Origin of the sequence: Enterobacter cloacae complex sp. 2024EL-00227, from assembly GCF_043945315.1 — a bacterium.
In the GTDB taxonomy this organism is placed as follows: Bacteria; Pseudomonadota; Gammaproteobacteria; order Enterobacterales; family Enterobacteriaceae; genus Enterobacter; species Enterobacter roggenkampii.
The window spans coordinates 403,348-460,708 of sequence record NZ_JBIMQP010000001.1; the positions used below are offsets into that span (position 1 = coordinate 403,348).

The following is a 57,361-nucleotide window of genomic DNA, read 5'->3' on the forward strand; positions in this document are numbered from 1 at the left end:
AGCCAGATGAAACAGCACAACAACGCCGCGGGCGTGATGGGCCGCGTGAAAAAAGTGCTGCGTCGTCGCTACCAGCATCAGGTGCTGCTTTCCCGGGTGACCGATACCGGCAAGCTGCGCAACATCGCCATCGCGCAGGGCTTCACTGACTTTGTTCGTCTGCTGTCCGGCTATGACGCCATTATCCAGGTCGGCGGTTCATTCTTCGTCGATCTCTACGGCGTGCCGCAGTTTGAGCATGCGCTCTGCACGTTCATGGCGAAAAAGCCGCTATTTATGATTGGCCACAGCGTGGGGCCTTTCCAGGATCCGCAGTTTAACCAGCTCGCAAACTATGTCTTCGGCCACTGCGACGCGCTGATCCTGCGCGAGTCGGTCAGCCTTGAGATGATGAAGCGCAGCGAGATTGACACGTCAAAAGTTGAGCACGGCGTGGATACCGCCTGGCTGGTGGATCACCAGGACGACAGCTTCCAGCCGAGCTATGCGGTGCAGCACTGGCTCGACGTGGCGGCGAAACAGAAAACCGTCGCGATTACCCTGCGCGAGCTGGCGCCCTTCGATAAACGTTTAGGCACGACGCAGGCGGCGTATGAGCAAGCGTTCGCCGACGTGGTGAACCGCGTGCTGGACAGCGGGTACCAGGTGCTGGCGCTGTCCACCTGTACCGGTATCGACAGCTACAACAAAGATGACCGCATGGTGGCGCTGAACCTGCGCAACCTGGTCAATGACCCGTCACGTTATCACGTGGTGATGGATGAACTGAACGACCTGGAGATGGGCAAGCTGCTCTCCGCCTGCGACCTGACATTGGGCACCCGTCTGCACTCGGCCATTATCTCCATGAACTTTGGCACGCCGGCCATTGCCATTAACTATGAGCACAAGTCCGCCGGGATTATGCAGCAGCTCGGTATGCCGGAAATGGCGGTGGATATTCGTCACCTGCTGGACGGATCGCTCGGCGCCATGGTGGGGGACACGCTTGGCCAACTGCCTGCTATCAATGAACGTCTGGCGGTGGCGGTGAAAGCCGAGCGCGAGAAGGGCATTGGAATGGTGAAATCGGTACTCGATCGCGTACGGGAGGGGAAATGAAGGTTGGTTTCTTCTTACTGAAATTTCCACTGTCGTCCGAAACGTTTGTTCTGAACCAAATCACCGCGTTTATCGATATGGGATATGACGTGGAGATTATCGCCCTGCAAAAGGGCGATACCCAAAATACCCATGCGGCGTATACCCAGTATGGGCTGGAGGCAAAAACCCGCTGGCTGCAGGATGAGCCGTCCGGGAAGCTGAGTAAGTTGCGCCACCGCGCCAGCCAGACCTTACGTGGGATCCATCGCGCGTCGACGTGGCGGGCGCTGAATGTCTCCCGCTATGGATCAGAATCACGCAATCTGATCCTGTCGGCCATCTGCGGGCAAACGGCGCAGCCGTATCGTGCCGACGTGTTTATCGCCCACTTTGGCCCGGCAGGCGTCACCGCCGCGAAGCTGCGCGAACTGGGCGTAATTGACGGTAAAATTGCGACCATTTTCCACGGTATCGACATCTCCAGCCGCGAAGTGCTGAACCACTACACGCCGGAATACCAGCAGCTTTTCCGGCGTGGCGACATGATGCTGCCGATCAGCGAACTGTGGGCCGGACGCCTGAAAAACATGGGCTGCCCGGGAGAGAAAATTGCCGTTTCGCGCATGGGCGTGGATTTAACGCGCTTTACCCGCCGTCCGGTGAAAGTGCCGGGCAAGCCGCTGCAGATCATCTCCGTCGCGCGTCTGACCGAGAAGAAAGGGCTGCATGTGGCGATTGAAGCCTGCCGCCAGCTGAAAGCGCGTGGGGTGGATTTCCACTACCGCATTCTCGGGATTGGGCCGTGGGAGCGTCGTCTGCGCACGCTGATCGAACAGTATCAGCTGGAAGATGTCGTAGAGATGCCGGGCTTCAAGCCGAGCCACGAGGTCAAGGCCATGCTCGATGAGGCAGATGTATTTCTGCTGCCTTCCGTCACGGGGGCAGATGGCGATATGGAAGGCATTCCGGTGGCGCTGATGGAGGCAATGGCCGTCGGGATACCTGTGGTCTCGACCATTCACAGCGGGATCCCGGAGCTGATTAAGTCTGACCATTCCGGCTGGCTGGTGCCGGAGAATAACGCCATGGCGCTCGCCGATCGGTTAGCTGCCTTCAGCGATATCGACCAGCAGGCGCTGGAGCCCGTGCTCCATAATGCCCGACAAAAAGTTGAAGCCGATTTTAACCAGCAGGTGATTAACCGTCAGTTAGCCAGCCTGCTGCAAACGTTGTAACGCCGAGGATGTATGCTGAAAAAGATTACCCGACGCACCTTTGTCTCGTCTCTGTCCGTTCTGGCGGCTACGCCGCTGCTGTCGTCCCGCATTGCGCGGGCGGCGAGCGGAAGAACGGTCTCTGTTAATCAGTACAATAACAACGACTGGATCGCGGCCTTTAAGCAGGCGTTTAATGACGGGGACACGGTCGTTGTCCCTGCCGGGCTGACCTGTGAAAACATCAACACGGGTATTTTCATTCCCGACGGTAAAACGCTGCTGATCCGCGGGGCGTTAACCGGCAATGGCCGCGGCCGCTTTGTGCTGCAGGAGGGCAGCAGAGTGATAGGCGAAGGCGCTGGCCGCACGGAGAACATTACGCTCGACGTTCGCGGCTCTAACTGCGTCATCAAAGGGCTGGCCATGAGCGGTTTTGGCCCTGTGACGCAAATCTACATCGGCGGTAAGAAACCGAGCGTGATGCGCAATCTGGTGATTGATAACATCAGCGTGAGTCAGGCCAACTACGCCATCCTGCGCCAGGGGTTCCATAACCAGGTGGACGGCGCCCGCATCACCAACAGCAAATTTAGCCATCTGCAGGGCGATGCGATCGAATGGAACGTCGCCATCAACGATCGCAATATCCTGATCTCCGACCATGTCATCGACAACATCAACTGCACTAACGGCAAGATCAACTGGGGCATCGGCATTGGCCTTGCCGGGAGCACCTACGACAACGACTACCCGGAAAAGCAAACCGTTAAGAACTTCGTGGTGGCCAACATCACCGGCAGCAACTGTCGCCAGCTGGTGCACGTGGAAAACGGGAAACACTTTGTTATCCGCAATATTAAGGCCAAAAATATTACTCCCGACTTCAGTAAAAAGGCGGGAATAGACAACGCCACGGTGGCGATTTATGGCTGTGATAATTTCATTATTGATAATGTCGATATGGTCAACAGCGCGGGAATGTTAATCGGCTATGGGGTCATAAAAGGCGATTATTTGTCCATCCCGCAGAACTTCAAGCTCAATAATATTCATCTCGATAACCGCCAGCTCGCCTATAAATTGCGCGGAATACAGATTTCATCCGGTAATGCGACGTCGTTTGTGGCGATTACCAATGTGGAAATGCAGCGCGCAACGCTGGAACTGCACAACAAGCCGCAGCATCTTTTTTTACGTAATATCAATGTGATGCAGGAAGCCGTCGTGGGTCCTGCCCTGAAGATCAACTTCGATCTGCGCAAAGATGTACGAGGTAAATTTATGGCGAAAGACGAGACGCTGCTTTCGCTGGCGAACATCAAAGCTGTGAACGAGAAGGGGCAAAGCTCGGTGGATATTGACCGGGTCGACCAGCAGGTGGTGAATGTGGAAAGACTGAACTTTGCGCTGCCGCACAGATAATCGACAATAATCTGTTTTAAGACGATTCCTGGCATATAAGCGCGATCGAATCAGATTACAACTACAGAAATATGTGATGCTAAGGCGTAACATTGCTTCAGGATTACGGCAAATCATGCTGGCGAAAACAGGTTTAAGAGCTATAATTCGTCAACCATTTTAAGGTGGAAGAAATAATGATTAATTTGAAAGCAGTCATTCCGGTAGCAGGCCTGGGCATGCATATGCTGCCCGCCACAAAAGCCATTCCTAAAGAGATGCTGCCGATCGTCGACAAGCCAATGATTCAGTACATTGTCGACGAGATTGTTGCTGCAGGGATCAAAGAAATCGTCCTGGTTACGCACTCATCCAAGAATGCGGTAGAAAACCACTTCGACACCTCTTACGAACTCGAAGCGTTGCTTGAGCAGCGCGTTAAGCGTCAGCTGCTGGCGGAAGTGCAGTCTATTTGTCCGCCGGGCGTGACCATCATGAACGTGCGTCAGGCGCAGCCGCTGGGTCTGGGACACTCTATTCTTTGTGCCCGTCCGGTGGTGGGTGATAACCCGTTCATCGTTGTGCTGCCGGATATCATTATTGATAACGCGTCCGCCGATCCGCTGCGATACAACCTGGCGGCAATGGTGGCACGTTTCAACGAAACGGGCCGCAGCCAGGTGCTGGCGAAGCGCATGAAAGGCGACCTCTCCGAGTACTCCGTAATTCAGACGAAAGAAGCGCTGGAAACTGAAGGGCAGGTGAGCCGCATCGTTGAGTTCATCGAAAAACCGGATCAGCCGCAGACGCTGGATTCTGACCTGATGGCGGTGGGTCGCTATGTTCTGAATGCGGATATCTGGGCCGAGCTGGAAAAAACCGAGCCAGGCGCCTGGGATCGTATCCAGCTCACCGATGCGATTGCCGAGCTGGCGAAGAAGCAGTCTGTCGATGCGATGCTGATGACCGGTGAGAGCTATGACTGCGGTAAGAAAATGGGTTATATGCAGGCGTTCGTGAACTATGGACTGCGCAACCTGAAGGAAGGGGCGAAGTTCAGAAACAGGATTGAGAAATTGCTGGCTAACGACTGATATTTCAGTCTCGACCTGAACAAACGGCAGTCATTATTTTGGTGTGTTGATCTCTAACCAAAATGATGACTGCCGTTTTTTGTTATAAATTAAAGGATTACATAGAGTTATCTGATTTAAATCTGGACCGCTTTGTAGCGATTTGTGCTTGTTTCTGAGGTCGTTTAGGACGACAATTAACGCCAGTTTTTTGTCTGTATCCAGACAAGAAAAATCATTTAATCAAACATCGCTCAGTGCACTGGTAGCTGTTAAGCCAGGGGCGGTAGCGTGCTCATTTTCTGAAACTGGTTATAAATTCTCAGTTTTCAGAGCGCCAGTATCCAGACATATACACTAGACGGAACAGTTAACGTGAAAATTCTTGTGACGGGCGGGGCCGGCTTTATCGGCTCAGCGGTTGTACGACATATTATTAAAAATACCCAGGACGACGTCGTCAACGTGGACAAGCTGACCTATGCCGGCAACCTTGAGTCGCTTAGTGAAGTCAGCGATAGCGACCGCTATTTTTTTGAGCATGCGGATATTTGCGATAAAGACGCCATGGATCGCATGTTCGCAAAGCATAAGCCTGATGCGGTGATGCACCTGGCCGCTGAAAGTCACGTCGATCGTTCCATTACCGGACCGGCAGCGTTTATTGAAACCAATATCGTCGGCACTTATGTGCTGCTGGAAGCCGCTCGTGCGTACTGGTCAACGTTGGATGAGCAGGCGAAGAAAGCGTTTCGTTTCCATCACATCTCTACCGACGAAGTGTATGGTGATTTACCGCATCCGGATGAGCACCCTGCGTCAACTGAGCTGCCACTCTTTACTGAGACCACGGCTTATGCGCCCAGCAGTCCGTATTCAGCATCAAAAGCCTCCAGCGATCATCTGGTTCGTGCCTGGCTGCGTACCTACGGTTTCCCGACTATTGTCACTAACTGTTCTAATAACTACGGACCGTACCATTTCCCGGAAAAACTGATCCCGCTGGTTATCCTGAATGCACTGGACGGTAAAGCTCTGCCTATTTACGGCAAGGGTGACCAGATTCGTGACTGGCTTTATGTAGAAGATCATGCTCGCGCACTCTATACCGTTGTCACTCAGGGGGAACCGGGTGAAACGTACAATATAGGTGGCCATAACGAGAAGCAGAACCTGGATGTGGTCCATACGATTTGCGATCTGCTGGATGAGATTGTGCCAAAAGAGGGGTCTTATCGCGATCAGATTACGTATGTGGCTGACCGTCCAGGTCATGACCGTCGCTATGCGATTGATGCGCATAAAATTGGCGTTGAACTGGGCTGGAAGCCTGAAGAGACATTCGAAAGCGGCATTCGTAAAACGGTGGAATGGTATTTGAGCAATCAGAATTGGGTTAACAACGTGAAAAGTGGTGCTTATAAAAGTTGGATCGAGCAGAACTACGGGGAACGTTAATAATGAATATTCTTCTGTTCGGTAAAACAGGGCAGGTGGGGTGGGAACTCCAGCGTGCGCTTGCTCCACTGGGTAACTTGATAGCGGTCGATGTGCATTCTAAGGAGTATTGCGGAGACTTTAGCAACCCTGAAGGAATCGCGGAAACGGTTCGTACAATTAAACCTGACGTTATCGTTAATGCCGCAGCGCATACGGCCGTTGATAAGGCTGAGTCAGAGCCAGATTTTGCCAGACTGCTCAACGCAACTAGCGTTGAAGCAATAGCCAAAGAAGCCGCCAAAATAGACGCATGGGTTGTTCATTACTCAACTGACTATGTATTCCCCGGTGACGGTGAAAAGCCTTGGCATGAAACAGACTTGACTGCTCCGCTGAATGTGTACGGTGAGACAAAGCTTGAAGGTGAAAAGGCATTGCAGGCGCATTGTCCTAAGCATCTTATTTTCCGTACCAGTTGGGTATATGCTGGGAAGGGCAATAATTTTGCTAAAACGATGTTGAAGCTCGCAAAAGAGCGTCAGGAACTCTCCGTAATCAACGATCAAGTTGGTGCCCCAACCGGCGCTGAGTTGTTAGCAGACTGCACAGCGCATGCTATTCGTGTCGCAATGATAAAGCCTGAAGTTGCTGGCCTCTACCATCTGGTCGCGTCAAATACGACAACCTGGTATGATTATGCGGCACTGGTCTTTGATGAGGCCAGAAAAGCAGATATTGAGTTGGCTATTGAAAAGCTTAATGCTGTTCCAACGTCGGCTTATCCAACTCCTGCACGTCGACCGCATAATTCACGCTTGAACACAGAGAAGTTTCAGACGAATTTTGGTCTTGTACTTCCTTCCTGGGATATTGGCGTAAAACGGATGCTTACCGAGCTTTTTTCGGCACAATCAATTTAATGAGATAAATGCTCTTATATGGGCATTTGGTTTTTTATAGAGAAAAAATGATGGCTACGCGTAAAGGTATTATTCTTGCCGGTGGTTCTGGCACTCGTCTGTACCCTGTGACCATGGCGGTGAGTAAACAATTACTGCCTATTTATGACAAACCAATGATTTATTATCCACTCTCAACACTCATGCTGGCAGGGATAAAAGATATTCTTATTATCAGCACTCCACAAGATACACCACGTTTTGAACAATTGCTTGGGGATGGCAGCCAGTGGGGGCTGAATCTACAATATAAAGTACAGCCTAGTCCAGATGGCCTGGCGCAGGCGTTTATCATCGGTGAAGAGTTTATCGGCGAAGACAGTTGCGCTTTGGTATTGGGTGACAATATCTTCTACGGACATGACCTGCCGAAGCAACTTGAAGCCGCAGTAAATAAAGACGAAGGTGCTACAGTCTTTGCCTATCATGTTAACGATCCTGAGCGCTATGGCGTGGTGGAGTTTGATAAGAGCGGCACCGCAATTAGTCTGGAAGAAAAACCTTTAGAGCCTAAGAGTAACTATGCCGTTACCGGACTCTACTTCTATGATAATGATGTAGTAGAAATAGCGAAAAGCCTGAAGCCATCAGCACGTGGTGAGCTGGAAATTACCGATATTAATCGTATTTACCTGGAACAAGGGCGCCTGTCTGTTGCGATGATGGGGCGTGGGTATGCCTGGCTTGATACAGGAACTCATCAAAGTCTGATCGAAGCAAGTAACTTTATCTCGACAATAGAAGAACGTCAGGGACTCAAGGTATCCTGTCCGGAAGAGATCGCTTTCCGTAAAGGCTTTATTAATTCTGATCAGGTTAAAAAACTGGCGGCACCGCTCGCTAAAAATGCTTATGGTCAGTACCTGCTAAAAATGATTAAAGGTTACTAAGCAATGAACGTGATTAAAACCGCTATTCCTGACGTGCTGATTTTTGAACCGAAGGTATTTGGCGACGATCGTGGCTTCTTTTACGAAAGTTTTAACCATCGTGTTTTTGAAGAGACAGTAGGCCGCCAGGTAGAGTTTGTCCAGGATAATCATTCGAAATCCAGTAAAGGGGTTCTACGCGGACTGCACTATCAGTTGGCTCCGCACGCGCAGGGTAAGCTGGTTCGTTGTATTATAGGCGAAGTCTTTGATATTGCAGTAGATATCCGTAAATCGTCAACAACCTTCGGTCAGTGGATAGGAGTAAATCTCTCTGCTGAAAACAAACGCCAGCTCTGGATCCCAGAAGGTTTTGCACACGGTTTTCTGGTGCTGAGCGAGACGGCGGAGTTTGTCTACAAGACCACGGACTATTACCAGCCGCAGTTGGAGCGCGCCGTAAGCTACAACGATCCGCAACTCAACATTCAGTGGCCGTTTAATGTCAATCTCAAGCTCTCGCCCAAGGACGAAGCCGCTCCACAGCTGAATTCTATTCCGGTGAATGAGCTTTTTATATGAGCATAATTAAGAATAGCATCTGGAACTTGGTGGGATACGTAATCCCGTCGCTTGTCGCTATACCCGCTCTGGGCTATATGGCACACAAACTAGGGCCTGAACTTTTTGGTATCTACACCATCGCAATCGCGGTGGTAGGATATGCAGGCATTTTCGATATGGGATTGACTCGCGCAATTACCCGGGAAATTGCTATTTATCGAAATAACAGCACTGAACGGAAAAAAATCATTGCCAGCGCTACCGTATTCCTATTGGCGCTAAGTACGCTAGGAGGATGTCTGGTACTGATCTTCTCTGCTTCTATAGTGCATTTTCTCAACATAACAGCTGCTGATTTTGTCGATATCAACAACTCCTTTAAGTTACTGGCACTGACAATCCCGATATTTTTACTGAATCAGCTATGGATAGCCATTCTTGAGGGCGATGAAAAGTTTAAAGCAGTTAATATTCAAAAGTCATTTAGCAGCACATTCATTGCTGGAATGCCTGCGCTATTTGTCATCTTTGATGGAACGCTTCTCTCAGCGATAGCAGGGCTGCTTATTTCTCGCATCATTTCGTTGCTGATAGCCTTTCTGCTGGTACGTAACGAAATAGTTCAGTCAGGAATGCGCCTCGACCTCGTCACTTTTAAACGGCTAATTTTTTTTGGCGGCTGGATCACGGTCAGTAACATTATCAGTCCAGCGATGGTCTATTTTGATCGTTTTATCATTTCAAATATGTTGGGCGCCAGGCATGTTGCTTACTACTCTGGACCTTCGGAAGCCATTGCCCGTTTGGGGATCTTGCCTGCCGCAGTAGGCAGGGCAATCTTCCCAAAATTAAGCTGCGCGGGACATAAAGATGAATTAAAAAGGAATATGACAGTCTCCTGGCTACTGATGTTTGCCGTCTGCGCGCCGGTAGTGATTATCGGAATAGTATTTGCAGAAAACATTTTACATCTGTGGTTAGGCACAAGCTACGCGGCACATTCAAAGAATATTTTGATTATCTTACTGGTAGGTTTCTTGTTTAACGCGCTTGCTCAGGTTCCCTTTACGGCAATCCAGTCTGCAGGTAAAGCTAAAATTACTGCTTTGCTCCACTGTGTTGAGATTATACCCTACTTTGTAATGCTCTATTTTTTTGTACAGCATTATGGGCTGATTGGTGTTGCATTTGCCTGGAGTATTAGGGTCATCGTGGACTGGATAATTCTGACGATTATTAGCCAAAGCTTGCTGAAACGACAACTGTGCACAATTTAATTCTAAACGTAAAAACTGGCAATGCTGCCGCTGGATTTATTTACAGATAAAATATAACTATGAAAGTTAATATTATTGTTGCTCTTTATTACCCCCACTATTATGAAAAAGTGAGAAAAGAGATCTTCTCTATTTTTGCTAATGAGCATTTTCATATTTTATTTGTAGATAATAGTGGTAAGCTGATCCCTGAAAATGAGCCTGCAGCGAATGTACAGTGGCTCAAGGGCAGCAATGTAGCCGGAGAATTCTCTGCATGGGATGAAGGCTACACTCTTCTTACGGGTGATGGAACAATAGACAATGATGATATCATTTTGTTTATGAATGATACTTTCTGTCACCATCGCTTCTTTACCTTCTATGATAGAATGCTCTACCGCAAGGCGGTTGCACACTGTACCGTGAATGGTTTCTATGGCGAGTTAAACAGTACCAGAACAGCATTTACCATCAATCAGTTGCCGTTAACCGCATGGATCTCTTCCTACGTATTTCTGAGTCGAAGAGAAAATATCGATAAGCTTATGCCTTTAAATAATGTACAGACAATAGATGATCAAGAATTTGTACAGATCAACGACGGTCTTAAACAGCGTAGGGTCAATGTGTCTTTCTTCTCGGAAAATCTCAATCAGCATCTTAGCCATTGGCTTTTCCCTATAAACAGAAATGGTTGGTACAATGCGGGTAAAAGCTCTCCAGCAATTCTACTATTTAAGCTCAAAGCCATTATAAATGAAAAGCTGTTGAGCCATAAGGCACTGATAAATGGTCTCACTGTAAACGATATCTATCAGGGTAAACTAAACAGAATTTATAACTCGCTGCGCAACAGGCTCTACACTTTTTGCAAGCGCCATAAATTAGTATAAATGGCATTAATTCATGAATACCAATATGAATGGAATTGAAATAAGCGCTCCGGGTAGAGGAAAGTATGTATTTGCATCAATGTGCTTAATGATAATTCTCCTGTCGATGACCCTGAACGATTTACCGGTGCAGGCGTTTTTAGGCATGCTGGGTGCCAGTCCAATGTGGGCAGCGTCAGCGGTTATCTTTATACTATTTCTTATTCAAAATAAATTTCGTCTGTACTTAGATAAGTACAGCCGACTTTTTATGTTCTATTTTTTGCTGACGTTTTGCATCTCGCTTATCCAGTGTGTCTGGTACTATATCGTTGAAGGTACTATATTAAATTCTTACGGAGTGTCTGTACTCAGTAAGCATATCTTTGCCTCTTCTTATTATTTTTTCTATTTTTTGACTGTTTATTGTGCAGGCTATGTTCTACGCTCCGTAAGCGGAACGTTTTTGAGCAAAACGGTTATTTTAATCGCGTTTATTATGACATTGATTATTGTTATAGAATTCGTTGCGCCTGATGTACTTGCACCGTTCCACCTTAGCATGGAAGGCTATGGTGTGGGATCGCGACAGCGGTTGCTCTCGCCCGAACCGTCAATAGCCGCTTTTACGTTTAATATATTTTTACTGCTGGCGATTACCCTCAGCAAAGTTAACCTGGTCAGACTCATTCTTTGGGGGGCGCTGCTAGCGGGTAACATGTTGATTGGCTCAAAGTCCTCATTGGTGCTGATCATGTTTGGCGGACTGCTGGTATTCTATTTCAACATGACGTTAATTCAGAAATTAAAATCACTGTTTGCACTCATACCGATTGCAGGGATAGTCATTTATACTATTATTCATACAGTGCTTCCTGCGTTGATGGTTGATATTGAAAATTTCACCAGCGTTAGCACACGGCTGATCACCTCGCTATGGGCCGTCTGTAGTTTATTCTACTATCCCCTTGGTGAGGGGTATGGTACCTACACTGCATGGTTCGTGCACCCACTAGAGGCAGCGATCAGCATAGGCAAGAATCTGGCTCCGTTTTCGCTTAATCTGTCCGAAATTAATGATATGATCGATACAGGTAATTATCTTTCGGCAAAATCAGGTATTCTCTTTTCAGTTATTCATAGCGGCTTTATGGCTGTCATTTTCTACTTTATTGTTTTTAGAAATGCTTTTCTGGACGTTCAGGAGACTAATGCAGGTTACTACCAAAAAATATTGCTGCGGATAACGCTTTGGTACTCGCTGCTATCAATTTTGTTCGCTGTTAATATAGAGGTTTTATATGCGTTTCTATTGCCTTTTATTGTCGTAAATTATCTAAAAACAAATTCATAGACGGTAAATAATGATCAAAGAAAAATTACTGTATATCTCAATGTCTCTGGAAAAGTCTAATTATGGCGGAAGCATTGTATCTCGAGCAAATTTAAAAGCTCTGAAAACCAACGAACGTCTAGAGATTAAAGAGATCGCGATCGTCAGGAAAGAGGAGGGTGCTTACGAATGGGAAATGCTGGCGAAGAATTCAAAAATACAGACGGCTCTCAACAATTTACGCGGCTACGCTGGTAGGCTCAATGCTGAAATTTTCAGCAGAATTAAAGGAATTATTCATGAGTATCAGCCAACTACGTTATATCTTGATTCAAGCCTGCTGGGTAGCGTGGCCGAATGGTGTAAGAGCGCGTACCCAACTATCAAGATTTTAACCTTTTTCCACAATGCGGAAGTGGATTTCGAAAAAGATCGCCTTAAGAGCGGCAAAATTCAGTTTCTACCGTCGCTATTCTCAACCGTATCCGCTGAAAAAAAAGCAGTCAAATATAGTGATCTATTGATTACGCTGCATGAGGCGGACTCGGATCGTCTCTTTCGTCTTTACAAAAGAAAAGCAGACTTTTGCGTACCCGTCTGCATTGTAGATGAACAAATTGCCGATGCGGTGCTGTATGGTTCTGAAGCCACACAGTCGAGGGTGTTTACCGTTGGTTTTATCGGAACTGCGTTCTATGCTAATACCGAGGCCGCACAATATATCTCTCAGCATATCGCACCTGCATTTATTGACGATAGACAAATACAGTTTGTGATCGCTGGAAACGGATTTGAAGCGTATGCTACAAAGCTTGATAAGCCTAACCTTAAAACTTACGGTTACGTTGAGTCGTTAGCGGATTTTTATCAGAGTGTTGATGTGATTTTATCCCCGATCTCCATTGGGGGAGGTATGAAAGTAAAAGTTGCTGAGGCGCTTAAATATAATAAAAAGGTTATCGCATCATCTTTCACCTTGATTGGCTATGAACAGTCACTCGAGAGTCCGGATATCATCAGCTGTAACAGCTTGTCCGAATATAAGGTCGCAATTAAAAAATTAAGAAACATGCAAACTACAGCATCTACAACAAGGAAGCTTTTCCTTCAATATTACTCTGATAGTGCATGCGCAGAGTATTTTAAAAAGATATTTCAATAATAAATCCTTAATAAGAAAAAGGTTTTATTTTTTATAAAGAGGTTAAGGTGCGAATTCTCGAGGTAAGTAAGTTATATCCCCCCTTCTGGGGTGGGATTGAGACGGTTGTGTACGATATATCAACGGTATTAAAACAAGAAGGTTACGACGTTGATGTATTATGCGTTTCGGAAAAAAATCAGTCTTCTGAAGAAGTTATCGATAGCGTTAAGGTTTATCGCTGTGCCAGTATTGCCCATTTGGCAAGTACTTATTTATCCTTCGAATTTATTAAAGTCTGGAGGAAAATTAGAAATAACTATGATGTTATACATGTTCACTTACCGAATCCACTTGCTCTTCTCGCTTTTTTCTTATTTAAACCCCATAAAGAATGTAAAATTATCGTCCACTGGCACAGCGATATAGTAAAACAAAAATATTTGAAAATTCCTTTTATCCCTTTGCAAAACGATTTGCTTGCTCGCTGTAATAAAATCATCGCAACCAGCCAAGTTTATGCCGACGCTTCAGAAGATCTCACAAAATACCTTTATAAAGTTGAAGTTATTCCGATCGGTATTGACGAAGATAAAATGGTCGCTTCACCTGACGCTGTCGAACAGATTAAACAGCGCTATGCCGGCAAATTTGTGATCTTCTCTTTGGGTCGACACGTCTACTACAAAGGTTTTGAGTATCTTATTGAAGCGGCTAGACTAATGGACGAAAACTACATTATCTTGCTGGGTGGACAGGGCGAGTTAACCCCTGAATTGAAAGCGAGAATTAAAGAGCATAACCTTGAAGATGTCGTTAAGTTGCTGGGGCGGATCTCCGCTCATGAACTGCCAGCATACTTTAGCGCAGCTGATGTGTTCTGTCTGCCATCTGTTGAACGCTCCGAAGCTTACGGTGTCGTGCAACTTGAGGCGATGGCTTGTGGTACACCAGTAATCTCAACCGATATTAAAGGCTCTGGTGTCGCATGGGTCAATAAACATGGTCTGACTGGCCTGGTGGTCCCGGTGAAGAATGCACATGCGTTAGCTAGTAGTTTTAATTATTTGCGTGAGCATCCAATTAATAGAAACCAAGTTCATGAGTATTTTACACAGCATTATACTAGGTCAAAAATGGTTAATTATTTCATCAAGGTCGTAGAGGGAGCATAATATGAAAATATTGCCTGTTGTTATGGCTGGAGGTTCAGGAACACGTCTCTGGCCGCTTTCACGCTCCCTGTATCCAAAACAATTTTTGTCATTAGTTGATGATGCTTCATTGTTGCAGGGTACACTCTTGCGACTCGAAAACCTCGATTGCACCACGCCTCTTATTATCAGTAATAACGAGCACCGATTTATCGTCGCTGAACAATTGCGCCAGGCAGGAATTGTTGACTTTGATATTATTCTTGAACCCATGGGGCGCAACACTGCACCGGCTATTGCTCTGGCCGCACTCCATGCTTTAAGAGATGGCGATGATCCTATTATGCTGGTGCTTGCCGCCGATCATGTTATTCAAAACGTTGATGCGTTTTGCAGTAGTGTTACTTTGGCTCAGAGGCAAGCGGTGGATGGAAAAATGGTGACCTTTGGCATTGTTCCCACGCATGCTGAAACGGGCTATGGATACATTCGACAGGGTAAGGAAGTGCTCGAGTCGGTCTTTGAAGTCGATGCTTTTGTTGAGAAACCTGATCAGTCTACTGCTGAAGCTTATCTATGTGACGGCCACTATCTTTGGAACAGTGGAATGTTCATGTTCAAAGCAAGTGTCTATTTGTCAGAACTGGAAAAATTCCGTCCGGACATACTCAGTGTCTGTAAGAAGGCAATGTCAGGTGCCTCGTCTGATCTTGATTTTATCCGGCTTGAAGACTCGGTTTTTGCCGCCTGTCCGGATGAATCAATTGATTATGCTGTGATGGAAAAGACTAGCCATAGTGTTGTTGTGCCAATGGATGCTCAATGGTGCGATGTTGGTTCCTGGAGTTCGCTGTGGGATATTTCTACCAAAGATGACAATGGTAATGTGACCCATGGTGATGTGATCTATCACAATAGCAACAATAACTATGTCTATGCTGAAAATTCGCTGGTCGCCACAATTGGGACGGATGATCTTGTGATTGTTCAAACTAAAGACGCATTGCTGATTGCGAAGCAGGATCAAGTACAGAATATCAAAAAAGTCGTCGATGTCCTTAAACGTGAAAAACGTAGCGAGCATATTTCACACCGCGAAGAGTATCGTCCTTGGGGGCGTTACGATTCCGTTGATCAGGGGGGGCGCTATCAGGTTAAACGCATTACCGTTAAGCCGGGTGAGCGTCTCTCGACACAAATGCATTACCATCGCGCAGAGCATTGGGTGGTCGTTGCTGGTACAGCGAAGGTGACTCGGGGTGATGACGTTTTCCTGGTATCGGAAAATGAATCAACGTTTATTCCGGTTGGGGTCGTCCATACTCTGGAAAACCCTGGTAAGGTGCCGTTAGAAGTCATTGAAATCCAGTCCGGGACCTATCTTGGCAGTGATGATATCGTTCGATTCGATGATAAATATGGACGCATTAAGGATAATAAATAATGTTGAATTCCAAACTTGTGATTAAAAACAGTAATGTTGCGTTTGGAACAAGCGGAGCACGAGGTCTGGTTGTCGATTTCACACCTGAAGTCTGTGCTGCATTTGCACACGCATTTATTGATGTCATGGCGCGCGATTTTACCTTTGATACTGTTGCTTTAGCTATTGATAATCGCCCGAGCAGTTATGCTATGGCTAAGGCCTGCGCTCAGGCGATTATTGCTAAAGGGTTAAGAGCGGTTTATTACGGAGTGATCCCAACGCCCGCGTTGGCTAATCAATCACTCCAGGATAGGGTCCCAGCCATCATGGTTACCGGCAGCCATATCCCCTTCGATCGCAACGGGTTAAAATTTTACCGTCCAGATGGTGAAATCACCAAAGCCGATGAGCTCAGTATTCTGCAGTGCGAGTCCGCTTTTCGCCTCGAACTACCATTACTTGAATTGACAACGTCGTCGCTGGCCGCCGATAACTACATAGCGCGTTACACCTCCCTGTTTGCTGCTGATACGCTGGCAGGAAAGCGAGTAGGTATTTATGAGCACTCCAGCGCTGGTCGAGAGCTTTATGCCAAAATATTTACCCAGCTTGGGGCCGAAGTTATCAGCATTGGCCGCAGCGATGAATTTGTACCAATCGACACCGAAGCTGTTTCTGAGGAAGATAAAGAGAAAGCCCGTGAATGGGCGAGTGAGCTTAATCTCGACGCTATCTTTTCAACCGATGGCGATGGCGATCGCCCTCTTGTGGCTGATGAGCAGGGGGAATGGCTGCGCGGTGATATCCTGGGTCTGCTATGTGCTAAGGCGCTGGGTATTGACGCACTCGCTATCCCGGTTAGTTGTAATACGGCAATAGCTAAATCCGGCTTGTTTAAGCATATCGAGCTAACAAAGATTGGTTCACCTTATGTTATTGCCGCTTTTGCCGGGCTAAGCATAGACTATGATCGCATCGCTGGCTTTGAAGCTAATGGTGGTTTTTTATTGGGTAGCGACATCACATTTGGTGATACGACGATTTCCGCACTGCCGACACGTGATGCCGTTCTGCCTTTCCTGATGGTTTTTGCCAGCAGCGTTACCGCGAAAGTACTGATGTCGGATCTGTTACACAATCTCCCACAGCGTTTTACTCATTCAGACCGCATCCAGAACTTCGCTACGGCGCTGAGCAAAGAAATCATCGCTAAAGCCTTACATGACCCGCTCGACTTTGTACATTCTCTTGGTTTTAACCTCGGAATTAAAGTCGTCGATTCCACGGATGGTCTTCGACTCACTCTCAGTGATGATTCTGTAATACATTTGCGCCCATCGGGCAATGCACCTGAGCTACGCTGTTATGCTGAAAGTTGCAGTGTTTTTTCCGCTGTAGCATTGGTTGAAAATATACTTGATCAGCTAAAAAAACTATCTATCTAATATCTGTTAGATATTTTCTACTTTAGAAGTTGGGCAGCATTCTGTGCTGCCCAGTTAGTTATTAGCTTAGGAATATTAATCAATATGATCGCAAAAAGAATTCCGGGGGTTGAGGTATTAAGAGTCTTTGCTATATTTATGGTGGTTTTGATACATTCAACTCCGGAGTATACGAATGGTTCGGGAACGAACTTGGCTGCACTAATCCTACAGTCAGTATCACGTGCAGGATTTATCTCTTTTTTTCTAATTAGCGGTTATTTCGCCCTTAACGAAAAAATAGTTAGCTTGAAGAAGTATTATTACAACAGAGTTGTTACTATAGTTATCCCGTTTTTATTCTATGCTTATATTCATTACTTCATGGTGCATTATGACTTTGGCCGAGCCGCTAATGCTCTGTCAGGTTTCTTTTCAATAACCACTCTGGCGGATTTTCTACATGCGGTTATTATCGGGCCAGCTTTTAATGGTTCAATGTTTGTTTCGCTACACTTCTGGTTTATCTACTGGATAGTGGGTGCCTATGCCGTGGTTCCCTTTGTTGGTTATGTTATTCAGCGTATAGAGCCATCTTCAAGGCTCAAGTCTATCGCTTTTTTGCTTGGTGTTAGCTGGTTGCATCTCTATGTTAATCGCTATTTCCCAAATGCTAACATTATCTCTATTCCTTTTATTGCTGATGGTTGGTTCGTTTATTTTCTAATAGGTGGGCTTCTGTACGGTTTGGAACTCAATAAGTATAGAAAATATGCATGCGTGTGTTGCGCTATTGGTTATGTGTTGACTGTTTTCTTGACTTGGTTCAATTTTTCCATGTTGAGTATTTATCAAGCACCTTATGGTATTGACATTAACATGGTGCTTTGCGTATGCGGATTCTTTATAATTTTCCAAACGCTTCGCGAAAGTTTTTTAACGACGTGGGTTGCGAAAGCATCGAAATACACCTATGGGATTTATTTGACTCATGTATTTATGATGTATTTTGTAAGCGGCTATACGAAAACGGCTACGAGCAGTGTTATTGCAAATTCTGTGTTGACGGCTGTGGTTGCTTTTACACTGGCGTTAATTTTTTGCTTCATTTTCGATAACCTATTTATTTTTAAATTGATCAGAAAATTGAAGTTAAGTAATACTTATTAAATGAAATGAATATCCTCATGTTCAATGATGTCTATTATGAAATAAATCTTGGATGATGCTATTCAAAAGTATATAAAATAGGTTAACATCATAACAACATTTATCTGCGTTATGATTCGCAGTGACCACACCTGACAGGAGTATATAATGTCCAAACAACAGATCGGCGTTGTCGGTATGGCAGTGATGGGGCGCAACCTGGCGCTCAACATCGAAAGCCGTGGTTATACCGTCTCCGTTTTCAACCGCTCCCGTGATAAGACCGAAGAAGTGATTGCCGAGAACCCAGGCAAGAAACTGGTTCCTTTCTATACGGTTAAAGAGTTTGTTGAGTCTCTGGAAACGCCTCGTCGTATCCTGTTAATGGTGAAAGCAGGCGCAGGTACCGATGCAGCTATCGACTCCCTGAAGCCTTACCTCGAAAAAGGTGACATCATCATTGATGGCGGTAACACCTTCTTCCAGGACACCATTCGTCGTAACCGTGAACTGTCTGCTGAAGGTTTCAACTTCATCGGTACCGGTGTATCCGGTGGCGAAGAGGGCGCGCTGAAAGGCCCATCCATCATGCCTGGCGGCCAGAAAGAAGCATACGAACTGGTTGCGCCTATTCTGACTAAAATCGCCGCTGTTGCAGAAGATGGCGAGCCGTGTGTGACTTATATCGGTCCTGACGGTGCGGGTCACTATGTGAAAATGGTGCATAACGGCATCGAATACGGCGACATGCAGCTGATTGCTGAAGCTTATTCCCTGCTGAAAGGCGGTCTGAACCTTTCTAACGAAGAGCTCGCTGAAACCTTTACCGAGTGGAACAAAGGCGAACTGAATAGTTACCTGATCGACATCACCAAAGATATCTTCACGAAAAAAGATGAAGAGGGTAAATACCTGGTTGATGTGATTCTGGATGAAGCAGCGAACAAAGGCACCGGTAAATGGACCAGCCAGAGCTCTCTGGATCTGGGCGAACCGCTGTCACTGATCACCGAATCTGTCTTCGCGCGTTACATCTCTTCTCTGAAAGAGCAGCGCGTGGCGGCGTCTAAAGTGCTGTCTGGCCCTCAGGCTAAACCAGCGGGTGATAAAGCCGAATTCGTTGAAAAAGTGCGTCGTGCACTGTACCTGGGTAAAATCGTTTCTTACGCGCAGGGCTTCTCTCAGCTGCGTGCGGCATCAGACGAGAACAACTGGGATCTGAACTACGGTGAGATCGCGAAGATCTTCCGCGCGGGCTGTATCATTCGTGCGCAGTTCCTGCAGAAAATCACCGATGCCTATGCTGAAAACGCCGGTATCGCTAACCTGCTACTGGCACCGTACTTCAAGAAGATTGCGGACGAATATCAGCAGGCGCTGCGTGACGTGGTTGCCTACGCTGTCCAGAACGGCATCCCGGTTCCGACCTTCTCTGCGGCAGTAGCCTACTACGACAGTTACCGTGCGGCAGTTCTTCCTGCAAACCTGATTCAGGCACAGCGTGACTACTTCGGTGCGCATACCTACAAGCGTACCGATAAAGAAGGCGTATTCCATACCGAATGGATGGAATAAGTTAACTGACTTGCTGTCATCAAAACCCGGAGCCTGTCTCCGGGTTTTTTTTATGAAAAAACTGCCGCCTGTTACTCGAAGTAGTCTGAATCTCATCCTCCTCGCAGTGATTACTCCTGGTTTGCCTTGACAGCTCAGTTTGTCAGGAGGTACAAAGCCCAACAGTTATGTTTATCGCGATGGTCTGGCGACCATCAGTACAGTTAACTCACAGAAGTCATTAGCGAATGAAAATAACAATCTCCGGAACAGGGTATGTCGGTCTTTCTAACGGCATTTTGATTGCTCAGAATCATGAAGTGGTTGCGCTGGATATCGTGCAGGCCAAAGTGGATATGCTCAATCAGAAGAAATCGCCGATTGTCGATAAAGAAATCCAGGACTATCTCAGCAATAAACCGCTGAATTTCCGCGCCACGACAGATAAAGAAGATGCATACCGCGATGCGGATTACGTCATCATTGCGACGCCTACTGACTACGATCCTAAAACCAACTATTTCAACACCTCAACGGTAGAAGCGGTAATCAAAGACGTTATCGCGATCAACCCTGATGCGGTGATGGTGATTAAATCGACCATCCCTGTCGGTTTTACCAAATCCATTAAAGAAAAATTCGGTATTGATAATATCTTCTTCTCGCCGGAATTCCTGCGTGAGGGGAGAGCGCTTTACGATAACCTGCATCCTTCGCGTATCGTTATTGGCGAACGTTCTGAGCGCGCTGAACGTTTTGCTGCGTTGCTACAGGAGGGGGCGCTCAAGAAAGATATTCAGGTGCTATTTACCGATTCCACTGAAGCTGAGGCGATCAAGCTCTTCGCGAATACCTATCTGGCGATGCGAGTGGCTTATTTTAATGAGCTCGACAGCTACGCAGAAAGCCTTGGACTGAATACTCGCCAGATTATTGAAGGGGTGTGCCTCGACCCGCGCATTGGCAATCACTACAACAACCCGTCATTTGGCTACGGTGGCTATTGCCTGCCAAAAGATACGAAGCAACTACTGGCAAACTATCAGGCGGTGCCGAATAACCTCATCTCGGCGATTGTTGATGCCAACCGTACGCGTAAAGACTTCATCTCCGATTCTATCCTTGCACGTCAGCCGAAAGTGGTCGGTGTGTACCGTCTGATCATGAAGAGTGGTTCCGATAACTTCCGTGCCTCTTCCATTCAGGGGATCATGAAGCGTATCAAGGCGAAAGGCGTTGAGGTTATTATCTATGAACCTGCTATGTCGGACGATCAGTTCTTCAATTCACGGGTGATCCGCGATCTGGACGCCTTTAAGAAAGAAGCCGATGTCATCATTTCAAACCGCATGGCGGAAGAGCTGGCTGACGTGGCGGATAAGGTTTATACCCGCGATCTGTTTGGTAGTGACTGATTCTCTGCTCTATATTGTAAAAAACCCGGCTGAGTTGCCGGGTTTTTTATTTTTAGACTTTGTAGAAATCGCGGTACCAGTCAACGAAATTCTTCACCCCATCCTTAACCGAGGTTTGCGGTTTAAATCCGATCGCGTCATAAAGTGGCTGGGTATCGGCGCTGGTTTCCAGAACATCTCCTGGCTGAAGAGGCAGCATATTCTTCTCGGCTTTTTTACCCAGCGCGTCTTCCAGCGCAGTGATGTAATCCATCAGCTCGACTGGTGAACTGTTACCGATGTTATAAACCCGGTAAGGTGCTGAGCTGGTTGCCGGAGAGCCGGTCTCAACGGTCCAGTTTGGATCTGCCTGAGGAATAATATCCTGCAGACGAATAATGGCTTCAGCGATGTCATCAATATAAGTAAAGTCGCGCTTCATCTTACCGTAGTTATAGACATCAATGCTTTTTCCTTCAATCATCGCCTTGGTAAACTTAAACAGCGCCATGTCCGGGCGTCCCCACGGACCGTATACGGTAAAGAAGCGCAGCCCAGTTGTCGGCAGGTTGTAGAGATGCGAATAGGTGTGCGACATCAGCTCATTGGCTTTTTTGGTCGCGGCATAAAGCGAAACCGGGTGATCCACGGAATCGTCAGTTGAGAAGGGCATCTTGCGGTTGAGGCCATATACGGAGCTGGATGATGCATACAACAGATGCTGAACGTTGTTATGGCGGCAGCCTTCCAGCACGTTGAGGTGGCCGATAAGGTTGGCGTCCGCGTACGCATGGGGGTTTTCCAGGGAGTAACGAACACCCGCCTGCGCGGCCAGATGAATCACACGATCAAACTTCTCACCAGCGAAAAGCGCAGCCATGCCTTCACGGTCTGCTAACTCCAGCTTGTGAAAGGTGAAACGCTCTGATTTCAACAGTTCCAGGCGCGCCAGCTTCAGGCTTACATCGTAGTAGTCATTGAGGTTATCGATACCAACAATCTGATGTCCGGCCTCAAGGAGGCGTTTACTGACATTTGAACCGATAAAACCCGCTGCACCCGTTACCAAAAATTTCATAGCGTTCCTCATAAAGCTATATTCTTACCGATGCCATAACGCATCGCACTGCATCTATCATAGCGCGAAGGGGGTAAGTTACATAACCTATCTTTCCGATATTACTCATCGGATTCTTATAGAAAAATCGCCAGTAATCGATAAACTATGCAAACTTAATTATGTTCCGCCCTTTTTCATCTGTTAGGGATTGTATGACGCAAAACAACAATAGCCAGGTCAGTCAAAATCATGACCCTGAGCAAATTGATTTACTTGATTTAATGCTGCAACTTTGGCGTGGAAAGTGGATGATAGCAACCTTTGTTATTGTTTTTATTGCCCTTGCTGTCGGATATTTGTTTGTTGCTAAAGAAAAGTGGACCTCAAGTGCAATTATTGCGCAACCCGATGCGGCTCAGATAGCACCCTATTCAAATGCATTGAACATCCTTTATGGTACCGCAGCACCTTCAATGCTGGATACTCAAACGCGCGCTATTGAACGTTTTAATGCATCGCTTTCAGCGTTATCTCAGGCGCTGGACAATCAGTCAGAGCCTGAAAAACTTACTATCGAGCCTGCTGTTAAAGGGCAAGCGCTGCCATTAAGCGTCACCTATACCAGTACATCAGCAGAAGCGGCTCAAAAGCAGCTAGCGCAGTACATTCAGCAAGTCGATGAGCAGACCGCAAAAGAACTAGCCCTTGATCTTAAGGACAATATTAAGGAGCAGATCAAAACCCTGAATGATTCACTGCAAAACCAGGAGAAGGTCGCGCAGGAACAAAAAGATCTGCGTATCAAACAGATTGCTGAGGCACTGAAAAACGCTGAGGCAGCGAAAATTACTTCGCCACAGCTCCAGCAAACCCAGGATGTCACACAGGAAACATTATTCCTGCTTGGCAGCGAAGGGCTTAAATCGATGATTGACAACGAAGCATCGCGCCCACTGGTTTTCCCCACCGCCTATTATCAGACCAAGCGAAATCTGCTGGACATCCAGAATCTGAACGTAAACCCGGACACAATCCACGTCTATCGTTACGTTATGAAGCCGGATCTGCCTGTCCGCCGTGACAGCCCGAAAAAAGCTATGATTCTGGTTCTCGCCGTGCTACTTGGCGGAATGATTGGTTCAGGTGTGGTACTGGGGCGTAACGCCTTACGAAACTACAAACCAAAAGCCTGATTTGCAGTTAAAAAAACCGGGGATTATCCCCGGTTTTTTTATTTGTGACGTTTGCGAAGGTTTTCTATCACCGCCGTCAAATCCAGCGCCTGATCCTGCAGCAGCACCAGCAGGTGATACATCAAGTCAGACGCTTCGTTCGTCAGCTCCTCGCGGTCATGCACGGTCGCGGCCAGCGCCGTCTCAACGCCTTCTTCACCCACCTTCTGCGCAATACGCTTGGTTCCGCTGGCGTACAGCTTCGCGGTATAAGAACTCTCCGGATCTGCCGTTTTACGCTCTGCCAGCAGCTGCTCCAGTTGATACAGGAACAGCCACTGGTGACTCGCCTCGCCGAAGCAGCTGCTGGTGCCCTTATGGCAGGTCGGACCGATGGGGTTTGCCAGTACCAGCAGGGTGTCGTTATCGCAGTCCGGCGTAATGCTTACTACATTCAGGAAATGGCCCGAGGTTTCGCCTTTGGTCCACAGGCGCTCTTTCGTGCGGGAGTAAAACGTCACTTTGCCGCTGTCGATCGTTTTCGCCAGCGCGTCCTGGTTCATATAGCCCAGCATCAGCACTTCGCCTGAGACGGCATGCTGGACAACCACCGGCAGTAATCCGTCCGTTTTTTTCCAGTCCAGCTGCGCCTGTTGTTGCTCTGTTAACATACCCTTATCTCCACGCCCTGGTCGGCCAGGTACGTTTTTAACTCACCAATATTAATAATCTGTTTGTGGAACACGGAAGCGGCCAGCGCGCCGTCCACGTTCGCATCGCGGAAGGCTTCGAGGAAGTGTTCCATGGTGCCCGCGCCGCCGGAGGCAATCAGCGGAACGTGGCAGACCTCACGAACTTTTTTCAGCTGTTCGAGGTCATACCCGTTACGCACGCCGTCCTGGTTCATCATGTTGAGGACAATCTCGCCCGCGCCACGCTTCTGCACTTCCTGCACCCAGTCGAGCGTTTCCCACTGCGTCACGCGCGTGCGGCTTTCATCCCCCGTGTACTGGTTGACGTGATACTTGCCCGTTGCGGCGTCATACCAGGTGTCGATCCCAACCACAATACACTGCACGCCAAAACGATCGGCGAGGCGGGTAATGAGCTCCGGGTCGGCCAGGGCAGGAGAGTTGATGGAAATCTTGTCGGCACCAAACGAGAGAATTTTGGACGCATCGTCAGCGGATTTAATCCCACCCGCCACGCAGAACGGAATATCGATCACTTCCGCCACGCGAGCGACCCAGCTTTTGTCGACCACGCGTCCATCGCTGGACGCGGTAATATCGTAGAACACCAGCTCATCTGCGCCTTCATCGGCATAGCGTTTTGCCAGCGGAACGATGTCGCCAATGATCTCGTGGTTGCGGAACTGCACGCCTTTCACGACCTGGCCGTCACGCACGTCCAGGCAAGGGATTATCCGTTTTGCCAGCATTGAATCGCCTCCGTCACCGTAAATTTACCTTCCAGCAGGGCCCGGCCCACAATCACGCCCTTCACGCCGGTTCCGCGCAGCGCGGCAATATCGTTTAAATCACCAATTCCGCCCGAAGACTGGAACGCTACCTGCGGATAACGCGCGCAGATCTCTTCATACAGCGAGACGTTGGAGCCCGCCAGCGTGCCGTCACGGGAGATGTCCGTGCACAGCACGTGCTTAAGGCCAACGGGCAGATACATCTCGACCAGCGCCTCCAGCGTCACGCCGGAGTTTTCCTGCCAGCCGCTGACCGCCACCTGCTTATTACCCTGTTCGTCAATGCGCACGTCCAGCGCCAGCACCAGCGCGTCGGCGCCAAAGCGGCGGAACCAGCCCTTCACCGTCTCAGGATCTTTCACGGCGGTTGAACCGACCACCACGCGCGCCACGCCCGCATCCAGCAGCGCGGCAACGTCATCTTCCGTACGCACGCCGCCGCCGACCTGTACCGGCACATCAACACCGGCAACCAGATTTTTAAGCAGCGGGATCTGGCGCTTCGCCGGATCTTTCGCACCCGTTAAATCGACCAGATGCAGCACCTGAGCACCCTGGGCGGCATAATCCTGCAGACGCGGCAGCGGGTCGTTTCCGTAGTCTCGCTGCTGTCCGTAATCACCCTGATGCAGACGGACAACCGTGCCGTCAATTAAATCTAACGCGGGTATAATCATCACATCTCCAGGAAGTTTTTCAGCAACTTCGCGCCCGCGGCGCCCGAGCGCTCCGGGTGAAACTGTACGCCGAAGAAATTGTCTTTCTGTACGGCTGCGGTAAACGCCTCGCCGTAAGTGCACTGGGCGATGGTATTGACGTTCACCGGCATGGCGTAGCTGTGCACGAAGTAAAAATACGCGCCATCTTCAATGCCGCGAAAAAGCCTGTCGCCCGCTTTGGCGTACACGCGGTTCCAGCCCATATGCGGCAGAGGCAGACCGTGGTCGGTCATTTTCGGCACGTCTTCGTCGATAATGCCCAGCAGGTCAACGCCGTTGCTCTCTTCGCTGCGGCGGCCCAGGATCTGCATACCCAGGCAAATGCCCAGCACCGGTTGGGTACAGGCTTTTATCAGATCGACCAGCTCGCGCTCGCGAATCTGATCCATCGCCGCCTGCGCAGTGCCTACGCCCGGCAGAAATAACTTGTCGGCACGCAGCACCACGTCCGGGTCACGGCTAACCACCGGTTCGTAGCCGTGGCGGGTGATGGCCGACTTTACGGAGTTCAGGTTGGCGCATCCGGTATCCAGAATCACCACGTTCATTACAGCACTCCTTTTGATGAGGGCAGGGCGTCGCCTTCCACGCGAATTGCCTGGCGCAGCGTGCGGCCGAAGGCCTTGAAGAGACTCTCCACGCGGTGGTGGTCGTTCTTGCCTTTGGTCTTCAGGTGCAGCGTCAGGCCCATGGTGTAGGACAATGAACGGAAGAAGTGCTCCACCATTTCGGTGCTCAGATCGCCCACGCGCTGGTAATTGAAGTCTGCTTTATATTCCAGGTGCGGACGGCCGGAGATATCCATCGCACAGCGCGCCAGACACTCGTCCATCGGCAGGACAAAGCCAAAACGGTTGATACCGCGTTTATCACCGAGCGCCAGCTTAAGGGCTTCACCCAGCGCCAGGCCGGTATCTTCCACGGTGTGGTGATCGTCAATATAGAGGTCGCCTTTTACCGCGATCTCCATGCGGAAACCGCCGTGGGTGGCAATCTGGTCCAGCATGTGGTCGAAGAAACCCACGCCGGTGTGGATCTTGCTGCCGCCTTCGCGGTCCAGCCAGACCTTCACATCAATCTGTGTCTCTTTGGTGTTGCGTTCAACGTGCGAGTAGCGGTCACGTTTTGTCAGCTGTTCGCCAATCATCGCCCAGTTAAGGTTGTTGCGGTCATAGCGCAGCCCAGCGATGCCCATGTTCTCCGCCAGCGTAATATCGGTGATGCGATCGCCGATGACATAGCTGTTGGTCTTATCCAGCACATCCTCCGCCAGATAGCGCTCGACCAGCTTCACCTTTGGCTTACGGCAGTCGCACTCGTCGGCTGGCATGTGCGGGCAAATCAGCACTTCATCAAACACCACGCCCTGAGAAGTCAGCACCTGCATCATCAGATTATGCGGGCCGTCAAAGTCTGCCTGCGGGAAGCTGTCGGTACCCAGACCGTCCTGGTTGGTGATCATCACCAGCTTGTACCCGGCTTTTTGCAGCTTGAGCAGCACCGGGATCACGTCAGGTTCAAACGCCAGCTTGTCGAATCGGTCGACCTGAAAATCAGCTGGTGGCTCCGAAATAAGGGTGCCGTCACGATCGATGAAAAGGATCTTCTGGGTCATACTTTCTCCGCTTTCAGGGCGTCAATCACGCGCTGGCTCTCTGCACGGGTGCCGACGGTAATGCGCAGGCAGCCACTCAGAGAAGGTTGTTTATTCTGGTCTCGTAAGATAATGCCCTGATCCCATAAAGATTTAAATACGGCGCTGGAAGCGGTAAAGCGCACCAGGATGTAGTTGGTTTCCGAGTCGAACACCTGCTCCACGCACGGGATATCCTTCAGGGCGGTCACCAGGTACTGACGTTCCTCCAGGATTTGCGCCACGCGCTCGCGCATCGCGTTAATCCCCTGAGGCGTCAGCGCCTGTGCCGCAATATCGGCAACCGGCGTTGAGAGCGGGTACGGGGCGATCACCTTCAGCAGCAGGTCAATGACCTCTTTATTCGCCAGGGTGAATCCGCAGCGCAGACCCGCGAGGGCGAAAGCCTTCGATAGCGTACGCAGCACCACCAGGTGCGGATACTCCTCCAGCCAGCCAGCCAGCGTCGCCTGCGGGCAGAACTCGATGTAGGCTTCGTCCGCGACCACCAGGGCTTTACCGCGCGTCATCTCCAGCAGGGTACGGATATCCTGCGGGTTAATAATCTGCCCGGTCGGGTTGTTTGGGCTACAGACAAACACCACTTTTACGCCGTCAAGATTGTCGGCAATCCCCTGCAGATCCAGCTGCCAGTTCTCCAGTGAGAGCACGTTGCGGCACGCCACCCCGAAGGTTTCCGCGCTGACGCTGTACATACCGTAGGTCGGCTGGCAGTACATTACCGCGTCTTTGCCCGGCTCGCAGAAGGCACGGATCAGCAGTTCAATGCCCTCATCCGCACCGCGACTGATCAGCACCTGCTCTGGCTTCACGCCAGCGTACTGCGCGTAGTTTTCAATAACCGCCTTCGGCTGACACTCCGGATAGCGGTTCAGCGTTTGCTGCGACAGCTCAAACTGCACCGCCGTTGGATATTCGTTGGCGTTCAGCCAGACATCCCCTTTACCGCCCAGACGACGCGCAGACTGATAGGGCGTCAGGCGACGGACATTTTCACGGGCTAATTCTTCAATGTTCATGCTTGCTCCTTCAGGGCTGCAACGCGCAGCGTAACGGCGTTTTTGTGAGCGGTCAGGCGCTCGGCGGCGGCCAGGGTTTCAATGGTGGACGCCAGCGAGGCAAACCCGTCGCGGGAGAGCTCCTGCACGGTCATGCGTTTCTGGAAATCCGCCAGCCCCAGGCTGGAACAGGTTGAGGTATAGCCATACGTTGGCAGCACGTGGTTGGTGCCGGAGGCGTAATCGCCCGCGGATTCCGGTGACCAGTCGCCGAGGAACACCGAGCCCGCGCTGGTAATGCTGTCGACCAGATCGCGCGCATTTCGGGTCTGAATAATCAGGTGCTCCGGACCGTACTGGTTAGAAATGGCAATGCACTGCTCGAGATCGCGCGCCACAATCAGACGGCTGGCCGCTAACGCCTGGCGTGCCGTGTCGGCGCGGGGCAGGTCGGCAAGCTGACGCTCCACGGCTTCGCCCACGCGTTTCGCCATATCGGCATCCGGCGTCAGCAGGATAACCTGCGAGTCCGGGCCGTGTTCCGCCTGGGAAAGCAGGTCGGAGGCCACGAAGTCCGGCGTGGCGCCGCTGTCGGCAATCACCAGCACTTCAGACGGGCCGGCAGGCATATCGATGGCCGCGCCGTCCAGACGCTGGCTGACCTGACGCTTAGCCTCGGTCACATACGCATTGCCCGGGCCAAAGATTTTGTCGACCTTGGGAATGGATTCCGTGCCGAACGCCAGGGCCGAAATCGCCTGCGCGCCGCCCACTTTATACACCGCCTGCACGCCGCAGAGCTTCGCCGCGTAGAGGATCTCATCGGCGATCGGTGGCGGAGAGCACAGCACCACTTTCTGGCATCCGGCAATGCGTGCGGGAGTCGCCAGCATTAGCACGGTGGAGAAAAGCGGGGCAGAGCCGCCGGGAATATAGAGGCCGACGGACGCAACCGGGCGCGTCACCTGCTGGCAACGCACGCCGGGCAGGGTTTCGACATCCACGGTCTGCAGCTTTTGCGCGGTGTGGAAGGTATCAATGTTTTTCACCGCGACGGCCATCGCCTGCTTGATGTCATCCCCCAGGCGATTGCTGGCATCAATCATTTCCTGCTCGGTAACCTCTAATGCGCCGACGTCCGTCTTATCAAACTTCGCGCTGTATTCACGCAACGCGTCATCGCCGCGGGCTTTGACGTTATCCAGGATCTCCGCCACGGTGCGCGAGATGCTTTCAGAGGCGGAAATCGCCGGGCGCATCAGCAGCTCGCGCTGCTGTGCGTCGCTACAGGTATTCCAGTCGATGATTGTGTTAAAGCTCATGGCCATTACTCCATCATCTTCTCAATTGGCAGCACCAGGATGGAGCTTGCGCCCAGTGCCTTCAGTTTTTCCATGGTTTCCCAGAACAGGGTTTCGCTGCTCACCATGTGCATCGCCACGCGCTGCTGATCGCCTGCCAGCGGCAGGATGGTTGGGCGCTCGGCGCCCGGCAGCAGGGCAATCACTTCATCCAGACGCTCGGTTGGGGCGTGCATCATGATGTATTTGGATTCACGCGCCTGAATGACGCCCTGAATACGGGTCAGCAGTTTGTCGATCAGCTGCTGCTTAGCGTCGGCCATCTCTCCGTCACGCTGGATCAGGCACGCTTTGGAGCGGTAGATCACCTCCACTTCGCGCAGACCGTTCGCTTCCAGCGTCGCGCCGGTAGAGACCAGGTCACAGATGGCGTCCGCCAGACCCGCACGCGGCGCCACTTCAACAGAACCGTTCAGCAGACAGGATTTAAACTGCACGCCTTTCTGATCCAGATAGCGCTTTAACAGGTGAGGGTAGGAGGTGGCGATACGTTTGCCGTTCAGCGCGGCCGGGCCGTCCCACGCTTCATCAACCGGCGTTGCCAGCGACAGGCGGCAGCCGCCGAAGTCCAGACGACGCAGGGTGAAGTAACGCGGGTCTTCGCCCTGCGCGCGGCGGGTCAGCAGCTCTTCTTCCAGCACGTTTTCACCGATGATGCCGAGGTCAACGACGCCATCCATGACCAGGCCGGGAATATCGTCATCACGCACGCGCAGAATGTCGATGGGCATGTTTTCAGCCAGAGCAATCAGGCGCTGGGTGTGCAGGTTAATTTTAATCCCGCAGCGGGCCAGCAGTTCGCGTGAATCGTCACTTAAACGGCCTGATTTTTGAATAGCTATGCGTAAACGTGAGTTATCTAACATTCTTTATTCCTCGTTAACCTGTTTTAACCTGTCTGAATTCGGTCCAAAAAAAAGCCCCCGGAAGAAGATCTTCCGGGGGCTTTTTCATGCGTTCATGCACCACTGGAAGATCCAAACGTCTTCCAGCACACATCGCCTGAAAGACTAGTCAGGATGATGGTGATTATGGTGGTGTTTAAATTGAACGCGTGTCATATAAATTCTCGATGAATGCTTATTCATTTGATGTCTTTTAACCTAAACCAGTTGTGCGACATATTGCAAGGGCTTTTTTTGATCATTAATTCATTTCATATTGATGCTATGAATTGTGTGTTCTGCCGGGCTGGCGTAGCCTTATGAAAGACGAGTGAGAGTCAGGAGAATTCGCATGAAAAAGGTCGCGATTGTCGGTTTAGGATGGCTGGGAATGCCGCTGGCGATGTCATTAGCCGCGAAAGGCTGGCAGGTGACCGGGAGCAAGACCACCCGAGATGGGGTCGAAGCGGCGCGCATGTGCGGTATTGATGGCGTTGAACTGCGTCTGGAGCCGGAACTGGTGTGTGATGCGGACGATCTGGACACGCTGATGAACGTCGATGCGCTGGTGATTACGCTACCCGCGCGGCGCAGCGGCCCGGGTGAATCATTTTATCTGCAGGCGATGCAGGAGATAGTCGACAGCGCGCTGGCGCATCACGTACCGCGCATTGTTTTCACCAGCTCGACGTCGGTCTATGGTGAGGTTGAGGGCGTAGTAAAAGAGACTTCCGAGCGCCGTCCCGTTACCGCGAGCGGTCAGGTCCTGAAAGAGCTGGAAGACTGGCTGCACAATCTTCCCGGCACGCAGGTCGATATCGTTCGTCTGGCGGGGCTGGTGGGCCCTGGCCGCCATCCGGGACGCTTCTTTGCCGGAAAGACTGCGCCAGACGGCCAGCATGGCGTGAATCTTGTCCATCTTGAGGATGTTATTGGCGCAATTGAGCTACTCTTACAGGCTCCGAAAGGCGGACACATCTATAATATATGTGCACCGACTCATCCGGCGCGCAGCACCTTTTACCCGCTGATGGCACGTCAGCTGGGCCTGGCTCCGCCGGTCTTTGGTGAGGCAAAAGATGGCAGTAAAGGCAAAATTGTTGATGGCAATCGCATTTGTCATGAGCTTGGGTTTGAGTATCAGTATCCCGATCCGCTGGTGATGCCCATGGAATAAGTTCCGCAGCGGAGACGATCGCACGCCAGAAGGGGGCGAGCATGAAACCGCTGCTGGATGTTCTTATTATTCTGGATGCACTGGAAAAAGAGGGGAGCTTTGCGGCAGCCTCGGCGAAGCTCTACAAAACCCCATCTGCCTTGAGCTATACCGTTCAAAAACTGGAAAGCGATCTCAATATCCAGATCCTCGATCGCTCCGGGCATCGCGCACGCTTTACCCGCACCGGACAGATGCTGCTGGAAAAAGGCCGCGAAGTCCTCCATACCGTTCGTGAACTCGAAAAACAGGCCGTCAAACTGCATCAGGGATGGGAAAACGAGCTGGTGATTGGGGTGGATGACACCTTTCCGTTTTCTCTCCTGACGCCGCTGATTGAAATGTTTTACCAACATCACAGCGTCACCCGGCTTATTTTCATCAACGGCGTGCTGGGCGGTTCCTGGGATGCCTTAACCCAGGGCAGGGCGGACATTTTTGTCGGTGCATTGCATGAGCCTCCCCAACTCAGTGAATTTGGTTTTGCCCGCCTTGGCGTGCTGGAGCAGGTATTTGCCGTGGCGCCTCATCATCCGCTGGCTCAGGAGCCCGAGCCGCTTAACCGCCGCGTGATTAAAGGCTACCGCGCGATTGTAGTGGGTGACAGCTCTCGCCCGGAATGTGCGGTCTCCTCGCAACTGCTTGACGAGCAGGAAGCGATTACCGTTTTCGACTTTAAAACCAAGCTTGAGCTGCAAATTAGCGGTCTGGGCTGCGGCTATTTACCCCGCTATCTGGCGCAGCGCTTTATTGACAGCGGTGCGCTTGTTGAAAAACAGGTACTTGCTCAAAACAGCCATGAATCGGTCTGGGTAGGCTGGAATGAACAGACCGCCGGGCTGGCGAGTGCCTGGTGGCGGGACGAAATTTTAGCAAATAGTGCTATCGCTGCTGTATATGCTCAGGGCAGCGTCGAGAAATCAGCCAGTTAGCAAAAAGAAAATGACCCGGTGCGTTGCAAAGTATTGCCTTTTGTATCCGATGTGGGGCAAAATGCCGCCGCTGCAACCAAATGAATAATCGACGATATAAAAGGCGTCGGTTATTTTTTTTTGCATGTACGAAACGAAACTAAAAACCAAGAGGCCGGGCTTCGTACCGGATAGATATTTACTAAAATCCGACAGTTGTTGTCGCTGAGGAAGAAAGAAATGGGGCAATTTTTCGCTTACGTGGCGGTTATCACCGTAAAGGAGAATAACTATGTCGCATAACGCAACTCCAAACACCTCTCGCGTGGAATTACGTAAAACGCTTACGTTGATTCCGGTTGTTATGATGGGCCTGGCCTATATGCAACCGATGACGCTGTTTGATACATTCGGTATCGTATCAGGCCTCACAGACGGTCATGTGCCAACGGCATATGGCTTCGCGCTGATTGCGATCCTCTTTACCGCGCTGAGCTACGGTAAACTGGTGCGTCGCTATCCGTCTGCGGGTTCCGCTTACACCTATGCCCAGAAATCCATCAGCCCGACGGTTGGCTTTATGGTGGGCTGGTCTTCGCTGCTCGACTATCTGTTCGCGCCGATGATCAACATTCTGCTGGCAAAAATCTATTTTGAAGCGCTGGTGCCGTCGATTCCATCCTGGATGTTCGTTGTGGCGCTGGTGGCCTTTATGACGGCCTTTAACCTGCGCAGCATCAAGTCTGTCGCCAACTTTAACTCCGTTATCGTTGTGCTTCAGGTTGTCCTGATTGCGGTTATTCTTGGCATGGTGATTTACGGCGTATTCCACGGCGAAGGCGCGGGCACCTTGGCGAGCAGCAAGCCGTTCTGGTCTGGTGATGCGCATGTGATCCCGATGATTACCGGGGCAACCATTCTGTGCTTCTCCTTTACCGGTTTTGACGGGATCAGCAACCTCTCTGAAGAAACCAAAGATGCAGAGCGCGTAATTCCTCGTGCCATCTTCCTGACGGCGCTGATTGGCGGTCTGATCTTTATTTTCTCGACCTATTTCCTGCAGCTGTACTTCCCGGATATCTCTCGCTTCAAGGATCCGGATGCGTCTCAGCCGGAAATTATGCTGTACGTGGCGGGTAAAGCGTTCCAGGTCGGCGCGCTGATCTTCTCCACCATCACCGTACTGGCGTCCGGTATGGCCGCGCATGCAGGCGTTGCGCGTCTGATGTACGTAATGGGCCGCGATGGCGTATTCCCGAAAAGCTTCTTCGGCTACGTGCATCCAACCTGGCGTACCCCGGCGATGAACATTATCCTGGTCGGTGCGATCGCGCTTCTGGCGATTAACTTTGACCTGGTGATGGCAACGGCGCTGATTAACTTCGGTGCGCTGGTGGCGTTCACCTTTGTTAACCTGTCGGTTATCTCTCAGTTCTGGATCCGTGAAAAGCGTAACAAGACGCTGAAAGATCACTTCCAGTATCTGTTCCTGCCGATGTGCGGTGCCCTGACCGTGGGCGCGCTGTGGGTTAACCTGGAAGAGAGCTCGATGGTGCTTGGCCTGATTTGGGCGGGTATCGGTCTGGTTTACCTGGCCTGCGTCACGAAGAGCTTCCGTAACCCGGTTCCACAGTACGAAGACGTCGCGTAAGACTGTGTCGGGTGGCGGCTATGCCTTACCCGACCTACATACCCCGTAGGCCCGCGTAAGCGCCGCGCCACCGGGCAAAAAAAAAGCCGGAGACATCGCCTCCGGCTTTTTTATACCCATCGATCAAACTATCTCTTGTGCGTACTGGAACAGGGATTTCAGCAGCGCCTGTTTCTCAGCATTCCCTTCATACTGGCCGTAGAGCATCTCCAGCTCCTGTGCATAGCTGTGCAGGTACTCTGGCGTAAACACGTTGCGACGATGCTGCAGCCAGCGTTCCTGCTCGGCTTCATCCAGCGTGCCGGGGTAATTACGCGCGCGGTAATTAAACATCAGCTTTTCGATGCGCTTATCGGCGAAGGTGATATCCAGCGCCGGTAAGTTACGCGGCTCTGTTTGCAGAACGATATTCATGGCCGCGCGATCGGCATCGCTGAAGAAACCGTTATAGAGTTGGGCGTCCACGTTTTCAGACGGCACGAACGGCTCGGCTTCGGCAAAAATGGCCACGACTTTCTCGCGCACGTGCGGATTTTCACGCAGCACTTTGAGATTATCGAGGCAGTGCTGGCGGTTAATGCCCAGCCTGTCAGCATCTTCCGGGCGCAGCGTATTCGCCTGCGCCAGGACCGGACATTTATTGATATGCACCAGTTTGACCGGCACCGCCGGCAGATCGCCGAGCTCGTTTTTCGGGGTATAAAGCCGTTCGCGCAGGGTATCGCTGTCGAGTTCGAGCAGCGGTGAAATATCGCCCGCCAGGTCCACCATGATGACCGCATTACGGTTGTCCGGATGCCAGGCCAGCGGCGCAACCCAGCTGGTATTGCCGCGCCAGGCGCCAAACATGCCGGAAATATGCACCAGGGGTTTCATCTGCGGTACGTCGATAAGGGTCATAAGCTTCTGCTTGCTGCGATGGCTCAGCAGATACTCAAACAGCCGGGGCTGTGCGCTTTTCACCAGCTTTGCCATGGCAATGGTGGCATAGACGTCCGCCATCGCGTCGTGGGCATTGCTGTGCTCGATACCGTTGGCGCGCGTCAGGTGTTCCAGCCGGAAGCTTGTCAGACCTTCCTCATTTTCCGGCCAGTGAATGCCCTCAGGACGCAGGGCGTAGCAGGCGCGCATGATGTCGAGTAAATCCCAGCGTGAATTGCGGTTCTGCCAGCTCCAGGCGTAGGGATCGTAGAAGTTGCGATAGAAGATGTTGCGCGTCACTTCGTCATCGAAGCGGATGTTGTTGTAACCGACCACGCAGGTATTGGGAACGGTAAACAGGTCGTGGATGCGTCGGGCGAATTCTGCCTCGTTAACGCCTTTTTCCCGCGCTTCCTGCGGGGTGATCCCGGTGACCATCACCGCGCCGGGCTGCGGCAGGTAATCATCCGCCGGCTTGCAGTAAAAGACCTCTGGCTCGCCGATGATGTTGAATTCGTCGTCGGTACGGATGGCGGCAAACTGCGCCGGTCGGTCCAGCGCCGGATGCGTGCCAAAGGTTTCGTAGTCGTGGAACAAAAAAGTCGGGCGAGCGGCAGAGTCAGACACCAGTAATACCATCCTGTTAAAAAATGACGTCACTATGGTAAACGATCGTGCGGGTCAGACCGAATAAAAAGCACCGCCGCGTCGCAAATTTGCGCGCCAGCTTCAGAGAAAAATCTGCGTTCTGTCACATTTTTTTGCAATTAAGCCAGGTAACGACATCAGAACTCCCGTAAAAAGGTCATCGATTTTTAATGACCTGAGGATATACCGTTGAAACGCCGTCTGTTTATTGCTGTTTCTTTACTCGCTTCGAGTGTCTCATCTGCTTTTGCGGCCGAACCACTGGATTTTTCGCCGCAGCCTCCGGCCATTCAGGCTGGCTCCTGGGTGCTGATGGATTACACGACTGGTCAGATTTTAACGGCGGGCAACGAACATCAACAACGTAATCCGGCGAGCCTGACCAAGCTGATGACGGGTTATGTGGTGGATCGGGCCATTGATAGCCACCGCATTACCCCGGATGACATCGTCACCGTAGGGCGTGATGCCTGGGCAAAAGGGAACCCGGTGTTTGACGGTTCATCGCTGATGTTCCTGAAGGAGGGAGATCGCGTCACCGTGCGCGATCTGAGCCGCGGCCTGATTGTCGATTCCGGCAACGACGCCTGCGTGGCGCTGGCCGATCACGTGGCGGGCGGGCAGCCGCAGTTCGTGAAGATGATGAACGACTATGTGCAGAAGCTGAACCTGCGTGATACCCACTTCGAAACCGTCCACGGGCTGGACGCGCCGGGCCAGCATAGCTCGGCGTATGACCTGGCCGTTCTCTCCCGGGCCATTATCCACGGTGAGCCCGAGTTTTATCATATGTACAGCGAAAAGAGCCTGACCTGGAACGGGATCACCCAGCAGAACCGTAACGGCCTGCTGTGGGATAAGACCATGAACGTAGACGGGCTGAAAACGGGGCATACCTCGGGGGCCGGCTTTAACCTGATTGCGTCTGCTGTTGACGGTCAGCGTCGTTTGATAGCCGTTGTAATGGGAGCGGACAGCCCGAAAGGGCGTGAGGACCAGGCCCGAAAACTGCTGCACTGGGGGCAGCAGAATTTCGATACGGTGCAGATCCTGCATAACGGAAAAAAAGTGGGAACGGAGCGCATCTGGTACGGCGACAAGGAGCAGGTAAAACTGGGCACCGACCAGGACTTCTGGCTGGCCTTGCCGAAAGCGGAGGTGCCCAATATCAAAGCCAAATACGTGCTGGATAAAAAAGAGCTGGAAGCGCCGATTGCCGCGCATCAGCGTGTCGGGGAGATCCAGCTTTACGATCGCGACAAGGTGGTAGCCCACTGGCCGCTGGTCACGCTGGAAGCCGTTGATAAAGGCGGCCTGTTCTCTCGTCTGAGCGATTATCTGCATCACACGCTTTAACCGCCGATGAGCAGACTGGCAGGGTTGCGAGTCTGCTCACATAATAAACACTCCTCGTTTGCTGATAATGATAATCCAGTTTTATAGTGTATAAATATACAGTGATAAACGGAGGCAGCATGGACTACAGCATTACGCAGCAGCAGAAACGTAAGATTGCCGGTTTTCATTTGGTCGGTCCGTGGGAACACACGGTAAAACAGGGCTTTGAACAGCTGGTCATGTGGGTCGACGGGCGTCACATTGAGCCCCTGGAGTGGGTAGCGGTCTACTACGATAACCCCGATGAGGTCCCGGCCGAAAAACTGCGCTGCGATACGGCCGTTACCGTACCGGACGATTTTGTTATCCCGGAAAACAGCGAAGGCGTCATGATGACGGAAATCGCGGGAGGGGATTATGCCGTGGCGACGGCGCGTGTGGAAAACTACGACTTTGCCACGCCGTGGTATCAGTTCTTCAATTCCCTGCTGCAGGACAATACGTATCAGATGGCGCTCAAACCCTGCTTCGAGCGCTACCTGAATGACGGCAACGCGGATGGCTACTGGGATATTGAAATGTATATCGCGGTTGAGCACAAACCGGTTTAGGCCTGCTGAATAAAGGGTTTTTCAGCCGGGACCGTTCCGCCCGGCTGAAAACACAGTACAATTGTGATTTGCCGTGTAGCTGGAGAGCGGGTGTGCGTCCCGACAAATCATTAACCCCTTTTGAAATTCGGTTGTATAAACACTACCGTGTGGTGCACGGGTGTCGCATCGCGCTGGCGTTCGTGTTGACGTTTGTCCTGGTCCGCTTGCTGGATGTTCCGGAAGGGACGTGGCCGCTGATCACGCTGGTGGTGGTGATGGGGCCCATCTCGTTTTGGGGCAACGTTGTCCCGCGCGCCTTCGAGCGTATTGGCGGGACCGTTTTAGGTTCGGCCCTGGGGCTAATCGCCCTGAAGCTGGAGCTTATCTCGTTTCCGGTCATGCTGATATGGTGCGGTGCCGCCATGTTCCTGTGCGGCTGGCTGGCGTTGGGCAAGCGTCCTTATCAGGCGCTACTGATTGGTATCACTCTTGCGGTGGTGGTCGGCGCACCCGCCGGGGATATGACCACGGCGCTGTGGCGAAGCGGGGATGTCATTCTGGGTTCACTGCTCGCCATGCTGTTTACCGGCATCTGGCCGCAGCGGGCTTTTCTGCACTGGCGTATCCAGATGGCCAACTATGTCACCGCGTTTAACCGCGTCTATCAGGCCGGTTTTTCCCCTAATCTGGTTGAACGCCCCCGGCTGGAAAAGCATCTGCAAACCATCCTCAACGACGTGGTCAAAATGCGCGGCCTGATCACGCCCGCCAGCAAAGAGACCCATATTCAGAAAGCGATTTTCGAAGCCATCCAGACGGTAAGCCGCAACCTGGTCTGTATGCTTGAACTGCAAATCAACGCGCACTGGGCCTCTCGCCCGAGCCATCTGTTGATGCTTAACGCGCAGACCCTCAAAGAGACCCAGCAGATGACGCAGCAAACGCTGTTGACCATCGCTCATGCGCTCTACGAAGGTAACCCGCAGCCGATACTGGCAAACAGCGAGCGGCTGAATGAGATCGTTGCGGAGCTGAAGCAGTTAATCAATGAGCGGCAGGGCGATAACGTGGCGGAAACGCCCATTCATGGCTATGTCTGGCTGAGTATGGAACTGGCGCGACAGCTTGAGCTGCTATCGCATCTGATTTGTCGGGCGCTGCGCAAATAAAACGCGGATGTGACGCCTGCTGCTTCGATTCAGCAGCAATTGGGGTTATGATAGGTTTAAACGATATACTCATTGTCATTCGCAGCCGCTGTCAGTAAGGTTATTGTTACAACGGTTGCTTTAACGAATCCGAATCTCACATTATCAGGGGTGTAAAAATGGAAACTACCAAGCCTTCGTTCCAGGATGTTCTGGAATTCGTCCGCCTGTTCCGCCGCAAAAACAAGCTGCAGCGTGAAATCCAGGACGTTGAGAAGAAGATCCGTGACAACCAGAAACGTGTTCTGCTGCTCGACAACCTGAGCGACTACATCAAGCCAGGCATGAGCGTTGAAGCTATTCAGGGCATCATCGCCAGCATGAAGAGCGACTATGAAGACCGTGTTGATGATTACATCATCAAAAACGCTGAACTGTCCAAAGAGCGTCGCGACATCTCTAAGAAGCTGAAAGTGATGGGCGAAATCAAAAACGGCGAAGCAAAAAGCGAGTAATCGCAGCGAATCGTGAAAAAGGCTCTCTGGTGACAGAGAGCCTTTTTTTATGACTCAGAATGTGGCTGTAGCTGATAAATCCAGGCTTGAACCTGCTTGCCTTCAGTGGTGGTCACCGTGACCTCAACCCGGTCATAGCCGTCTTCAAACTCATCCAGCATTTGCCAGTGTGCGGAAAGGTTATCAGAGATAAACAGATAGCCTTCGACGCGCGGTCCATCGGAGTGGAGGACAATCCCGGGAAAGTCCGCCGCCGCACCCCAGCCGCGTTCGTAGAACGTACCGGAGACGAAACCGGCCAGCCATTCACCGCCGATGTTTTCAAGGATATGCGCATTAGAATGGCCCGGGCGCAGCGTGCCGTAGACAAACAGAGCGTTCATTTTCCCTCATCCGCAAAGCAAAAAGCCTGCTTTAAAAGCAGGCTTTTTAAATTTGGCTCCTCTGACTGGACTCGAACCAGTGACATACGGATTAACAGTCCGCCGTTCTACCGACTGAACTACAGAGGAATCGTTGTGGAGGCTTATCTTAGCGGCGAAAAAACTTTTGTCAAACCTGATCTTAGGGAAAATCGACTGATTGCTGATTCTGTCGTCAGTTTGTTGTAATTCCACACATCTTTTTTCAGGAAAATACTTTGCAGGATTAGCATTTCTCCCCCATCATTTGAAATGGAGTTTCAACTTTTCTCGCTAAGGTCCATTTTGAACGTCACTGCCTCCTTACGCCAGGCGATCGCGCGCACGCCATGGTATGCAAAACGTAAAAGCTATCGTGTCCTGTTCTGGCGTGAAATCACCCCTCTTGCTGTGCCTATCTTCCTGGAAAATACCTGCGTTCTGCTGATGGGGGTACTGAGCACCTTCCTGGTGAGCTGGCTGGGGAAAGAGGCGATGGCGGGGGTCGGGCTGGCGGACAGCTTTAACATGGTGGTGATGTCATTTTTTGCTGCCATCGATCTCGGGACGACGGTGGTGGTGGCTTTTAGCCTCGGCAAGCTCGATCCTAAACGTGCGCGCGAGGCAGCCCGCCAGTCGCTGATGATCATGACTGTCTTTTCGATTGTTCTGGCGGCGGTGATTCACTATTTCGGTAAAGAGATTATCGATTTTGTCGCCGGGGAAGCCACGAACGAGGTTAAAGACCTGGCGCTGACCTATCTGGAGATGACCGTCATCAGCTATCCGGCGGCGGCTATCGCCCTGATTGGCAGCGGCGCGCTGCGCGGGGCAGGTAACACCAAAATTCCGCTCCTGATCAACGGCGGAATGAATATCCTGAATATCATCATCAGCAGCGTGCTGATCTACGGCGTGTTCTCGTGGGACGGGCTGGGGTTCGTCGGCGCCGGACTGGGGCTAACCATTTCACGCTATATCGGTGCAGCAGCGATTATCGGCGTGCTGATGGCGGGGATCACCCCCTCGCTGCGCCTCACGCTGAAGAGCTATTTCCGCCCCTTTAACTTCGCCATTATCTGGGAAGTGATGGGGATCGGCATTCCCGCCAGTATTGAGTCGGTGCTGTTTAACGGCGGGAAGCTGCTGACGCAGATGTTTGTCGCCGGGATGGGCACCGACGTTATCGCCGGTAACTTCATCGCCTTTTCTATCGCCTCGCTGATTAACCTGCCGGGTAACGCGCTGGGTTCGGCCTCGACTATCATTACCGGGAAACGGCTCGGGAAAGGGCAGATCGGCCAGGCTGAGCGGCAGCTGCGCCACGTTTTCTGGCTGTCGACCATTGGACTGACCGTGATTGCCTGGGGAACCGCGCCGTTTGCCGGGCTGATGGCCTCGTTCTATACCCACGAAGAGGACGTTAAAGAGGTCGTTAAAATCCTCATCTGGCTCAATGCGGCCTTTATGCCCATCTGGGCGGCCTCATGGGTACTGCCAGCCGGGCTGAAGGGCGCGCGTGACGCCCGCTTTGCGATGTGGGTGTCGATGCTCGGCATGTGGGGATGTCGCGTTGTGGCGGGGTATACGCTCGGGGTGATGCTCGGATGGGGCGTAGTCGGCGTCTGGCTGGGTATGTTCCTGGACTGGGCCGTACGGGGCGCGCTGTTCTACTGGCGCATGGTCAGCGGGCGCTGGCTGTGGAAATACCCGCGGAAAAATGCCTGACAATTGCGCGAAGTGGAGAATAAATCGGCAAACGATCGGAAATATGCATTCTGCCTTTGACATCATGGGGGAGCATCGATAATATGCGCCCCGTTCACACGATTCCTCTGTAGTTCAGTCGGTAGAACGGCGGACTGTTAATCCGTATGTCACTGGTTCGAGTCCAGTCAGAGGAGCCAAATTTAAAAAGCCTGCTTTTAAAGCAGGCTTTTTGCTTTTCTGCGTCGGGTAGAATTGTCGGGTGGCGGCTTCGCCTTACCCGACCGACAAAAACCTCGAATCGTAGGCCGGGTAAGGCGAAGCCGCCACCCGGCAAAAGCCGCACTATCCGTTCACATGAACCGGTGCCGTCGCCTCTTCCAGCCACGAACGCGCATCGCTGTTCACCCGTGGTGACAGCGCCTCACGCACCTGCTGGTGATACGCATCCAGCCACGCTTTTTCCTGTTCGCTCAACAGATCCAGCTCGACCTGGCTTAAATCAATCGGGATCAGCGTCAGCGAGGCAAATTTACAGAATCCCGGACGGCTCTCCACGATCTCCACCTGGTTTTCAATACGAATCCCGTGGCTATCGCCCAGATAGTAGCCAGGTTCAATCGTCATGATATTGCCCGCCACCAGCGGCCACGGGTTGACCTTTTTGGCAATGCGATGCGGGTTCTCATGGATCAGAAGCTGATGCCCCACGCCATGCCCTGTGCCGTGATCGTAATCCAGCCCCATCTCCCACAGCGGACGACGCGCGAAGGCATCCAGCTGATGCCCCTGAGTGCCAGAGGGGAACTGCAGGGTAATCAGCGACAGAAAGCCTCTCAGCACGGCGGTGTAGTGCAGGCGCTGTTGCGGGTCGACCTTACCCCATGCCAGCGTGCGCGTGGCGTCGGTGGTGCCATTAACGTACTGACCGCCGGAATCGTTCAGGTAAAAATGATCATGGCCGATGGGCTTGTTGCTGGCCTCGCTCGAATGATAGTGGCACATCGCCGCATTGCTCGAAGAGGCGGAGATGGTCGCAAAGCTTTGCTCGATAAACCCGGGCTGCTGTTTACGGAACGCGAGCTGCTGCGCCTGCACTTCCAGCTCGGTGAGCGGATTTCCTGCCGCCTCGCGCAGCGGCACTTCGCGGCTCAGCCAGGCCAGGAAGTTGACCCAGGCGGCACCGTCCTGGTGATGGCACGCGCGATACCCAGCCAGCTCGATCGGGTTTTTGGTGGCCTTCATCAGGGTGATGGGATCGGTTCGCCAGACAATCTCTCCCCGTGGTTCAATGGCAAAGCGCAGGGCGACCGGAGCGGAATCGGCATCAACCATCACCCGTTTGCCTGCAGCAATCTGCTGACAGCGTTCGATGAAGGCGTCCTGCGGCGCAATCGTAAACGCATTGCGCACCTCTTCAGGCAGGGCGCCGCGCTTGTTGTCGTTTACAAACCACTCAACGTGGCCGTCACGACTCAGCAGGGCAAATGAGAGCGGTACCGGACTGGTTGGGATATCTGAGCCCCTTACGTTGAGCAGCCATGCAATGTTATCCGGCAGCGTAACGGCCAGATAATCAGCATTGTTCGCGACCAGCACGGCGGCAACGCGCTGACGTTTGTCCCCGCTGCTTTCACCGCTTACTTCAACCGGCATTTCACGAATAAGCCCCGCCGGTGCGGCAGGGCGATCGGTCCATAAGGCGTCAAACGGCGAAACCTTCAGCGGTACCAGCTTGCACGGCGTGGCGGACAGTTGCTCAAACTCCGTATTGGTCATCAGCAGTGCGTCAAAACCGATGCGCGTGCCTGCCTCCACGTTTTCTGTCAACCATTCAGCCAGCGGCTCGTTGTGCAGGTGGTGAATTTCAATCTCGTCCAGATTCACCTGAACGCGGGCCTGCACCTGATAGCGCCCGTCGACGAACAGCAGCGCTTTATCCTTCAGTACCAGCGCGACGCCGGCAGAACCGTCAAAGCCCGTCAGCCAGGCCAGCTTTTCGTCGTAGGGCGCGCAGTATTCGCTCTGCCACGCATCCGCACGCGGGACGATCATCCCGTCGAGATTGCTGGCCTCAAGCCAGTGGCGCAGGGCAGAGAGCGGAGATGTGCTGGACATGGTTATTCCTTATCGTTATTAGCGGAACGGCGGCTCGTTGAAGGTGCGCAGCTTGCGGGAATGCAGTCTGTCACCTTCCGCCCGAAGCAGGTCGATGGCGCGAATGCCAATTTGCAGATGCTCTGAGATGGCCCCTTCATAGAAACGGTTGGCCTGGCCCGGTAGCTTAATTTCGCCGTGCAGCGGCTTATCGGAGACGCACAGCAGCGTGCCGTACGGGACGCGGAAGCGATAGCCCTGTGCGGCGATGGTGGCGCTCTCCATATCAATGGCTACCGCGCGGCTCAGGTTGAACCGCAGCGCGGAGGCTGAGTAACGCAGCTCCCAGTTGCGGTCATCCGTCGTGACGACCGTACCGGTGCGCAGGCGCTGTTTCACCTCTTCGCCCGGCATGCCGCTGACCGCTTTGGTGGCGTCATACAGCGCACGCTGTACTTCGGCGATGCTCGGGATCGGGATATCCGGCGGCAGGACCGCATCAAGCACATGGTCATCGCGCAGATAGGCGTGGGCGAGCACGTAGTCGCCAATCAGCTGGCTTTCACGCAGGCCGCCGCAGTGGCCAATCATCAGCCACACGTCAGGGCGCAGTACCGCCAGATGGTCGCAGATGGTTTTGGCGTTCGACGGGCCGACGCCAATGTTAATCAACGTAATGCCCTGACCGTCGGCGGTGATCAGGTGCCAGGCCGGCATCTGATGCTTTTTCCATGCCAGATCGGAGATGGCCTGCTCGGGGGCTTCGGTCTCTGCGGTGATCCAGATCCCGCCCGCGCAGGAGAGTGCAATATACGGGCTTTCCGGGTCGAGGATCTGGCTGCAGCCCCAGCGGACAAACTCGTCGACGTAGCGGGTGTAGTTGGTAAAGAGCACGAACGGCTGAAAATGTTCAGCGGGCGTACCGGTGTAGTGGCGCAGTCGCGCCAGGGAGAAATCGACCCGGCGGGCGTCAAAGTGCGACAGAGGAGAAAATTCTGCCGGGTGATAAATCCCGTCGGCGGTCTCATCGCCAATCTGCGACAGTTCCGTCGTCGGGAAGTGGCGGGTCAGCCCCGCGCTCATGGAGCGGTCAAGGGTTAACGCCGAACCGTCAATTACGTACGGATAGGGGATCTCATGCTGCGAGGGCTCAACGGCAATGTGCGCGCCGTAATCCTGGTACAACAGCGTAAGTTGTTCTTCAAGATACGGGCGGAACAGGGCCGGGCGGGTGACGGTGGTGCTGTAGCAGCCGGAGTGGGTAAAACGGGCGTAGGCGCGGGTTTTTGGCGTCGTGCTGGCGCTGCCGTCCCAGGTCACAGAGAGCGATGGATAAACAAAAAGGCCCTCGTTTCTGGCCTTTTGGTCGGGAAGTTTCCCTGTTTCGATATATTCGCTGATGGCGCTGCGCAGCGCATTGACGGACTGTTCATACAGCGCGTCGAGTTTTTCCAGCGCCTGAGCCGGGGTCAGGCTGGAGCCCTTATTATTCATCTCTGTCTCCTTGTTCCACAGGTGTGCGACTCTACCCGATAGTATGTCACACGCCTGTGAAACAAAAGGGCGATCAGGTGTGGCGGGGCTCTTTCATCACCAGGGCCGTCGCAGCAGAGAGCAGGCAACCGGCCAGCAGATAAATCCCCACGCTGTGCCAGTTTCCGCCGGAGAAGGTCACCAGCGCGGCAGCAATAAATGGCGTAAACCCGCCGCCGACCACGCTTGCGACCTGGTAGCCCACGCCCGCGCCGCTGTAGCGGTAGCTGGCGCCGAACAGTTCGGTAAACATCGGCTGCTGGACGCAGACCACCATGTCGTGAGCGACGTTGGCGAGCATGATGGCGAAGAAGACAATCCAGAAGATCGACTGCGCCTCCAGTGCCATAAAGAATGGCCAGGCGCTGAGGGTGCCCACCAGCGCCCCGGTGATATAGACGCGACGGCGGCCAAAGCGGTCCGCCAGCCAGGCGAAGCAGGGGATGGTCAGGCAGCTGATCCCGCCAACCACCAGGCCGATATTCAGGAACAGTTCACGCGGCAGGCCGAGGTTCTGCGTCGAGTAGTTCAGGGCAAACGCGGTGACGATATACATCGTCAGCAGTTCACACAGGCGCAGGGCAATAATTTTCAGAAAAGCGCCAGGATGCCGGACGAGTGCCTCCATGACAGGCAGCCTTTTTTTGACGGCCGGTTTTTCCTGCTGCTTTTCGAACTCTGCCGACTCCTCCATGCCGTTACGGATCCACAGCGCGGCGATGACCAGCACGATGCTGAAGATGAACGGAATGCGCCAGCCCCAGCTCAGGAACTGCTCATCGGTGGTGAGCTGGCTGATCAAGGAGACCAGCCCGGTAGAAAGGAGCAGACCCACGCCGTATCCGACCTGCACGCCGCTGCTGTAAAACGCTTTCTTATTTTTGGGCGCGCTCTCAACGGATAGCAGCGCCGCGCCGCCCCATTCACCGCCCACGGCGAAGCCCTGAATCGCCCGTAATGTCACCAGCAATGCCGGTGCCCACCAGCCAATCGCGGAAAACGACGGGAGAATGCCAATCAGCGCCGTGGCGATCCCCATCATCCAGACGGTAAGCATCAGCATGCGCTTGCGGCCGAGGCGGTCGCCAAAGTGGCCGAAGATCACCCCGCCCAGCGGGCGAAACAGAAAACCGACGCCGAAGGTGGCAAACGCGGCGAGGGTGCCCATCGCGGGGCTGACCTGCGGAAAAAACTCGCGGTTAAACACCAGCGCGGCGGTAATGCCGTAGAGCAGAAAATCATACCAGTCGACGACGGCACCCGCGAAGCTGCCGAGTGCGGCGCGGCGGGCACGATTGAGCGAAGGTGTCTCCTCGTTGGGATGTGTGGAGGTGAGAGTGGAGTCCATAGTTGTCCTGTCTGCACTGATTTTTAATTATTGGTATAAGAAAAGGTCACTCACATAGCGGCCGTCATATAAACGGAACCTATGAGACTACCGCGACAGGGGGCCTGTGCAAACTGATTTTATTTCCTGATGGGTAATGCAAAACGGCTACGCTATGCTTACTAAAGAGCGAAGCGACTGAGGAAGGGAATATGTGTCGTAAAAAGGCGTTGGGCTGTCTTGCTGCGTTACTCATTAGCCAGAGCGTGCAGGCGGTGAGCTATCCTTTACCGCCGACGGGCAGTCGCCTGGTGGGGAGCTCGCAGGTCATTACCGTGCCGGATCATAATACGTTACCGCTTGAGGCGTTTGCCGCGCAGTACGGGCAGGGGTTGAGCAATATGCTGGAAGCGAACCCGGGCGTGAATCCTTTTTTGCCCAAATCCGGCACCCGGCTGGTCATTCCCCGGCAGCTGATTTTGCCCGACACCGTTCGCGAGGGGATTGTCGTTAACGTGGCGGAAATGCGTCTCTACTATTACCCGCCGAGCAGCAATACCGTTGAAGTGCTGCCCATCGGCATCGGTCAGGCCGGGCGCGAAACCCCGCGTAACTGGGTAACGGCGGTTGAACGTAAGCAGGTGGGACCCACCTGGTCTCCGACGCCCAATACGCGCCGTGCCTATGCGGCAGAGGGAAAAACGCTGCCTGCCTTCGTGCCCGCCGGGCCGGATAACCCGATGGGGCTGTATGCAATCTATATCGGCAGGCTCTATGCCATACACGGCACAAACTCCAATTTCGGCATTGGGCTGCGGGTGAGCCAGGGCTGTATTCGTCTGCGGAATAACGACATCAAATATCTGTTTGATAACGTCCCGGTCGGCACCCGCGTGCAGCTTATCGATCGGCCCGTTAAAGTCACCACGGAACCGGACGGCAGCCGCTGGGTGGAGGTTCACGAGCCGTTATCGCGTAACCGTGCGGAATTTGAATCGACCCGGAAAGTGCCGCTGCCGATATCGGCCGCGCTGCGGACAGAGTTGATCAACGAGGGTGCAGGTGCTGAGCTGGAACGGCGGTCAGGGATGCCGGTGAAGCTCGGCAATTGAGGACATTTTCGCCGGGTGGCGGCGTTGCCTTACCCGGCCTACGATTCGAGGTTTTTGTCGGTCGGGTAAGGCGCAGCCGCCACCCGACAATTTTACCCGACGCAGAAAAGCAAAAAGCCTGCTTTAAAAGCAGGCTTTTCAAATTTGGCTCCTCTGACTGGACTCGAACCAGTGACATACGGATTAACAGTCCGCCGTTCTACCGACTGAACTACAGAGGAATCGTGTGAACGGGGCGCATATTATCGACCTGCGTTCACCTTGTCAAAGGGTGGATCGCCGCCTTTTGATCGTTTGCTGACAAAATCGGCAAAGTGGCGTTTTTGACAGCGGAATGCACCGCTTTGGTGCGGATATACCTCTAATGGGGCAGATCATAAACTGCTGTTTCGGTAATAAAACCCCCCTCCATGATTAGGTTTCCTTATTTTCAGGCGCTTAGCGCCCAATTCAGACCGCCTGGTAAAAGTGGCATTCATATTGCAAAACCTGTTCAACAACGACAGCCGGTTCCGGCACAGCATTTCGAACAGGGGGCAAAATGAACTTAAGACGACTGAAATACTTCGTAAAAATCGTCGATATCGGCAGCCTGACTCAAGCAGCAGAAGTGCTGCATATCGCGCAGCCTGCGCTGAGCCAGCAGGTGGCTACTCTGGAAGGCGAGATGGATCAGCAGCTGTTGATCCGCACCAAACGCGGCGTCACGCCAACGGAAGCCGGAAAAATTCTCTATACCCATGCCCGCACGATTCTGCGCCAGTGCGAGCAGGCGCAGCTGGCGGTGAATAACGTGGGCCAGACCCTGAGCGGACACGTTTCTATTGGCCTGGCGCCGGGAACGGCCGCGTCCTCTATTACCATGCCGCTGCTGCAGGCCGTTCGCGCTGAGCTGCCTGAAGTGCTGGTGTACCTGCACGAAAACAGCGGGTCCGTACTGAATGACAAACTGCTCAACGGCCAGCTGGACATGGCGGTCCTTTACGATCGCTCTCCTGTCGCCGGGATCACCAGCCAGCCGTTGCTGAAGGAAGATCTCTACCTCGTGGGCACCCGCGACTGTCCGGGCCAGAGCGTAGACCTTACCGCCGTGGCAGAGATGAACCTCTATCTGCCGCGCGACTACAGCGCCGTGCGCGTGCGCGTGGACGAAGCGTTTTCCCTGCGCCGCCTGACGGCCAAAATCATCGGCGAAATTGACTCGATTTCCACGCTGACCGCGGCCATTGCCAGCGGCATGGGCGTCACCGTGCTGCCGGAATCCGCCGCGCGTTCGCTGTGCAGCGCGGCGAACGGCTGGATGGCGCGGATCACCACGCCTTCCATGAGCCTGCCGCTCTCGCTGAACATGTCCGCACGCGGTTCGCTGTCGCCACAGGCGCAGGCGGTAAAAGAGATTCTGATGTCGCTGGTCAGCAAGCCATCGCTTGAGAACCGTGAGCTCCAGCTCGTGAGCTGATATTCCATAAAAGCATAAGATGCTGGTTTTTATTATTTGTTCTGCAGCTCGGCTGACTCTAACAATAGAGCTATGTCAGATGCGCCGGAGTGAATCGTGAATTTCCAGCAACTTAAAATTATCCGTGAGGCGGCCAGGCGGGACTACAACCTGACCGAGGTCGCCAATATGCTTTATACCTCTCAGTCCGGCGTCAGCCGCCATATCCGCGAGCTGGAAGAGGAGCTGGGCATAGAGATCTTTATCCGTCGCGGCAAGCGGCTGCTCGGCATGACGGAGCCGGGTAAAGCATTGCTCACCATCGCTGAGCGGATCCTCAACGAGGCCAGCAACGTGCGTCGCCTGGCGGATCTCTTCACCAATGACGCCTCCGGCGTGCTCACCATTGCCACCACCCATACCCAGGCGCGCTACAGCCTGCCGCCGGTGATTAAGGCGTTCCGCGAACTTTTTCCGGAGGTGCGTCTTGAGCTTATCCAGGGCACGCCGCAGGAAATTGAAGGGCTGCTGCAAAACGGTGGGGCGGATATCGGTATCGCCAGCGAACGCCTGAGCAACGACCCGCTGCTGGTGGCGTTCCCGTGGTTCCGCTGGTATCACAGCTTACTGCTCCCGGTCGATCATCCGCTGAATCAGGTCTCTCCCCTGACGCTGGAAGACGTTGCGAAATGGCCGCTCATTACTTATCGCCAGGGGATCACGGGACGCTCGCGTATAGATGAAGCCTTCAATCGTAAAGGGTTAACGCCCGATATCGTGCTGAGCGCGCAGGACTCTGACGTCATCAAAACCTACGTCGAGCTGGGTCTGGGTATTGGCCTGGTGGCGGAACAGTCCAGCGGAGAACGCGAGGACGGGAACCTGGTGCGTCTTGACACGCGTCATCTGTTTGACGCCAACACCGTATGGCTTGGCCTGAAGCGCGGGCAGCTGCAGCGTAACTATGTGTGGCGCTTTATCGAGCTCTGCAACGCCGGGCTGTCGGTGGATGAGATTAAACGTCAGGTGATGGAGCCGGAAGAAGTGGCGATTGATTATCAGATTTAGGTGCGGGTTTGCCCGGTGGCGCTGCGCTTACCGGGCTCTGCATTTAATTGAACGGATATTTTTTGAAGGCCGACTGCGATTCGAATGATTCGGCAAACGCCTGAATCGTTCTAAAATCCGCTGCGTTAACGACCTGCGGGATCATCGACTGAATAAAAGTCCAGACAACCGTGCTCGTGACGGTAACCTGATCGGGAACGGCGGTGGCGGGACGCCCCTCCAGTAAGGTATTCCATTCCCTGCAGGCCGCCAGCAGCTGGATTGTAATGCGTTCGACCCATGAAACGTGCTGCTTTTCTACCGGGCGCAGGTTGTGTTCATACACATTTTGCACCGCTTTTTCAGCGGCGGCGAGAATAAAGCCCAGCGTCTGAAGATCGTTTGCCTGCGCATCCGGCGCGACGGGCAGGAGTCTCCGCTCAGGGGCGGCCTGAGCCTCAAAATAATTCAGAATCAGCGAAGAATCCGTCAGACGTATTCCGTTATCCAGAACCAGCGTCGGGGCTTTTACCGCGGGGTTGATCCGGGAGAATGCGTCGAAGGTGCTAAAGACTGACAGCGGCTGGCTTTCAAACTCAACCCCATAAAGCTCAAGGGAGATCGCCACGCGCCGTACATAAGGTGAATCCATCATGCCAACAAGCTTAATCATCTTTCCCGTTTTCCTGTCTGTGTGAAAGAACGCGTCATTGAAAAGGATGACCCGACATTACAATACAATTTGCATGGCGAATATCTTCAGTATCTTACCGTAAGGGTTAGTATTACTGACATATGGTCAGGTTGCCGCTGTATATCCAGCGCAGATAAGGAAGTGCTTTCATGTCGGATTTTCCACCCATTGCCAGTTTGCGAAGCTTTGAAGCCGTCGCCCGTCTTGGCAGCGTGACGCTGGCGGCGAAAGAACTCCACGTTACCCATTCCGCTATCAGCCAGCAGATCAAAACGCTGGAGGAGATGGTGGGCGTAAAGCTGTTTATCCGTCAGGGGCGAGGAGTGCAGATCAACGAAGAAGGGCGGCTCTATGCCTTACAGGTACGCGAAGCGTTGAACCACATCGCGGATGCCACCCGGCTCGTGCAGGTGAAGCCGAGAAAGCAGGAGCTGACGCTGGCGATGGTGCCGTCATTTGGATGCCACTGGCTTTTGCCGCGCCTGGAACGCTTTCGGACGAAGTATCCGCTTATCACCCTGCGGATCCAGGCCAGTCTGACGGTCACCAGCCTGCAGCAGGAAGGGATAGATATCGCGATACGGATGGGGCAGGGAAACTGGGAAGGGAGCGAAAGTCATTATCTTTTTTCCGATGAGCTCATTGTGGTGGCCGCACCGGGCTATAACGGGGGCGTGCTGCCCGCTACGCCGTCTGACATTGCAAAGAGTCATATTATTTTCTCCATGGAGTCGTGGAAAACGTGGTGCGTGAATGCGGGGCTGGAGAAAGAGATCGTGCCTGGCGGTTTATGTATTAACGACTCCAATATCATTATCGAAGCCGTTCGGCTCGGGAAAGGCATCGCGCTGGAGCGTCGCTCTCTGGTTCAGGATGCCATCACCCGAGGTGAACTGGTCCAGCTAACCTCCATCACTGCGCCATATCCCTGGCCTTACTGGCTGGTGACGGCGCAGCCAAAGGAGGAGAAGCCGGAGGTGGGGCTTTTTGTGGCGTGGCTGGATGAGGAGGTGGCGGCCTGGCGGCGAGCGGTGAGTGCTGTGGAAAGTAACCAACCCTAATGAGCGAATCAGGGGCTGGGAGGGAGTGACTTATTATTGGAATTAGGGACATGCTGCTGCATCAATTCAACGATCCAATCAATAAAAACGCGCAGTCTGGCGTTGACGTGGCGGTTAGGCGGAAATGCCAGGTACAGGGGCATTGGCTTAATACGCCAATGTTCGAATAGCCGAATCAAGGAACCACAAGCCTGATGCGCTTCTGCCATATAGACCGGCAGCGCAATCACGCCTAACCCGGCTAACCCAGCTTCGAGGTAAGCATTGCCATCATCCACGGCAAGGACATAGCTGCCCGTGATGTCAATATGTTCACTCTCACTGCGCAGTACCAGAGGATCAATCTTACCGGTGCGCGAGGACAAGAACCCTACAATGCGATGGTCGGTGTTTTCCAGCTCTCGCGGGTGCGCAGGGGCGCCGAGGCGTTCCACATAGCTCGGTGCGACGTAAACGCCGATGTGCAAATCGCCGACATGGCGTGCGATCAGGGACTGGTCGTTGATTTCGCCACCGCGCAGGACGCAATCCACGTTGTCGCCGATCAGATCCACCACCCGGTCGCTCACGCCCATATCGAACTGGATATCCGGGTAGCGTGCGTGAAAAGCCGGAAGCGCCGGCACCAGGATGAGGCGGGCCAGCGGACTGGGCACGTCTACCCGTAGCCGTCCCCTGGGCGTCATCGTCGCGCTGGACAGGCTGTTTTCAGCATCTTCCATGTCCGCCAGCAGGCGGATGACGCGTTCGTAGTAGACCGCGCCATCGGGGGTCACACCGAGCCTTCGGGTGGTGCGATGGAGCAATTTGACGCGCAGGCGCGCTTCCAGCTGCTGAATGAGCTGCGTCACCGTGGTTTTGCTCATATGAAGCGTTTGGGCAGCCTTTGTGAAACTACCTGCCTCCACCACGCGAGCAAAGGCGCGCATCGCGTCGAAACGATCCATTCCTTATCCTCTCTTTTCACCGATTGTTTGGATATTACAAACAATGATGGACAAAGTCGCTTGTTTATCCGCCCGAACCTGCACCTGTAAAGTGTCTTTATGTTCAACGGGCTGATTTTGCCCTATTGCAAAGGTACAAACATGACAGCACGCGAAGCCGTTTTTCCCTCCGGTCGTCAGGCGCTCTATGAGCGTAATCGCTATTCACCGGCCATCAAATCCAACGGTTTCTTGTTCGTTTCGGGGCAGGTGGGTAGTCGCGAGGATGGTTCGCCTGAACCCGATCCGAGAGCGCAGGTCAGGCTGGCCTTCGATAATCTTAATGCTGTCCTCGCGGCTGCGGGCTGCACGTTCGCTGACGTGGTTGACGTGACCCTCTTTGTCGTCGATCCCGAGTCAAACCTCGACGCTATCTGGAGTATCCTGCCAGAATATTGGGGGGACGCGCCTTATCCTACCTTGACCGGGATCGGCGTGACGTGGCTGTACGGATTTAAGTTTGAGATTAAGGTGATTGCCAGGCTGGATGCGATTCAGAGTTAACTTCAGAGATGCAGTCCCGTAGGTCGGGTAAGGCGAAGCCGCCACCCGACAATTTTACCCGACGCAGAAAAGCAAAAAGCCTGCTTCAAAAGCAGGCTTTTCAAATTTGGCTCCTCTGACTGGACTCGAACCAGTGACATACGGATTAACAGTCCGCCGTTCTACCGACTGAACTACAGAGGAATCGTGTGAACGAGGCGCATAGTAGCGACCTCAGTTCGCCTTGTCAAAGGGTGAAATCGCGCTTTTTGTTCGTTTGCCGACAATTACAGCAAATCGCTGATTTTATAGTAAATTTGCTTCGAAATTACACAGCAAAATGCGCCGCCCGCAGGCGGCGCTCAGGATTAGAACAGAACGGAGTAGTTCAGACCAAACGTCCGCCCACGGCCTTTATAGGTATACAGACCCGGTGCACCGTAGGTTGGGCTATACAGCCCCGGCGCGCGCTGGCCCCAGGCGGTGGTGTAGTCTTTGTCCAGCAGGTTCTCCACGCTGAAGCTGACTTTACCCACCGGCAGGGCGTAGCTGCCCAGGAAGTCGACCGTGTTGTAGCCATCGATCTTCTTGCCGTCGGCGTCAGAGACGTCAAAGGTCTGCGTGCTCTGCATGCGCAGGGTCCAGTCGCCCGGCGCCCAGTTGACCCACGCGCTGGCTTTCGACGGGCTGGCGCTGTCTACCGTCAGCTTCTCCCATTTCCCGTTTTCGCGGGTTTCCGACTTAATGGCGTTAAAGTTCGCGCCCGTGCTCCAGTCGCTGTCGGTGAAGAAATAGTCCACCTGACCTTCTACCCCGTAGATACGACGCTTGTCGTCTTCCAGGTTGATGGTCATGTCCGTCTTGTTGATGGTGATGGTTTTATCCGAGAGCGAGTAATATGCCGCAACCTGGGTGCGCAGGTTATCCCCGGTGTAGCGCCAGCCCAGCTCATAAGCGTTGACCTTGATACCGTCCAGCTTCGAGTCGTTGACGTTGACGCTGTTCAGCAGGCGATAGTGACCGTTGCTGAGCTGATAGGTCCCGGAGCCGTAGTACTTCGCCAGGTCCGGGATTTCGAAGCCCTGGGAGAAGTTAAACCACACCTGCTGCTGTTCGGTCAGGCGACCGAGGATCCCGGCGTTAAACAGGAAGTTGTTGTAATCGGTTTTCCCACCCGGCACCGCGTCGGCGGAGGTGGCTTTCCCGGTAGCGATGGCCTGCTGCTGGGTGTAACCGACAAAATCGTCCACCTTGTTCTCGGTATACTGGTAGCGCACGCCGCCGCTCAGGGTGATGGCGTCAATGTCATAGCTGGCCTGCAGGAACGGGGCGAGGTTGGTGATGCTATAACCCGGGTAGCGGCCCACGTTGTAGGCATTATCCAGCTCCATGCCGCCGCTCGCCGCAGCTTTTTTCAGGTTGAAGAACTGCTGGTTGGCATCGAAGGTTTCGTGGTCGGCATCCATACCCCAGGTCAGCGTCAAATCGTCCACCGGTTTGCTGTTCAGCGTCAGCTTGCCGCCGTAGAAATCGGTTTTCTGCTGCGACGCGCCGATGCTGGTGACCACACCTTTGGTCAGGGTCGGGAACGGATAGTAGGTCAGGCTCTCGTCGCGATAGTAAATCTGCGCGACCAGATCCTGGCCCCAGAAGTCGGTATTGGAGTACTGCAGGTTGATCAGATGGCGCTCGGTACCCGGCACGCGGTCAGAATCGAGGTTACCTTTGTTGTACGCGGTCGCATCCCCCGTGACCGCCGAGAAGTTCTTCCCGAGATAGAGACCATGCTTGCCGTCGGACTCGCTCTTGTAGTACTGGGTCGTCAGCTGCAGCTGCTGATGATCGTCGATGTTGAGGGTGCCTGTGCCCATCACGTCGATACGGTCAGAATACTGTAAGCCGGTCTGGGTGTTATCAATGATCACCTCGTCGCCGTTGCCGTCATACCAGCCGCCGTAGCGCTGATACGACACCGACAGACGACCGGACGCGTTATCGTTGCCGCCGCTGACCGCTGCCGATACGTTCTCATCATGGTCGTTGTGGCTGTTGAACCCGCTTTTAGCCCCGGTCTGGAATTCGACTTCGGTCTCAGGCTGGCCTTTTTTGGTGACGATGTTCACCAGACCGCCGGTACTGCCGCCGCCGTAGAGTGACGTGGCGCCGGAGATAACCTCGATACGGTCAATGTTGAACGGATCGATAGAGTCCAGCTGGCGGCTGTCGCTGCGGGACGAGTTCAGGCGCACGCCGTCCACCATCACCATCATGGAGCGGCCGCGCAGGTTCATGCCGTAGTTGGTACGTCCCTGGCTGCTGACGTCCATGCCCGGAATCAGCTGCGCCAGCACTTCTTTAATCTCTTTCCCGCCCTGAACCTGCTGCTCAATTTCAGCCCGCTCGATGACCCAGGTGGTCTGCGCCATCTCCGCCACGCTGCGGTGCGCGCGGCTGGCGGAGACCACGATATTTTCTTCCTTTTGTTCTTCCGCCCACGCAGAGGTAGAAAGCATTGCAAGCAAGCAAGGATTTAAAACCCAAAGATGAGAACGTTTCATTGTTATGTTGACCCTGATTGTGTGTGTCAGTACTCGGTGGTTTTTGCTAATGATTTAAAAACCTGGCTGTTCTCCGGGCTGGTGGTGCTTCGCCAGTGGATAACGCCAGGGGTGGTAGCCAGCTCAAACGGCTCGTCGGCGTGCGCGCGATTCAGAATTCGCGCCGCGCGCCAGGCCATCAGGCTGAGCTGGGGTTCGGCAATGCCGAGACGGTGCATCCCGGCATTCACGGCAAACAGGCGGTTACTCTGCGGGCCGTCCCATTCGAGGGTGAAATCGTTGTTGATGCAGAAGGCTTCGTCCGTATCCAGATGCAGGCGGTGAGACAGCGGCGCGAGGAACGCAGGCTGCACGGCGCGATAGCCGGTGGCGAAAATCACAACGTCGCTCTCCAGCTGCTCGCGGCCGCCGTCGAGGTGATGCTGTATGCTCAGACGCTGTCCGTTTTCCAGGCGCGTCAGGGCCGTCACCGAGCGGGACGGCATCAGGTGCGCCCAGGGTTTTTCGCGCAGCACTTCAAAGCGGTGGTACATGGCGCGGTAAATCGCCAGCAGGGACTCGGTGGTGATCCCATCGGAGGTCATCTTCTGCTCGTGCAACATCTGACGACGCGCCTCTTCACCGAGCGTGGAGAAGCTGTCCACGTACTCCGGCGTGAAATACTCGTTAGCAAAGGCGGCTTCATCCAGCGCGTTGTAGTTGTTGCGGCGCGAGACCCAGTTCAGGCTCAGCGGCTGGCCCCATTCGCCACGGAAAATATTCAGGAACAGGTCGGCACCGCTCTGGCCGCCGCCGACGACGGTGACGCGCTTGCCGGCGAGATCCGGCGTGCGCAGCATCATCTCGCTGGCGTGGAAGCAGGTATCGTCCTGCGCCGTGACGCAGTCAGGCAGGTTGATCTGTTTGCCAATTCCCACGCAGACGTGGCGCGCCAGGAAGCGGTCGCGCTGGGTCACCACCTCAAACAGGCCACGTTGCTCATCAAAGCTCACCTGCTGCACCTGCTGGCTGAAGGCGAGGTTGGTGAGGTTGTCCGCCGCCCAGCACAGGTAGTCGGCAAACTCCTCCCGTGAAACGGTGCGCTGCTCGGTGGTCAGGAAGCGGTAGAATTTTTTACGCTGCACCAGGTAGTTCAGGAAGCTGTGGCGGTTGGTCGGCTCCACGGCGCTGACCAGATCCTTCAGGAAGCTGGTTTGCATGTGGCAGTCCGGCACCATCATCCCCGGGTGCCAGGAAAAGTGCGGTTTGCGCTCAAGAAACAGCGAGCTAAAGCCGTCCAGCCCTTCCGCCAGCGCGGCGATGCTGAGGTTAAACGGGCCGATACCAATGCCGA

At 52.9% G+C, this 57,361-nt stretch carries 52 protein-coding genes, 4 tRNA genes and 1 other annotated feature (2 of these 57 running past the window's edge); of the genes, 34 read left to right on the forward strand and 22 right to left on the reverse strand.

Features of this window, described 5'->3' with window-relative positions; all coding sequences use genetic code 11:
* The 18 genes from wcaK to ugd all read left to right on the forward strand — a co-directional run.
* Positions 1-1,101: the 3' portion of a colanic acid biosynthesis pyruvyl transferase WcaK gene (wcaK, locus tag ACHH0Z_RS01765; protein WP_045407602.1), read on the forward strand. Its footprint begins 180 nt before the window's first position; 1,101 of the gene's 1,281 nt are visible here — the last part of the coding sequence; the start codon falls outside the window, past its left edge; it ends in the stop codon at positions 1,099-1,101.
* Positions 1,098-2,318, forward strand: coding sequence for a colanic acid biosynthesis glycosyltransferase WcaL (gene wcaL, locus ACHH0Z_RS01770; RefSeq protein WP_023344505.1), 1,221 nt, complete (start codon positions 1,098-1,100; stop codon positions 2,316-2,318). Before wcaK ends, wcaL begins: the two co-directional genes overlap by 4 nt.
* 12 nt (positions 2,319-2,330) lie before the next feature.
* Positions 2,331-3,722 (forward strand): colanic acid biosynthesis protein WcaM, encoded by a 1,392-nt coding sequence (wcaM, locus tag ACHH0Z_RS01775; protein ID WP_045407600.1) that lies wholly within the window; start codon positions 2,331-2,333, stop codon positions 3,720-3,722.
* A gap of 176 nt (positions 3,723-3,898) precedes the next feature.
* Positions 3,899-4,795: a GalU regulator GalF gene (galF, locus tag ACHH0Z_RS01780; protein ID WP_032652665.1), complete on the forward strand. Its 897-nt coding sequence runs from the start codon at positions 3,899-3,901 to the stop codon at positions 4,793-4,795.
* 354 nt (positions 4,796-5,149) lie between these two features.
* Positions 5,150-6,232: a dTDP-glucose 4,6-dehydratase gene (rfbB, locus tag ACHH0Z_RS01785; RefSeq protein WP_044596698.1), complete on the forward strand. Its 1,083-nt coding sequence runs from the start codon at positions 5,150-5,152 to the stop codon at positions 6,230-6,232.
* A gap of 2 nt (positions 6,233-6,234) precedes the next feature.
* The gene (gene rfbD / locus ACHH0Z_RS01790) at positions 6,235-7,134 is read left to right on the forward strand and encodes a dTDP-4-dehydrorhamnose reductase (protein WP_032652661.1); all 900 of its coding nucleotides are present in this window, start codon (positions 6,235-6,237) and stop codon (positions 7,132-7,134) included.
* A 50-nt stretch (positions 7,135-7,184) separates the two neighbouring features.
* Positions 7,185-8,063, forward strand: a complete 879-nt coding sequence (gene rfbA, locus ACHH0Z_RS01795; protein ID WP_032655542.1) for a glucose-1-phosphate thymidylyltransferase RfbA — start codon at positions 7,185-7,187, stop codon at positions 8,061-8,063.
* A gap of 3 nt (positions 8,064-8,066) precedes the next feature.
* Positions 8,067-8,624 carry a dTDP-4-dehydrorhamnose 3,5-epimerase gene (gene rfbC / locus ACHH0Z_RS01800; RefSeq protein WP_032652659.1) on the forward strand — a complete coding sequence of 186 codons (558 nt, stop codon included), beginning with the start codon at positions 8,067-8,069 and terminating at the stop codon, positions 8,622-8,624.
* Entirely contained in the window at positions 8,621-9,883 is a 1,263-nt protein-coding gene (locus ACHH0Z_RS01805; RefSeq protein ID WP_044596697.1) for a flippase, read from the forward strand. The genes rfbC and ACHH0Z_RS01805 overlap by 4 nt, the downstream gene beginning before the upstream one ends.
* Positions 9,884-9,942: 59 nt before the next feature.
* Positions 9,943-10,758 (forward strand): hypothetical protein, encoded by an 816-nt coding sequence (locus ACHH0Z_RS01810; protein ID WP_032652655.1) that lies wholly within the window; start codon positions 9,943-9,945, stop codon positions 10,756-10,758.
* Between the two features lie 13 nt (positions 10,759-10,771).
* Complete coding sequence (locus ACHH0Z_RS01815; RefSeq protein ID WP_126325387.1) at positions 10,772-12,091, forward strand: hypothetical protein; 1,320 nt, start codon at positions 10,772-10,774, stop codon at positions 12,089-12,091.
* A gap of 10 nt (positions 12,092-12,101) precedes the next feature.
* Positions 12,102-13,232 carry a glycosyltransferase family 4 protein gene (locus ACHH0Z_RS01820; protein ID WP_032652652.1) on the forward strand — a complete coding sequence of 377 codons (1,131 nt, stop codon included), beginning with the start codon at positions 12,102-12,104 and terminating at the stop codon, positions 13,230-13,232.
* A gap of 47 nt (positions 13,233-13,279) precedes the next feature.
* On the forward strand, positions 13,280-14,386 hold the full coding sequence (locus ACHH0Z_RS01825) for a glycosyltransferase (protein ID WP_045407594.1): 1,107 nt from the start codon (positions 13,280-13,282) through the stop codon (positions 14,384-14,386).
* 1 nt (position 14,387) lies between these two features.
* Positions 14,388-15,809 (forward strand): mannose-1-phosphate guanylyltransferase/mannose-6-phosphate isomerase, encoded by a 1,422-nt coding sequence (locus ACHH0Z_RS01830; RefSeq protein ID WP_032652648.1) that lies wholly within the window; start codon positions 14,388-14,390, stop codon positions 15,807-15,809.
* Positions 15,809-17,236 carry a phosphomannomutase gene (locus ACHH0Z_RS01835; protein ID WP_045407591.1) on the forward strand — a complete coding sequence of 476 codons (1,428 nt, stop codon included), beginning with the start codon at positions 15,809-15,811 and terminating at the stop codon, positions 17,234-17,236. Before ACHH0Z_RS01830 ends, ACHH0Z_RS01835 begins: the two co-directional genes overlap by 1 nt.
* 84 nt (positions 17,237-17,320) lie before the next feature.
* The gene (locus ACHH0Z_RS01840; protein ID WP_045407588.1) at positions 17,321-18,385 is read left to right on the forward strand and encodes an acyltransferase; all 1,065 of its coding nucleotides are present in this window, start codon (positions 17,321-17,323) and stop codon (positions 18,383-18,385) included.
* 147 nt (positions 18,386-18,532) lie between these two features.
* A complete protein-coding gene (gndA, locus tag ACHH0Z_RS01845; protein WP_028013772.1) occupies positions 18,533-19,939 on the forward strand; it encodes an NADP-dependent phosphogluconate dehydrogenase in 1,407 nt (468 codons plus the stop codon).
* Between the two features lie 227 nt (positions 19,940-20,166).
* Entirely contained in the window at positions 20,167-21,333 is a 1,167-nt protein-coding gene (gene ugd, locus ACHH0Z_RS01850) for a UDP-glucose 6-dehydrogenase (RefSeq protein WP_032675157.1), read from the forward strand.
* 52 nt (positions 21,334-21,385) lie between these two features.
* Here the strand turns inward: ugd and ACHH0Z_RS01855 are convergent, their stop codons facing one another.
* A complete protein-coding gene (locus tag ACHH0Z_RS01855) occupies positions 21,386-22,390 on the reverse strand; it encodes an NAD-dependent epimerase (protein WP_045407584.1) in 1,005 nt (334 codons plus the stop codon).
* Between the two features lie 194 nt (positions 22,391-22,584).
* On the opposite strand from ACHH0Z_RS01855, the gene wzzB reads away from it, so the two are divergent.
* On the forward strand, positions 22,585-23,565 hold the full coding sequence (gene wzzB, locus ACHH0Z_RS01860) for an LPS O-antigen chain length determinant protein WzzB (protein WP_045407581.1): 981 nt from the start codon (positions 22,585-22,587) through the stop codon (positions 23,563-23,565).
* 38 nt (positions 23,566-23,603) lie between these two features.
* Here wzzB and hisIE read toward each other — a convergent pair whose 3' ends face one another.
* From hisIE to hisL, 9 genes are all read right to left on the reverse strand, one after another.
* Positions 23,604-24,215: a bifunctional phosphoribosyl-AMP cyclohydrolase/phosphoribosyl-ATP diphosphatase HisIE gene (gene hisIE, locus ACHH0Z_RS01865; RefSeq protein WP_039266702.1), complete on the reverse strand. Its 612-nt coding sequence runs from the start codon at positions 24,213-24,215 to the stop codon at positions 23,604-23,606.
* Positions 24,209-24,985 carry an imidazole glycerol phosphate synthase subunit HisF gene (gene hisF / locus ACHH0Z_RS01870; protein ID WP_045407578.1) on the reverse strand — a complete coding sequence of 259 codons (777 nt, stop codon included), beginning with the start codon at positions 24,983-24,985 and terminating at the stop codon, positions 24,209-24,211. The genes hisIE and hisF overlap by 7 nt, the downstream gene beginning before the upstream one ends.
* Entirely contained in the window at positions 24,967-25,704 is a 738-nt protein-coding gene (gene hisA / locus ACHH0Z_RS01875) for a 1-(5-phosphoribosyl)-5-[(5-phosphoribosylamino)methylideneamino]imidazole-4-carboxamide isomerase (protein WP_045407574.1), read from the reverse strand. Before hisA ends, hisF begins: the two co-directional genes overlap by 19 nt.
* Entirely contained in the window at positions 25,704-26,294 is a 591-nt protein-coding gene (gene hisH / locus ACHH0Z_RS01880) for an imidazole glycerol phosphate synthase subunit HisH (RefSeq protein ID WP_045407571.1), read from the reverse strand. The genes hisA and hisH overlap by 1 nt, the downstream gene beginning before the upstream one ends.
* A complete protein-coding gene (hisB, locus tag ACHH0Z_RS01885) occupies positions 26,294-27,361 on the reverse strand; it encodes a bifunctional histidinol-phosphatase/imidazoleglycerol-phosphate dehydratase HisB (protein WP_023344483.1) in 1,068 nt (355 codons plus the stop codon). Before hisB ends, hisH begins: the two co-directional genes overlap by 1 nt.
* Positions 27,358-28,419 (reverse strand): histidinol-phosphate transaminase, encoded by a 1,062-nt coding sequence (gene hisC / locus ACHH0Z_RS01890; protein ID WP_045407568.1) that lies wholly within the window; start codon positions 28,417-28,419, stop codon positions 27,358-27,360. Before hisC ends, hisB begins: the two co-directional genes overlap by 4 nt.
* Positions 28,416-29,720, reverse strand: a complete 1,305-nt coding sequence (gene hisD / locus ACHH0Z_RS01895) for a histidinol dehydrogenase (protein WP_045407749.1) — start codon at positions 29,718-29,720, stop codon at positions 28,416-28,418. The genes hisC and hisD overlap by 4 nt, the downstream gene beginning before the upstream one ends.
* A 5-nt stretch (positions 29,721-29,725) precedes the next feature.
* Positions 29,726-30,625, reverse strand: coding sequence for an ATP phosphoribosyltransferase (hisG, locus tag ACHH0Z_RS01900; protein WP_000886595.1), 900 nt, complete (start codon positions 30,623-30,625; stop codon positions 29,726-29,728).
* A 45-nt stretch (positions 30,626-30,670) separates the two neighbouring features.
* Positions 30,671-30,794 (reverse strand) — a sequence feature (His leader region).
* Entirely contained in the window at positions 30,770-30,820 is a 51-nt protein-coding gene (hisL, locus tag ACHH0Z_RS01905) for a his operon leader peptide (RefSeq protein ID WP_102046738.1), read from the reverse strand. Its footprint overlaps the feature before it by 25 nt.
* A gap of 175 nt (positions 30,821-30,995) precedes the next feature.
* Between hisL and ACHH0Z_RS01910 the strand changes: the two genes are divergently transcribed.
* The 4 genes from ACHH0Z_RS01910 to plaP all read left to right on the forward strand — a co-directional run bounded on the left by ACHH0Z_RS01910 (position 30,996) and on the right by plaP (position 34,421).
* Positions 30,996-31,820 (forward strand): SDR family oxidoreductase, encoded by an 825-nt coding sequence (locus ACHH0Z_RS01910; RefSeq protein WP_008499460.1) that lies wholly within the window; start codon positions 30,996-30,998, stop codon positions 31,818-31,820.
* Positions 31,821-31,861: 41 nt separating this feature from the next.
* A complete protein-coding gene (locus ACHH0Z_RS01915) occupies positions 31,862-32,791 on the forward strand; it encodes a LysR substrate-binding domain-containing protein (RefSeq protein WP_021241428.1) in 930 nt (309 codons plus the stop codon).
* Positions 32,792-33,010: 219 nt separating this feature from the next.
* Positions 33,011-33,073 carry a membrane protein YoeI gene (gene yoeI, locus ACHH0Z_RS01920; RefSeq protein ID WP_099458931.1) on the forward strand — a complete coding sequence of 21 codons (63 nt, stop codon included), beginning with the start codon at positions 33,011-33,013 and terminating at the stop codon, positions 33,071-33,073.
* Positions 33,063-34,421, forward strand: coding sequence for a putrescine/proton symporter PlaP (gene plaP / locus ACHH0Z_RS01925; RefSeq protein ID WP_008499462.1), 1,359 nt, complete (start codon positions 33,063-33,065; stop codon positions 34,419-34,421). The genes yoeI and plaP overlap by 11 nt, the downstream gene beginning before the upstream one ends.
* 123 nt (positions 34,422-34,544) lie before the next feature.
* On the opposite strand, the gene sbcB is transcribed toward plaP, so the two are convergent.
* The gene (sbcB, locus tag ACHH0Z_RS01930; protein WP_391524566.1) at positions 34,545-35,981 is read right to left on the reverse strand and encodes an exodeoxyribonuclease I; all 1,437 of its coding nucleotides are present in this window, start codon (positions 35,979-35,981) and stop codon (positions 34,545-34,547) included.
* 198 nt (positions 35,982-36,179) lie between these two features.
* Here sbcB and dacD point away from each other — a divergent pair, with 198 nt between their 5' ends.
* The 4 genes from dacD (at position 36,180) to ACHH0Z_RS01950 (ending at position 39,584) form a co-directional block, all read left to right on the forward strand.
* Positions 36,180-37,346, forward strand: a complete 1,167-nt coding sequence (gene dacD / locus ACHH0Z_RS01935) for a serine-type D-Ala-D-Ala carboxypeptidase DacD (RefSeq protein ID WP_008499464.1) — start codon at positions 36,180-36,182, stop codon at positions 37,344-37,346.
* A gap of 119 nt (positions 37,347-37,465) precedes the next feature.
* Entirely contained in the window at positions 37,466-37,939 is a 474-nt protein-coding gene (sbmC, locus tag ACHH0Z_RS01940; RefSeq protein WP_023293783.1) for a DNA gyrase inhibitor SbmC, read from the forward strand.
* 92 nt (positions 37,940-38,031) lie between these two features.
* Positions 38,032-39,090, forward strand: a complete 1,059-nt coding sequence (locus ACHH0Z_RS01945) for an FUSC family protein (RefSeq protein ID WP_045354318.1) — start codon at positions 38,032-38,034, stop codon at positions 39,088-39,090.
* Positions 39,091-39,248: 158 nt separating this feature from the next.
* Positions 39,249-39,584 (forward strand): DUF496 family protein, encoded by a 336-nt coding sequence (locus tag ACHH0Z_RS01950; RefSeq protein WP_008499467.1) that lies wholly within the window; start codon positions 39,249-39,251, stop codon positions 39,582-39,584.
* 47 nt (positions 39,585-39,631) lie between these two features.
* On the opposite strand, the gene ACHH0Z_RS01955 is transcribed toward ACHH0Z_RS01950, so the two are convergent.
* Together ACHH0Z_RS01955 and ACHH0Z_RS01960 are read right to left on the reverse strand one after the other, a co-directional pair.
* Positions 39,632-39,967 carry a gamma-glutamylcyclotransferase family protein gene (locus tag ACHH0Z_RS01955; protein WP_008499468.1) on the reverse strand — a complete coding sequence of 112 codons (336 nt, stop codon included), beginning with the start codon at positions 39,965-39,967 and terminating at the stop codon, positions 39,632-39,634.
* A 53-nt stretch (positions 39,968-40,020) separates the two neighbouring features.
* Positions 40,021-40,096, reverse strand: a tRNA-Asn gene (locus ACHH0Z_RS01960).
* Positions 40,097-40,258: 162 nt separating this feature from the next.
* On the opposite strand from ACHH0Z_RS01960, the gene emmdR reads away from it, so the two are divergent.
* Together emmdR and ACHH0Z_RS01970 are read left to right on the forward strand one after the other, a co-directional pair.
* Positions 40,259-41,713, forward strand: a complete 1,455-nt coding sequence (emmdR, locus tag ACHH0Z_RS01965; protein ID WP_021241423.1) for a multidrug efflux MATE transporter EmmdR — start codon at positions 40,259-40,261, stop codon at positions 41,711-41,713.
* A gap of 103 nt (positions 41,714-41,816) precedes the next feature.
* Positions 41,817-41,892 (forward strand) — tRNA-Asn (locus tag ACHH0Z_RS01970).
* A gap of 145 nt (positions 41,893-42,037) precedes the next feature.
* Here the strand turns inward: ACHH0Z_RS01970 and ACHH0Z_RS01975 are convergent.
* The 3 genes from ACHH0Z_RS01975 to shiA form a co-directional block, all read right to left on the reverse strand.
* Complete coding sequence (locus tag ACHH0Z_RS01975) at positions 42,038-43,810, reverse strand: aminopeptidase P family protein (protein ID WP_045407562.1); 1,773 nt, start codon at positions 43,808-43,810, stop codon at positions 42,038-42,040.
* An 18-nt stretch (positions 43,811-43,828) separates the two neighbouring features.
* On the reverse strand, positions 43,829-45,283 hold the full coding sequence (locus ACHH0Z_RS01980) for an AMP nucleosidase (protein ID WP_008499471.1): 1,455 nt from the start codon (positions 45,281-45,283) through the stop codon (positions 43,829-43,831).
* A gap of 73 nt (positions 45,284-45,356) precedes the next feature.
* Positions 45,357-46,670, reverse strand: coding sequence for a shikimate transporter (gene shiA, locus ACHH0Z_RS01985; RefSeq protein WP_045407560.1), 1,314 nt, complete (start codon positions 46,668-46,670; stop codon positions 45,357-45,359).
* A 191-nt stretch (positions 46,671-46,861) separates the two neighbouring features.
* Between shiA and ldtA the strand changes: the two genes are divergently transcribed.
* Positions 46,862-47,761: a L,D-transpeptidase gene (ldtA, locus tag ACHH0Z_RS01990; protein ID WP_045407557.1), complete on the forward strand. Its 900-nt coding sequence runs from the start codon at positions 46,862-46,864 to the stop codon at positions 47,759-47,761.
* 145 nt (positions 47,762-47,906) lie between these two features.
* On the opposite strand, the gene ACHH0Z_RS01995 is transcribed toward ldtA, so the two are convergent.
* Positions 47,907-47,982 (reverse strand) — tRNA-Asn (locus tag ACHH0Z_RS01995).
* Between the two features lie 320 nt (positions 47,983-48,302).
* On the opposite strand from ACHH0Z_RS01995, the gene nac reads away from it, so the two are divergent.
* Both nac and cbl read left to right on the forward strand, forming a co-directional pair.
* The gene (gene nac, locus ACHH0Z_RS02000; protein ID WP_008499475.1) at positions 48,303-49,220 is read left to right on the forward strand and encodes a nitrogen assimilation transcriptional regulator NAC; all 918 of its coding nucleotides are present in this window, start codon (positions 48,303-48,305) and stop codon (positions 49,218-49,220) included.
* A 96-nt stretch (positions 49,221-49,316) separates the two neighbouring features.
* Positions 49,317-50,267, forward strand: coding sequence for an HTH-type transcriptional regulator Cbl (gene cbl, locus ACHH0Z_RS02005; protein ID WP_023325600.1), 951 nt, complete (start codon positions 49,317-49,319; stop codon positions 50,265-50,267).
* A gap of 43 nt (positions 50,268-50,310) precedes the next feature.
* Here cbl and ACHH0Z_RS02010 read toward each other — a convergent pair whose 3' ends face one another.
* Positions 50,311-50,919 carry a glutathione S-transferase family protein gene (locus tag ACHH0Z_RS02010; protein ID WP_084832240.1) on the reverse strand — a complete coding sequence of 203 codons (609 nt, stop codon included), beginning with the start codon at positions 50,917-50,919 and terminating at the stop codon, positions 50,311-50,313.
* Between the two features lie 170 nt (positions 50,920-51,089).
* On the opposite strand from ACHH0Z_RS02010, the gene gcvA reads away from it, so the two are divergent.
* Positions 51,090-52,001 (forward strand): transcriptional regulator GcvA, encoded by a 912-nt coding sequence (gene gcvA / locus ACHH0Z_RS02015; protein ID WP_045407554.1) that lies wholly within the window; start codon positions 51,090-51,092, stop codon positions 51,999-52,001.
* 8 nt (positions 52,002-52,009) lie between these two features.
* On the opposite strand, the gene ACHH0Z_RS02020 is transcribed toward gcvA, so the two are convergent.
* Entirely contained in the window at positions 52,010-52,948 is a 939-nt protein-coding gene (locus ACHH0Z_RS02020) for a LysR family transcriptional regulator (protein ID WP_039024970.1), read from the reverse strand.
* Positions 52,949-53,089: 141 nt separating this feature from the next.
* Between ACHH0Z_RS02020 and ACHH0Z_RS02025 the strand changes: the two genes are divergently transcribed.
* A complete protein-coding gene (locus ACHH0Z_RS02025) occupies positions 53,090-53,491 on the forward strand; it encodes a RidA family protein (RefSeq protein WP_045407553.1) in 402 nt (133 codons plus the stop codon).
* Between the two features lie 107 nt (positions 53,492-53,598).
* Here the strand turns inward: ACHH0Z_RS02025 and ACHH0Z_RS02030 are convergent.
* From ACHH0Z_RS02030 to ACHH0Z_RS02040, 3 genes are all read right to left on the reverse strand, one after another.
* Positions 53,599-53,674 (reverse strand) — tRNA-Asn (locus tag ACHH0Z_RS02030).
* A gap of 164 nt (positions 53,675-53,838) precedes the next feature.
* The gene (locus tag ACHH0Z_RS02035) at positions 53,839-56,028 is read right to left on the reverse strand and encodes a TonB-dependent siderophore receptor (RefSeq protein ID WP_023344470.1); all 2,190 of its coding nucleotides are present in this window, start codon (positions 56,026-56,028) and stop codon (positions 53,839-53,841) included.
* Between the two features lie 26 nt (positions 56,029-56,054).
* Positions 56,055-57,361, reverse strand: partial view of a lysine N(6)-hydroxylase/L-ornithine N(5)-oxygenase family protein gene (locus ACHH0Z_RS02040; RefSeq protein ID WP_045407550.1) — the 3' portion only. Its footprint extends 19 nt past the window's final position; 1,307 of the gene's 1,326 nt are visible here — the last part of the coding sequence; its start codon lies off the right edge, out of view; the stop codon is at positions 56,055-56,057.

Excerpts from the sequence above, each read along its gene's own strand:
- ACHH0Z_RS02025 (WP_045407553.1), top strand. The coding sequence starts at position 53,090 with ATGACAGCACGCGAAGCCGTTTTTCCCTCCGGTCGTCAGGCGCTCTAT.
- ACHH0Z_RS01820 (WP_032652652.1), top strand. The coding sequence starts at position 12,102 with ATGATCAAAGAAAAATTACTGTATATCTCAATGTCTCTGGAAAAGTCT.
- galF (WP_032652665.1), top strand. The coding sequence starts at position 3,899 with ATGATTAATTTGAAAGCAGTCATTCCGGTAGCAGGCCTGGGCATGCAT.
- sbmC (WP_023293783.1), top strand. The coding sequence starts at position 37,466 with ATGGACTACAGCATTACGCAGCAGCAGAAACGTAAGATTGCCGGTTTT.
- hisC (WP_045407568.1), bottom strand. The coding sequence starts at position 28,419 with ATGAACATTGAAGAATTAGCCCGTGAAAATGTCCGTCGCCTGACGCCC.
- ACHH0Z_RS02010 (WP_084832240.1), bottom strand. The coding sequence starts at position 50,919 with ATGATTAAGCTTGTTGGCATGATGGATTCACCTTATGTACGGCGCGTG.
- ACHH0Z_RS01955 (WP_008499468.1), bottom strand. The coding sequence starts at position 39,967 with ATGAACGCTCTGTTTGTCTACGGCACGCTGCGCCCGGGCCATTCTAAT.
- hisG (WP_000886595.1), bottom strand. The coding sequence starts at position 30,625 with ATGTTAGATAACTCACGTTTACGCATAGCTATTCAAAAATCAGGCCGT.
- ACHH0Z_RS01805 (WP_044596697.1), top strand. The coding sequence starts at position 8,621 with ATGAGCATAATTAAGAATAGCATCTGGAACTTGGTGGGATACGTAATC.
- plaP (WP_008499462.1), top strand. The coding sequence starts at position 33,063 with ATGTCGCATAACGCAACTCCAAACACCTCTCGCGTGGAATTACGTAAA.
- ldtA (WP_045407557.1), top strand. The coding sequence starts at position 46,862 with ATGTGTCGTAAAAAGGCGTTGGGCTGTCTTGCTGCGTTACTCATTAGC.
- hisF (WP_045407578.1), bottom strand. The coding sequence starts at position 24,985 with ATGCTGGCAAAACGGATAATCCCTTGCCTGGACGTGCGTGACGGCCAG.
- ACHH0Z_RS01910 (WP_008499460.1), top strand. The coding sequence starts at position 30,996 with ATGAAAAAGGTCGCGATTGTCGGTTTAGGATGGCTGGGAATGCCGCTG.
- wzzB (WP_045407581.1), top strand. The coding sequence starts at position 22,585 with ATGACGCAAAACAACAATAGCCAGGTCAGTCAAAATCATGACCCTGAG.
- ACHH0Z_RS01810 (WP_032652655.1), top strand. The coding sequence starts at position 9,943 with ATGAAAGTTAATATTATTGTTGCTCTTTATTACCCCCACTATTATGAA.
- gndA (WP_028013772.1), top strand. The coding sequence starts at position 18,533 with ATGTCCAAACAACAGATCGGCGTTGTCGGTATGGCAGTGATGGGGCGC.
- ACHH0Z_RS02020 (WP_039024970.1), bottom strand. The coding sequence starts at position 52,948 with ATGGATCGTTTCGACGCGATGCGCGCCTTTGCTCGCGTGGTGGAGGCA.
- hisIE (WP_039266702.1), bottom strand. The coding sequence starts at position 24,215 with ATGTTAACAGAGCAACAACAGGCGCAGCTGGACTGGAAAAAAACGGAC.
- rfbC (WP_032652659.1), top strand. The coding sequence starts at position 8,067 with ATGAACGTGATTAAAACCGCTATTCCTGACGTGCTGATTTTTGAACCG.
- hisB (WP_023344483.1), bottom strand. The coding sequence starts at position 27,361 with ATGACCCAGAAGATCCTTTTCATCGATCGTGACGGCACCCTTATTTCG.
- ACHH0Z_RS01950 (WP_008499467.1), top strand. The coding sequence starts at position 39,249 with ATGGAAACTACCAAGCCTTCGTTCCAGGATGTTCTGGAATTCGTCCGC.
- ACHH0Z_RS01975 (WP_045407562.1), bottom strand. The coding sequence starts at position 43,810 with ATGTCCAGCACATCTCCGCTCTCTGCCCTGCGCCACTGGCTTGAGGCC.
- rfbA (WP_032655542.1), top strand. The coding sequence starts at position 7,185 with ATGGCTACGCGTAAAGGTATTATTCTTGCCGGTGGTTCTGGCACTCGT.
- ACHH0Z_RS01835 (WP_045407591.1), top strand. The coding sequence starts at position 15,809 with ATGTTGAATTCCAAACTTGTGATTAAAAACAGTAATGTTGCGTTTGGA.
- ACHH0Z_RS01815 (WP_126325387.1), top strand. The coding sequence starts at position 10,772 with ATGAATACCAATATGAATGGAATTGAAATAAGCGCTCCGGGTAGAGGA.
- sbcB (WP_391524566.1), bottom strand. The coding sequence starts at position 35,981 with ATGGTATTACTGGTGTCTGACTCTGCCGCTCGCCCGACTTTTTTGTTC.
- nac (WP_008499475.1), top strand. The coding sequence starts at position 48,303 with ATGAACTTAAGACGACTGAAATACTTCGTAAAAATCGTCGATATCGGC.
- ugd (WP_032675157.1), top strand. The coding sequence starts at position 20,167 with ATGAAAATAACAATCTCCGGAACAGGGTATGTCGGTCTTTCTAACGGC.
- emmdR (WP_021241423.1), top strand. The coding sequence starts at position 40,259 with ATGGAGTTTCAACTTTTCTCGCTAAGGTCCATTTTGAACGTCACTGCC.
- hisD (WP_045407749.1), bottom strand. The coding sequence starts at position 29,720 with ATGAGCTTTAACACAATCATCGACTGGAATACCTGTAGCGACGCACAG.
- ACHH0Z_RS01915 (WP_021241428.1), top strand. The coding sequence starts at position 31,862 with ATGAAACCGCTGCTGGATGTTCTTATTATTCTGGATGCACTGGAAAAA.
- hisA (WP_045407574.1), bottom strand. The coding sequence starts at position 25,704 with ATGATTATACCCGCGTTAGATTTAATTGACGGCACGGTTGTCCGTCTG.
- ACHH0Z_RS02035 (WP_023344470.1), bottom strand. The coding sequence starts at position 56,028 with ATGAAACGTTCTCATCTTTGGGTTTTAAATCCTTGCTTGCTTGCAATG.
- wcaM (WP_045407600.1), top strand. The coding sequence starts at position 2,331 with ATGCTGAAAAAGATTACCCGACGCACCTTTGTCTCGTCTCTGTCCGTT.
- gcvA (WP_045407554.1), top strand. The coding sequence starts at position 51,090 with ATGTCGGATTTTCCACCCATTGCCAGTTTGCGAAGCTTTGAAGCCGTC.
- ACHH0Z_RS01855 (WP_045407584.1), bottom strand. The coding sequence starts at position 22,390 with ATGAAATTTTTGGTAACGGGTGCAGCGGGTTTTATCGGTTCAAATGTC.
- wcaL (WP_023344505.1), top strand. The coding sequence starts at position 1,098 with ATGAAGGTTGGTTTCTTCTTACTGAAATTTCCACTGTCGTCCGAAACG.
- hisH (WP_045407571.1), bottom strand. The coding sequence starts at position 26,294 with ATGAACGTGGTGATTCTGGATACCGGATGCGCCAACCTGAACTCCGTA.
- ACHH0Z_RS01980 (WP_008499471.1), bottom strand. The coding sequence starts at position 45,283 with ATGAATAATAAGGGCTCCAGCCTGACCCCGGCTCAGGCGCTGGAAAAA.
- shiA (WP_045407560.1), bottom strand. The coding sequence starts at position 46,670 with ATGGACTCCACTCTCACCTCCACACATCCCAACGAGGAGACACCTTCG.
- rfbD (WP_032652661.1), top strand. The coding sequence starts at position 6,235 with ATGAATATTCTTCTGTTCGGTAAAACAGGGCAGGTGGGGTGGGAACTC.
- ACHH0Z_RS01830 (WP_032652648.1), top strand. The coding sequence starts at position 14,388 with ATGAAAATATTGCCTGTTGTTATGGCTGGAGGTTCAGGAACACGTCTC.
- ACHH0Z_RS01840 (WP_045407588.1), top strand. The coding sequence starts at position 17,321 with ATGATCGCAAAAAGAATTCCGGGGGTTGAGGTATTAAGAGTCTTTGCT.